Annotated in this window: 51 protein-coding genes (2 of these 51 only partly in view); 31 read left to right on the forward strand and 20 right to left on the reverse strand. The window is 66.5% G+C overall.

Annotated elements, in window-relative coordinates; genetic code table 11:
* Nucleotides 1-117, forward strand: partial view of a thiol reductant ABC exporter subunit CydC gene (gene cydC / locus IIE29_RS07940; RefSeq protein WP_209324708.1) — the 3' portion only. It extends 3438 nt beyond the left edge of the window; 117 of the gene's 3555 nt are visible here — the last part of the coding sequence; its start codon lies off the left edge, out of view; the stop codon is at nt 115-117.
* Here cydC and sepH read toward each other — a convergent pair.
* A complete protein-coding gene (gene sepH, locus IIE29_RS07945; protein ID WP_209324709.1) occupies nt 92-1219 on the reverse strand; it encodes a septation protein SepH in 1128 nt (375 codons plus the stop codon). The genes cydC and sepH overlap by 26 nt on opposite strands.
* Before the next feature lie 237 nt (nt 1220-1456).
* Here sepH and IIE29_RS07950 point away from each other — a divergent pair, with 237 nt between their 5' ends.
* Entirely contained in the window at nt 1457-2569 is a 1113-nt protein-coding gene (locus IIE29_RS07950; protein WP_209324710.1) for a ferrochelatase, read from the forward strand.
* A 133-nt stretch (nt 2570-2702) separates the two neighbouring features.
* On the opposite strand, the gene IIE29_RS07955 is transcribed toward IIE29_RS07950, so the two are convergent.
* A complete protein-coding gene (locus tag IIE29_RS07955; RefSeq protein ID WP_209324711.1) occupies nt 2703-2930 on the reverse strand; it encodes a hypothetical protein in 228 nt (75 codons plus the stop codon).
* A 285-nt stretch (nt 2931-3215) separates the two neighbouring features.
* Here IIE29_RS07955 and IIE29_RS07960 point away from each other — a divergent pair, with 285 nt between their 5' ends.
* Nucleotides 3216-3515, forward strand: a complete 300-nt coding sequence (locus tag IIE29_RS07960) for a DUF4193 domain-containing protein (protein WP_166972303.1) — start codon at nt 3216-3218, stop codon at nt 3513-3515.
* 66 nt (nt 3516-3581) lie between these two features.
* On the opposite strand, the gene IIE29_RS07965 is transcribed toward IIE29_RS07960, so the two are convergent.
* Nucleotides 3582-4037 (reverse strand): DUF3093 domain-containing protein, encoded by a 456-nt coding sequence (locus IIE29_RS07965; RefSeq protein WP_209324712.1) that lies wholly within the window; start codon nt 4035-4037, stop codon nt 3582-3584.
* 64 nt (nt 4038-4101) lie between these two features.
* Here IIE29_RS07965 and dut point away from each other — a divergent pair, with 64 nt between their 5' ends.
* From dut to IIE29_RS07980, 3 genes are read left to right on the forward strand one after another with little or no spacing between them, the layout of a single operon-like run.
* Nucleotides 4102-4575 (forward strand): dUTP diphosphatase, encoded by a 474-nt coding sequence (dut, locus tag IIE29_RS07970; protein WP_343071845.1) that lies wholly within the window; start codon nt 4102-4104, stop codon nt 4573-4575.
* 6 nt (nt 4576-4581) lie between these two features.
* The gene (locus IIE29_RS07975; protein WP_209324714.1) at nt 4582-5415 is read left to right on the forward strand and encodes a DUF3710 domain-containing protein; all 834 of its coding nucleotides are present in this window, start codon (nt 4582-4584) and stop codon (nt 5413-5415) included.
* A 6-nt stretch (nt 5416-5421) separates the two neighbouring features.
* Nucleotides 5422-5799, forward strand: coding sequence for an OB-fold nucleic acid binding domain-containing protein (locus IIE29_RS07980; protein ID WP_209324715.1), 378 nt, complete (start codon nt 5422-5424; stop codon nt 5797-5799).
* A gap of 43 nt (nt 5800-5842) precedes the next feature.
* Here the strand turns inward: IIE29_RS07980 and IIE29_RS07985 are convergent, their stop codons facing one another.
* Together IIE29_RS07985 and IIE29_RS07990 are read right to left on the reverse strand one after the other, a co-directional pair.
* Entirely contained in the window at nt 5843-6529 is a 687-nt protein-coding gene (locus IIE29_RS07985) for a potassium channel family protein (RefSeq protein WP_209324716.1), read from the reverse strand.
* On the reverse strand, nt 6526-7200 hold the full coding sequence (locus IIE29_RS07990; RefSeq protein ID WP_209324717.1) for a potassium channel family protein: 675 nt from the start codon (nt 7198-7200) through the stop codon (nt 6526-6528). The genes IIE29_RS07985 and IIE29_RS07990 overlap by 4 nt, the downstream gene beginning before the upstream one ends.
* A 136-nt stretch (nt 7201-7336) precedes the next feature.
* Here IIE29_RS07990 and IIE29_RS07995 point away from each other — a divergent pair, with 136 nt between their 5' ends.
* On the forward strand, nt 7337-9247 hold the full coding sequence (locus IIE29_RS07995; protein ID WP_209324718.1) for an APC family permease: 1911 nt from the start codon (nt 7337-7339) through the stop codon (nt 9245-9247).
* Between the two features lie 6 nt (nt 9248-9253).
* Nucleotides 9254-10609, forward strand: coding sequence for a class I SAM-dependent RNA methyltransferase (locus IIE29_RS08000; RefSeq protein WP_246475824.1), 1356 nt, complete (start codon nt 9254-9256; stop codon nt 10607-10609).
* A gap of 89 nt (nt 10610-10698) precedes the next feature.
* Here IIE29_RS08000 and IIE29_RS08005 read toward each other — a convergent pair whose 3' ends face one another.
* On the reverse strand, nt 10699-10890 hold the full coding sequence (locus tag IIE29_RS08005; protein WP_209324719.1) for a hypothetical protein: 192 nt from the start codon (nt 10888-10890) through the stop codon (nt 10699-10701).
* A gap of 292 nt (nt 10891-11182) precedes the next feature.
* Between IIE29_RS08005 and acnA the strand changes: the two genes are divergently transcribed.
* Both acnA and dxs read left to right on the forward strand, forming a co-directional pair.
* Entirely contained in the window at nt 11183-13867 is a 2685-nt protein-coding gene (gene acnA, locus IIE29_RS08010; protein ID WP_209324720.1) for an aconitate hydratase AcnA, read from the forward strand.
* Between the two features lie 353 nt (nt 13868-14220).
* Complete coding sequence (gene dxs, locus IIE29_RS08015) at nt 14221-16161, forward strand: 1-deoxy-D-xylulose-5-phosphate synthase (RefSeq protein WP_209324721.1); 1941 nt, start codon at nt 14221-14223, stop codon at nt 16159-16161.
* Between the two features lie 103 nt (nt 16162-16264).
* On the opposite strand, the gene IIE29_RS08020 is transcribed toward dxs, so the two are convergent.
* Both IIE29_RS08020 and IIE29_RS08025 read right to left on the reverse strand, forming a co-directional pair.
* Nucleotides 16265-17437 (reverse strand): HRDC domain-containing protein, encoded by a 1173-nt coding sequence (locus IIE29_RS08020; protein WP_209324722.1) that lies wholly within the window; start codon nt 17435-17437, stop codon nt 16265-16267.
* Complete coding sequence (locus IIE29_RS08025) at nt 17434-18048, reverse strand: DUF3000 domain-containing protein (protein WP_209324723.1); 615 nt, start codon at nt 18046-18048, stop codon at nt 17434-17436. Before IIE29_RS08025 ends, IIE29_RS08020 begins: the two co-directional genes overlap by 4 nt.
* Nucleotides 18049-18217: 169 nt before the next feature.
* Here IIE29_RS08025 and hemE point away from each other — a divergent pair, with 169 nt between their 5' ends.
* The 3 genes from hemE to hemQ are packed head-to-tail and all read left to right on the forward strand — an operon-like array spanning nt 18218 to nt 21499.
* Entirely contained in the window at nt 18218-19261 is a 1044-nt protein-coding gene (gene hemE / locus IIE29_RS08030; RefSeq protein ID WP_209324724.1) for a uroporphyrinogen decarboxylase, read from the forward strand.
* 4 nt (nt 19262-19265) lie between these two features.
* Entirely contained in the window at nt 19266-20792 is a 1527-nt protein-coding gene (hemG, locus tag IIE29_RS08035) for a protoporphyrinogen oxidase (protein ID WP_209324725.1), read from the forward strand.
* Entirely contained in the window at nt 20789-21499 is a 711-nt protein-coding gene (gene hemQ / locus IIE29_RS08040) for a hydrogen peroxide-dependent heme synthase (protein WP_209324726.1), read from the forward strand. The genes hemG and hemQ overlap by 4 nt, the downstream gene beginning before the upstream one ends.
* A gap of 78 nt (nt 21500-21577) precedes the next feature.
* Here the strand turns inward: hemQ and IIE29_RS08045 are convergent, their stop codons facing one another.
* The gene (locus IIE29_RS08045) at nt 21578-21829 is read right to left on the reverse strand and encodes a hypothetical protein (protein WP_209324727.1); all 252 of its coding nucleotides are present in this window, start codon (nt 21827-21829) and stop codon (nt 21578-21580) included.
* 126 nt (nt 21830-21955) lie between these two features.
* Between IIE29_RS08045 and IIE29_RS08050 the strand changes: the two genes are divergently transcribed.
* Nucleotides 21956-22435, forward strand: coding sequence for a MarR family winged helix-turn-helix transcriptional regulator (locus IIE29_RS08050; RefSeq protein ID WP_209324728.1), 480 nt, complete (start codon nt 21956-21958; stop codon nt 22433-22435).
* 27 nt (nt 22436-22462) lie between these two features.
* Here IIE29_RS08050 and IIE29_RS08055 read toward each other — a convergent pair whose 3' ends face one another.
* Nucleotides 22463-22987 carry a GNAT family N-acetyltransferase gene (locus IIE29_RS08055; protein ID WP_209324729.1) on the reverse strand — a complete coding sequence of 175 codons (525 nt, stop codon included), beginning with the start codon at nt 22985-22987 and terminating at the stop codon, nt 22463-22465.
* A complete protein-coding gene (msrB, locus tag IIE29_RS08060) occupies nt 22974-23444 on the reverse strand; it encodes a peptide-methionine (R)-S-oxide reductase MsrB (RefSeq protein ID WP_209324730.1) in 471 nt (156 codons plus the stop codon). Before msrB ends, IIE29_RS08055 begins: the two co-directional genes overlap by 14 nt.
* A gap of 136 nt (nt 23445-23580) precedes the next feature.
* Here msrB and IIE29_RS08065 point away from each other — a divergent pair, with 136 nt between their 5' ends.
* A complete protein-coding gene (locus IIE29_RS08065) occupies nt 23581-24780 on the forward strand; it encodes an alpha/beta hydrolase family protein (protein ID WP_209324731.1) in 1200 nt (399 codons plus the stop codon).
* Between the two features lie 21 nt (nt 24781-24801).
* Here the strand turns inward: IIE29_RS08065 and IIE29_RS08070 are convergent, their stop codons facing one another.
* Both IIE29_RS08070 and IIE29_RS08075 read right to left on the reverse strand, forming a co-directional pair.
* Entirely contained in the window at nt 24802-27468 is a 2667-nt protein-coding gene (locus IIE29_RS08070; RefSeq protein ID WP_209324732.1) for a penicillin acylase family protein, read from the reverse strand.
* 78 nt (nt 27469-27546) lie between these two features.
* Nucleotides 27547-28422, reverse strand: coding sequence for a DUF817 domain-containing protein (locus IIE29_RS08075; RefSeq protein WP_209324733.1), 876 nt, complete (start codon nt 28420-28422; stop codon nt 27547-27549).
* Between the two features lie 108 nt (nt 28423-28530).
* Between IIE29_RS08075 and IIE29_RS08080 the strand changes: the two genes are divergently transcribed.
* Nucleotides 28531-29199 carry an NAD(P)-dependent oxidoreductase gene (locus IIE29_RS08080; protein WP_209324734.1) on the forward strand — a complete coding sequence of 223 codons (669 nt, stop codon included), beginning with the start codon at nt 28531-28533 and terminating at the stop codon, nt 29197-29199.
* A 26-nt stretch (nt 29200-29225) separates the two neighbouring features.
* Here the strand turns inward: IIE29_RS08080 and IIE29_RS08085 are convergent, their stop codons facing one another.
* Complete coding sequence (locus tag IIE29_RS08085; protein ID WP_209324735.1) at nt 29226-29834, reverse strand: dihydrofolate reductase family protein; 609 nt, start codon at nt 29832-29834, stop codon at nt 29226-29228.
* The gene (locus tag IIE29_RS08090) at nt 29834-30688 is read right to left on the reverse strand and encodes a L,D-transpeptidase family protein (protein WP_209324736.1); all 855 of its coding nucleotides are present in this window, start codon (nt 30686-30688) and stop codon (nt 29834-29836) included. Before IIE29_RS08090 ends, IIE29_RS08085 begins: the two co-directional genes overlap by 1 nt.
* 60 nt (nt 30689-30748) lie before the next feature.
* Between IIE29_RS08090 and IIE29_RS08095 the strand changes: the two genes are divergently transcribed.
* The 4 genes from IIE29_RS08095 to IIE29_RS08110 all read left to right on the forward strand — a co-directional run bounded on the left by IIE29_RS08095 (nt 30749) and on the right by IIE29_RS08110 (nt 35560).
* Nucleotides 30749-32005, forward strand: coding sequence for a DUF6636 domain-containing protein (locus tag IIE29_RS08095; RefSeq protein ID WP_209324737.1), 1257 nt, complete (start codon nt 30749-30751; stop codon nt 32003-32005).
* A gap of 202 nt (nt 32006-32207) precedes the next feature.
* Nucleotides 32208-33980: a 2-isopropylmalate synthase gene (gene leuA, locus IIE29_RS08100; RefSeq protein WP_209324738.1), complete on the forward strand. Its 1773-nt coding sequence runs from the start codon at nt 32208-32210 to the stop codon at nt 33978-33980.
* Nucleotides 33981-34058: 78 nt separating this feature from the next.
* A complete protein-coding gene (recO, locus tag IIE29_RS08105) occupies nt 34059-34787 on the forward strand; it encodes a DNA repair protein RecO (RefSeq protein WP_209324739.1) in 729 nt (242 codons plus the stop codon).
* A complete protein-coding gene (locus IIE29_RS08110) occupies nt 34784-35560 on the forward strand; it encodes an isoprenyl transferase (RefSeq protein WP_209324740.1) in 777 nt (258 codons plus the stop codon). The genes recO and IIE29_RS08110 overlap by 4 nt, the downstream gene beginning before the upstream one ends.
* A 323-nt stretch (nt 35561-35883) precedes the next feature.
* Here the strand turns inward: IIE29_RS08110 and IIE29_RS08115 are convergent, their stop codons facing one another.
* Nucleotides 35884-37674 (reverse strand): DEAD/DEAH box helicase, encoded by a 1791-nt coding sequence (locus IIE29_RS08115; protein WP_209324741.1) that lies wholly within the window; start codon nt 37672-37674, stop codon nt 35884-35886.
* 359 nt (nt 37675-38033) lie between these two features.
* Here IIE29_RS08115 and IIE29_RS08120 point away from each other — a divergent pair, with 359 nt between their 5' ends.
* Complete coding sequence (locus IIE29_RS08120; RefSeq protein ID WP_209324921.1) at nt 38034-39419, forward strand: glycine--tRNA ligase; 1386 nt, start codon at nt 38034-38036, stop codon at nt 39417-39419.
* Between the two features lie 195 nt (nt 39420-39614).
* On the opposite strand, the gene IIE29_RS08125 is transcribed toward IIE29_RS08120, so the two are convergent.
* The gene (locus tag IIE29_RS08125; RefSeq protein ID WP_209324742.1) at nt 39615-41006 is read right to left on the reverse strand and encodes an aspartate aminotransferase family protein; all 1392 of its coding nucleotides are present in this window, start codon (nt 41004-41006) and stop codon (nt 39615-39617) included.
* Nucleotides 41003-41488 (reverse strand): Lrp/AsnC family transcriptional regulator, encoded by a 486-nt coding sequence (locus IIE29_RS08130; RefSeq protein WP_209324743.1) that lies wholly within the window; start codon nt 41486-41488, stop codon nt 41003-41005. The genes IIE29_RS08125 and IIE29_RS08130 overlap by 4 nt, the downstream gene beginning before the upstream one ends.
* A gap of 371 nt (nt 41489-41859) precedes the next feature.
* On the opposite strand from IIE29_RS08130, the gene IIE29_RS08135 reads away from it, so the two are divergent.
* On the forward strand, nt 41860-43188 hold the full coding sequence (locus tag IIE29_RS08135) for a M24 family metallopeptidase (protein WP_209324744.1): 1329 nt from the start codon (nt 41860-41862) through the stop codon (nt 43186-43188).
* A 101-nt stretch (nt 43189-43289) separates the two neighbouring features.
* Here IIE29_RS08135 and IIE29_RS08140 read toward each other — a convergent pair whose 3' ends face one another.
* Entirely contained in the window at nt 43290-44678 is a 1389-nt protein-coding gene (locus IIE29_RS08140; RefSeq protein ID WP_209324745.1) for an L-lactate permease, read from the reverse strand.
* A 61-nt stretch (nt 44679-44739) separates the two neighbouring features.
* Here IIE29_RS08140 and IIE29_RS08145 point away from each other — a divergent pair, with 61 nt between their 5' ends.
* The 9 genes from IIE29_RS08145 (at nt 44740) to IIE29_RS08185 (ending at nt 55911) form a co-directional block, all read left to right on the forward strand.
* The gene (locus IIE29_RS08145) at nt 44740-45288 is read left to right on the forward strand and encodes a helix-turn-helix domain-containing protein (protein WP_209324746.1); all 549 of its coding nucleotides are present in this window, start codon (nt 44740-44742) and stop codon (nt 45286-45288) included.
* A gap of 166 nt (nt 45289-45454) precedes the next feature.
* Nucleotides 45455-47191 carry an ATP-binding cassette domain-containing protein gene (locus tag IIE29_RS08150; protein WP_209324747.1) on the forward strand — a complete coding sequence of 579 codons (1737 nt, stop codon included), beginning with the start codon at nt 45455-45457 and terminating at the stop codon, nt 47189-47191.
* Nucleotides 47192-47292: 101 nt separating this feature from the next.
* On the forward strand, nt 47293-48480 hold the full coding sequence (dusB, locus tag IIE29_RS08155; RefSeq protein WP_209324748.1) for a tRNA dihydrouridine synthase DusB: 1188 nt from the start codon (nt 47293-47295) through the stop codon (nt 48478-48480).
* Between the two features lie 2 nt (nt 48481-48482).
* Entirely contained in the window at nt 48483-49790 is a 1308-nt protein-coding gene (locus IIE29_RS08160) for a deoxyguanosinetriphosphate triphosphohydrolase (protein WP_209324749.1), read from the forward strand.
* A gap of 3 nt (nt 49791-49793) precedes the next feature.
* Complete coding sequence (dnaG, locus tag IIE29_RS08165) at nt 49794-51836, forward strand: DNA primase (RefSeq protein WP_209324750.1); 2043 nt, start codon at nt 49794-49796, stop codon at nt 51834-51836.
* 107 nt (nt 51837-51943) lie between these two features.
* A complete protein-coding gene (locus IIE29_RS08170; RefSeq protein WP_209324751.1) occupies nt 51944-52588 on the forward strand; it encodes a TetR/AcrR family transcriptional regulator in 645 nt (214 codons plus the stop codon).
* A 44-nt stretch (nt 52589-52632) separates the two neighbouring features.
* A complete protein-coding gene (locus IIE29_RS08175) occupies nt 52633-54399 on the forward strand; it encodes an MDR family MFS transporter (protein ID WP_209324752.1) in 1767 nt (588 codons plus the stop codon).
* Nucleotides 54341-55306 carry a D-2-hydroxyacid dehydrogenase gene (locus IIE29_RS08180; RefSeq protein ID WP_209324753.1) on the forward strand — a complete coding sequence of 322 codons (966 nt, stop codon included), beginning with the start codon at nt 54341-54343 and terminating at the stop codon, nt 55304-55306. Before IIE29_RS08175 ends, IIE29_RS08180 begins: the two co-directional genes overlap by 59 nt.
* Nucleotides 55303-55911: a hypothetical protein gene (locus IIE29_RS08185; protein WP_209324754.1), complete on the forward strand. Its 609-nt coding sequence runs from the start codon at nt 55303-55305 to the stop codon at nt 55909-55911. Before IIE29_RS08180 ends, IIE29_RS08185 begins: the two co-directional genes overlap by 4 nt.
* Before the next feature lie 65 nt (nt 55912-55976).
* Here IIE29_RS08185 and IIE29_RS08190 read toward each other — a convergent pair whose 3' ends face one another.
* A protein-coding gene (locus tag IIE29_RS08190) for a glyceraldehyde-3-phosphate dehydrogenase (RefSeq protein ID WP_209324755.1) crosses the window boundary here: on the reverse strand, nt 55977-56592 show its 3' end. The gene runs 812 nt beyond the window's last position; 616 of the gene's 1428 nt are visible here — the last part of the coding sequence; its start codon lies off the right edge, out of view — the gene reads right to left on this strand; it ends in the stop codon at nt 55977-55979.

Here is a 56592-nt window from a genome sequence, read left to right on the forward strand (position 1 = left end):
CTCATCAGGAGCGAGGACACGGTCGTCGACCTCGGCGCCCAGGCGCCGGCGGTCAGCGGTCCAGCCTCGGCGGCGCCCGGCCTGCGGGAGGTCAGTCCCGCTTGGAGCCGAACATGATCTCGTCCCAGCTCGGGATCGATGCCCGGGAGCTGTTCTTCGACTTCGGCTTCGCTCCCTTCGTCGCAGCCGCGTCCGCGCGCTGATCGGCGTGATCGCTGACACCGGGCTCATTGAGCAGTGAGAGCTGGTTCTCGTCGTCGAAGACGCCGACCTTCTCCGTGGGCTCCTGCGGGTCCTCGTCGGAGGGGACGGCATCTTCGAACGCGAAGACTTCGTCATCGGTCGCCGCCTCGGGCCGACCCGGCGCGGTATGGGCTCCCTGCGGGTGGGTCTCAGGATCTTCGGTCACTGCGCGCAGACGGGTGCGCGGCTCCTCTTCGGCCTCATGATGGCGACGCTTGCGCAGGTTCTCCAGGATGCGGCCGGTTTCGGCCTGGTGATCACGCGCCTGCTGCGAGGGAGCCGAACCGGCAGCCGAAGGTGCCGGGGCATCGGAGGAGACGGGACCGGAGGCGGACTCGGAATGCGGGAACACGTCGACTTCCTCGGTGTTCCTCTGTCGTTCGGCACCGCTGCCGTAGTTCGGGATGGGACCGGTGTCGGTCGGGCCGGAATCGGCGAGCCATTTGGCCTCATCGTCGATCGGGGTCAGCGAGCGCCGGTAGTAATGCCAGCTGGCAGTCCGGATCCGATCGGCGGCAGTGAAGCTGAGCTGAACGTACCAGTTGCCGTCCTGCTGCTTCCAGGAGTCCCATTCCATCGTCTCGATGTCGACATCGCGCATCGCCAGCCGCTCCTGGCAGAGTTCGATGAGGGGCGACGGCTCGCCATTGGGATCGTGATCGGAGTAGATCGGATGGCGGCTGGCGAGATAGGCCATGCGGGAGCGTTCGGCCATGGCCGGGCCCTCGTAGGTGCGCACGTATTCGATGTCGGCGCCGGTGGAGGCCACGACCTCCTCGGCGTCCATGCCGCCGCGGATCATGGCCTGGATGTCCTTGGGACGCACGGGAGTCTCGGACTTGGACTGGGTGCGTTCCTTGCGCACCGCGGCCGAGAGAGCTTCGTCGAGAACGACTCGGTACTGAAGCCCGTTCTCGTCGTTCAACAGCAGATGGGTGCCATCCGCGTTGACTCCGTTCAAGATCAGTTCACGCATGCCATAAGCTCCTTTGTCGCGTCTCTCCTGCATCGTGTCACGTCCGGCGCGTCGAGGCGGGCAGATCTGCCCGCGAGTCGCGAAATCACGGGCCGCTTCGGCCCCTGGGAGGTCCGCTGGGAACCGGACCGAGGGATTATGACGGCGCTTAGTGCCCAAGGGTCTGAACGGTGAGTGGAAGAGACTCACTCTGCGGACATCGGACCGTTCCGCTCTACAGTCTGTAAAATCGGGAGCGTGAATAAGACTGCACCCATCGAAGCCCTGATCCTCATGTCGTTCGGAGGACCGGAGGCCCCAGAAGAAGTGGTTCCCTTCCTGCGGAACGTCACCGCCGGCCGCGGGATCCCCGAGGAGCGACTCGAGGAGGTGGGGGAGCACTACTTCGGTTTCGGAGGCCGGTCGCCGATCAACGACCAGAACAAGGCCCTGCTCGCCGCCCTGCGCGGCGAGCTCGACCGACGCGGCATCGACACCCCGCTGATCTGGGGCAATCGCAACTGGGATCCCTATCTCACCGATGAGGTCCGGACGCTGGCACAGGGCGGCCGCACCCGGTTCCTCTCGATCGACACCTCCGCCTACTCCTCGTACTCCTCCTGCCGGCAGTACCGTGAGGACTTCGCGCAGACGATCGAGACGCTGGCCGGAGAAGGCCTCGAGGTCTCGATCGACAAGATCCGCCAGTTCTACAACCATCCCGGCTACGCCGACGCCTGTGCGGCCCGCCTGGAGGACGGTCTCGCCGAATTCCGCGGCCAGGTGGGCGAACTCGACGCCGAAAGGCACCGGATCCTCTTCGTCACGCATTCCATCCCGAACATCATGCAGGACGCCTCCGCAGTGGCCACCAACGGCTACCTCGCTCAGCACGAAGAGCTCATGGACCACCTCCTGGGGCGGTTGGACGCCTCCGAGCAGCTGCCCGCCGAGCTCGTCTACTGCTCCCGCTCCGGCTCGCCGGAGGTTCCGTGGCTCGAACCCGATGTGAACGACCGGATGACCGAACTCGCCGAGGAAGGCGTGACTGGGGTCGTGCTCGTGCCCATCGGCTTCATCTCCGACCACATGGAAGTCGCCTTCGACCTCGACACCGAGGCCAAGGAGACGGCCGAAGGCCTCGCTCTCGCCTTCACCCGAGTCGCCACCGTCGGCACCCACGAGGCCTTCGTCGCGGGGCTTGTGGACCTTGTCGAGGAACGCGTCGCCCAGCTGCGCGGCGACGAGGTCGACGCCCCGGCGCTTCCCGGAACGACGGCACTGGTTCCCGGAAGCGGGGCCTGCAGCATCGCCTGCTGCCGCGGCCGTATCGAGCGCGCCACCTACCCGAACTGGGAATCCGTGAGCTGACCAGCCTCCGGGACGTCTGAGACGTCCGTCGGCGGACGCAGAGAACCCTCCCCACCGAATCGGTGGGGAGGGTTCTTCATCTCTGCGCCCATGGCGGAAGGCATCCGCTGGCAGACGAGGTGGTTCCTGAGGCTCAGGACTCTTCCGGGCTCGGGATGACGGGCAGTGCGCCCGTCTCGGCCTGGATCACCTCGGCGATGGGGCCGGTGTCGACATCATTGCGACCAGCCAGCTCCATGAGGCTCTGCAGGTCGTCGATGAGGTTTTCGACCAGGAAGTCATCACCGGCGGATCGGGCTTCGTGAATGCGATGACGGACATCATCGATTCGGGTGTCGAGTTGATCTGCGAATTCACTCATCGTGGATCCGTCCTTCCTCGGGCCGCCTCCGAAGGGGACGAACCCGGTAATCTACCGGCAGATCGAGCTGTCGGTGCTGTCCATCACAAGTATTCTTGCAGAGCTTTTCGAGAACTCTATGTGTGGCCGACCTGCGTCGACAAACTGGTGATGAGAATCACCGTAACGGGTCCTCATTCCATCTTGCCAACGGCAAGCATACAGTGCACAATGCTGAGGACACATCCCGCGAGAGGACGCTTCGGTCCTTCTCAGCACCCCTCGGACAGAGAGCGATGAGGCCATATGGCAACAGATTACGACGCACCTCGCAAGCAAGACGATGAGATCAAGAGCGATTCGATCGAGCAGCTCAAGGCTCAGCGCTCGCAGGCGCAGGCGAGCAAGATCGACGAAGACGAAACCGCAGTTGCCGAAGGCTTCGAACTGCCGGGAGCGGACCTGTCGAACGAAGAGCTCTCCGTTCGCGTCCTCCCCAAGCAGAACGATGAGTTCACCTGCATGGAATGCTTCTTGGTCCGGCATCGGTCGCAGCTTGCGAGCGAAGAGGGCGGTGTTCCCATCTGCACGGACTGTGCGGGCTGATTCGCTGCTCCATCCCCTCAGCACAACGCGCCTGACGAATTCGTCAGGCGCGTTGTGCTTCCTCTGTCAGTCGTTGAGGGCGGCCGCGAGCTTCTCGGGGTGCTGTGAGGAGACGAGCCAGTACGGTGTGGGATCCGCGACATCGTCGATGTCGATGCGCACAACGGGCTTCGCCCACGGCCGGATCTTGAGGAAGGCGCGTGCGTCGAGATCGACTCCGCGAGCCTGACGCGCCGCCTCGGCGTCATAGGCGGTGGCGCCGGGAACGAACTTCCGGTCGATGTGCGCCTCGCCGACGAAGAGCTGCCTTTCGGTGACGATGATCGTCAGGGTCAGCGAAGTCAGCCACCAAGCGAGCAGGGCGAAGCTCACGAGGGGCAGGACGACGGCGCCGAGCTTCCAGACGGGCATGACCATGAGCGCCGTCGACGCCGCAGCCATCACGACGAGGGCCCACATGCCGATCGACGGTCGGACCTTCTCCTGGTAGACCACATGGGTTCCGGATTGCATTGTTGCCATGGTGCCATTGTCCCACAGTGAATGTTTTGGTCACGCTCAGACTTCGGCGTTAGAGTGCATCTTTGTGACGGAAACCCTCAAGATCGACCTTCAGCTCCTCGACGCGGGCACGAGCGCCCCCGCCTACGCGCACGCGCACGACGCCGGTGCGGACCTGTGCTCGACGATCGACTTCGTGCTCGAGCCCTTCGAACGCCGTGTGGTGCCCACCGGCATCGCGATCGCCCTGCCCGTCGGATATGCGGCCTTCGTCCACCCGCGTTCCGGGCTGTCGAGCAAGCACGGGGTCACCGTCGTCAATGCACCCGGCACCATCGATGCCGGCTACCGGGGCGAGATCAAGGTGCCGCTGATCAACCTCGATGCGAAGACCCCGCTGCGAGTGGCTCGCGGGGATCGCATCGCCCAGCTGGTGATCCAGCGGATCGCACACGCAGACTTCACCATCGTCGACTCCCTCGACGGCAGCGATCGCGGGGCCGGGGGATTCGGATCCACCGGTGGCCTCGACGCCGCTCTCAGTGAAAAGGAGAAGTGAGGACTCATGGGACTGTTCTCCAAGTTCAGGAAATCCACACCGCAGACCGATGACGACCTCGTCTCGGACGAAGAGCTGAGCGACGAGGGCGACCTCGAGACCGCAGCGGCCGAGGACAGCGACACCGCCGACGAAGAGGCTGCTGAAGCAGATGCGGATGACGCGGATCCGGATGAGGACCTCGAGGAGGAAGAGGCGCTGCTGGAGAAGTCAGCGCCTTTCGACCGGTCGGAGAAGGGTCCGTTCGACATCTCCGAGGACTACCCGGAGCACGACCGCCTCGACCTCGGCGCACTCAAGGTGCCTGTCGTCGACGGAATGCAGGTGCGCCTGGACACCGATGACGATTCGCAGCGGGTGCTGGCCGTGACGCTCATCCACGAGGGCGGAGGCATCCAGCTCCAGGCGTTCGCGACGCCGCGCTCCGAGGGGCTGTGGAACACCGTGCGCCAGCAGCTGTCCGAGTCCGTCTCCTCCCAGGGCGGCGAATCGGACGAGCTGCACACATCTCTCGGCAAGGAATTGGCCATCGAGGTTCCGGCGAAGACCGAGTCCGGCCGACCGGGCAAGAGGGCCATGCGCTTCGCCGGCATCGACGGCCCGCGCTGGTTCGTCCGCGCCGTGTTCTCCGGCAAAGCCGTGACCGATGACGAGGTCCGGGCCGAACTGTCGGCACTCTTCCGCGGGGTCGTCGTCGACCGCGGTCAGGAGGCCATGGCTCCCAGGGAGCTCATCGCACTCACCGCCCCGCAGGTCGACGGCGACGCTGGAGAGGACAAGAAGGACGAGGACGAGCTCAACCCCTTCGAGCGCGGTCCCGAGATCACAGAGGTCCGCTGACCGGGGATGTTGGATCTCATCACCCGCCTCGTGCGCGACTTCGGCTCCCGCGACGCGGAAGCCCGGGCCGATCTGCGCCTCGTCAGTCAGATACCGGGAGCCGTCCCGGTCGAGGACCTCGAAGCACGCAAGACCTCACGCATCGCCGGAGTCGTCTCCGCGACCACCCAATCGTGCAGCGCTGACAGCCCCCGGCTCGACATCACCGTGGCCGACGGCACCGGCGAGGCCCGCGCCCAGTTCCTCGGTCGACGCGAGATCAGCGGGATCCGCCCGGGCGCCCTCATCGTCCTCGAAGGCCGATTCTGCGGCACCGACGGGGTCTTGACCGCCCACAACCCCGTCTACGAGCTGCTGCAGACGCGGGAGGACACCGAGGTCTGAGTTCGTCGCGGCCACCGGTGAACAGACCCGGTGCCGCGTAACGTCAGTCGGAGCCGTCCTCCGCTGCGGCCCTAGTCTCCTGGAGCAGCGCCAGCAGCGCGGCCTCCTGGTCGGGGGATGAGAGGAAGAACAGTTCGTCCCCGGCCTCGATGACGTCATCGGCACTCGGAGCGAACGCCCGCGAATTGCGGATGATCGCCACCAGCACGGTATCGAGCGGGAACGTGATGCCGCCGATGCGTTCGGCCACGAGTCCGGCGCTCTCATGCACGGTGAACTCCAGCAGCCCCGCCTGGCCGCGTTCGAAGCTCATGAGGTGCACGAGGCCGCCGACCTCGACCGCCTCCTCGACCAGCGCGGTCATCAGCCGCGGAGTCGAGACCGCGACATCGACACCCCAATTGTCATCGAACAGCCATTCGTTCTTCGGGTTATTCACCCGCGAGACCGTCCGCGGCACGCCGAACTCGGTCTTGGCCAAGAGCGAGAGGACGAGGTTGGTCTTGTCATCGCCGGTCGCGGCCACGACCACATCCGCTTCCTCGAGGCCCGCCTCGGCGAGTCCGGCGAGTTCGCAGGCATCGGAGAGCAGCCATTCGGCACCGGGGATGCGTTCGTGCCCCAGGGCCTCCTTGCTCTGGTCGATGAGCAGCACCGAATGCTCCTTGTCGAGCAGCTCCCTGGCCACCGAGCGACCGACGGAACCGGCTCCGGCGATGACGACCCTCATTCTTCCTCCTCCACGGTTCGCACGGGCTGATCCAGGATCCGTTCGATCTCGCGGAGGCGGTCGACCGGACACATGAGATGGACGAGATCCCCATCCTGGAGCAGGAGATCCTCATGGGCGACGATGCCCTCGGACAGGCGGGTGACGTAGGCGACGCGTGCCCTGGTCCGGGATTCGATGTCCTTGATCGGACGAGCGACCCACCCGGGGTCGAGATGCACCTCGGCGAGGACGAGATTGCCCGAGGGCTCACGGTACTCGGTGATCGAGCCCTGGGGGACGAGCTTGCGCATCACCTGCTCGGCCGTCCACCGCACGGTGGGGACCGTGGGGATGCCGAGGCGCTCGAACACCTGCGCCCGGTCCGGGTCGTAGATGCGAGCGGCCACGTTCGTCACCCCGAAGGTCTCCCGGGCGACACGCGCGGCGAGGATATTCGAATTGTCCCCACTCGAGACCGCGGCGAAGGCGAAGGCCTCGGCAGTCTTCGCCTGCGACAGGGTCTCCCGGTCGAAGCCGATCCCAGTGATCGTCGAGCCGCTGAAATCGCGACCCAGTTTGAGGAACGCGTCCGGGTCCCGGTCGACGACGGCGACGGAGTGCCCATTCGCATCGAGGGCTTTGGCCAGGGAGGCCCCGACTCGGCCGCAGCCCATAATCACGAAGTGCATGGGTTTTCCTCTCCGCAGTGATCTACCATTGGTTGCCGTGGCCAGCAGTTTTTCTGATGCCGTCAAAAGACTACTCGTTGGACGGCCCTTCCGCAGTGAGGACAGGCGTGCGCCGGCGCTGAAGAAGCGCATCGCAATGCCCGTCTTCGCCTCCGACATGCTCTCATCGGTGGCCTATGCCCCGGACGAGATCCTCCTGGCACTGTCGCTGACCTCACTCGTGGCCCTGACCGTGGCACCCTGGATCGGTGTGGCCGTCGGTCTGGTCATCCTCGTGATCGTCGCCTGCTACCGCATCAACGTCAAGGCCTACCCCTCGGGCGGCGGAGACTACGAGGTGGCTTCGAAGAACCTCGGCTCCGGTGCGGGCCTCGTCGTCGCAGCCGCCCTGCTCGTGGACTATGTGCTCACCCTGGCCGTGTCGATGACGGTCTTCGCCGCATACATCACCACGGCGTTCCCGCCGCTGGCTCCCTACCGCGTGCCCGTGGCCATCGTCGGCATCCTGCTCATCTCGCTCGCCGGCCTGCGCGGGTCACGGGCGACGCCGATGCTGCTGGCGGTGCCGACCTACCTCTTCCTCGGCGCCGTCTTCCTCACCATGAGCGTCGGCCTCATCCGGGTCGGCATCGGCGATACCCCGCAGGCGCAGACGGCCGACTACACGGTCGTCCACAGCGGAATCGGCGATGAGGCGACACTGGGGCTGGCCACGGTGCTCATCGTCCTGCGCGCCTTCTCCTCGGGGTCCGTGGCCTTGGCCGGTGTCCAGACCGTGGCCACGGCGGTGCCTGCATTCAAGAAGCCGCGCGGCAGGAACGCCGGCAACACCCTGCTGCTGTCCGGTCTGCTCGCGGCCCTCATGCTCACCGGGCTGACCTACCTCGCCTCGGTCACCGGCATCAAATACGTCGACGATCCGCACCTCTACCTGGTGCGTGGGGACGGCAGCCCCGTCAGCGCCGAATACGAGCAGGAACCGGTGCTCGCGCAGCTGGCACATGCGATCTTCGACAATGCGCCGGTGATGTTCTACATCGTCGTCCTCATCACTGCGCTCGTGCTCATCGTCGCCGCGAACACGGCGGTCGAGGGCTTCCCGGGCCTGGCCTCCCGACTGGCCAGGGACGAATTCCTGCCGAAGCAGCTGGCGACGAAGGGAGACCGTCTCACCTTCTCCAACGGCATCCTCCTGTTGGCCGCGGCGGCGATCGTGCTCGTCATCGCCACCAGCGCATCGGCGACCACTCTGATCCAGCTCTACCTCGTGGGAGTCTTCGCCAGCTTCGTCCTCGGCCAGGCGGGCATGGTCCTGCACTGGAGGAAGCGCCTGCGTCTGGTCATCGACGCAAAGACCCGAGTCCGGATGCACATCAACCGGATCGTCAACAGCCTCGGCTGCCTGCTGGCCGCCGGGGTGCTCATCGTCGTCATCGTCTCGAAGTTCCTCGCCGGGGCCTGGCTGGCCGTGGTCGCGATGGCCGGCCTCTACCTCGTCATGGGCGCCATCCACCGCCATTACGCGCGGGTGACCCGGGAGCTGGCCCCCGATGCCGATGTGAACTCGCGGACCATTCCGTCGAACACGCATGCCATCGTCGTCGTGGGCGAGATCGACAAACCCACGATGCGGGCCCTGTCCTATGCCCGGGTGACCCGATCGAGCCAGCTCGAGGCCGTCACAGTGGCCGTCGACGAGGAGGCCGCCGCAGCCCTGCAGAAGAGGTGGAACGACATGGAGCTGCCGGTGCCGCTGACGGTGCTCGGCTCTCCCTACCGCGAACTCGTCCGCCCGCTCCTGGCCCACATCCTCGCCATCCGCAGGCGCTCCCCGCGCGATCTCGTCATCGTCTACATCCCGCAGTTCGTCGTGGGACGGTGGTGGGAGCACATCCTGCACAATCAGGTAGCGCTCAAACTTCGCACCCGGCTGCTGCTCGTCCCCAACGTCGTCGTGGTCTCTGTGCCCTGGCGCCTCAAGTCCTTCTCCCGCCAATACGGGGGAGACGGGCCCGATTCCGACACCACGCTGTACAGACAGGCATAGACATCCATGAGTGACACGATGGTCCCCGCCCAGGAGCTGACTCTCGACATCGAATCACCGGCCGCAGGCGGCACGAGCATCGCCCGCCACGACGGGCAGGTCGTCTTCGTCTCCGGAGCCCTGCCCGGCGAACGTGTGAGGGTGATCACCGAGGCCGCGTCGGCTGCGAGATTCCTCCGCGCCGAGGTCGTCGAGGTGCTCGAAGCCTCGCAGCACCGAGTGGCCGATCGTCGCCTCGCCTACGTTCCCGGAGGGGCGGATCCATCGACGGCCGGATTCGGCGGCATGGAGTTCGCCCACGTCGACCTCGCCCACTCGCGCAAGCTCAAATCAGAGGTTCTGGCCGATCAGCTGAGCCGCATCGGGCACATCGACCGGCACGTCGAGGTCCGGCCGGCGCCGGGAGAGACGGACGGAACCGATTGGCGCACCCGCGTGCAGCTGGCCGTGGACGCCGAGGGACGAGCGGGAATGCTCGCACCCCGTTCGCATGATGTCATTGCTGTGACGAGCCCTCCGCTGGCGGCCGGCCCGCTCAATGCTCTCGACCTGACGGGACTGCGTCTGCCGGGAGTGCGCCGACTCGAGTTCGCCTGGGCCGACGACCAGGGGGCTCTGATCGTCCGCGGTCCGGCCTCGCCGCAGGTGATCGACGAGCTCGAGGAGTGGCTGCCCGCGTCCTTCTTCTTACTCACGGAGACTGCTGGAAGCGGCAGGGGGCACGACAGTGGTCGGTCCGGCACTCGGAGCCGCGGTGCCCGCGGAAAGCCGCGCTCCCGCCCGCGAGAGCGCGGCGCCGACCTCCGCGTCCACCGCGGCGGCTCCACCCTGACAGAGAGGGTCGACGGACGTGACTTCACCGTCGCCGCCGACGGATTCTGGCAGGTCCACCGTCGCGCGGCCGAGCTGCTCAGCGGCGAAGTGATCGGCGCCCTTCCCGATAGCGTCGACTCGATCGGCGACCTCTACTGCGGGGTGGGGCTGCTCGGCATCGGGGCGGCCCGAGCCGTCGGCGCACCTCTGTTCGGCATCGAGGGAGTCGAGACGGCTATCGCCCATGCGCGTGCCAATGCGGCGGACCTCGACGCCCGCTTCCTTGCGCGCAGCGTCGACCGGGCGCGCCTGCCCGAATCCGATGTCATCATCCTCGACCCGCCGCGAGCGGGAGCAGGCAAGGCTGTCACCTCGGCGCTCGTCGCATCCGCGGCCCGCACGCTCATCTACGTGTCCTGCGATCCTGCGACGCTGGCGAGGGACTTGGCGCAGCTGACGGACGGCGGCTTCGCGATCGAGAGCCTCACCGGCTTCGATCTCTTCCCGCTCACCGCGCACCTGGAGACGGTCACCATTCTGCGACGGTGACGGACAGGGCCGCTCGGGGCCGCCTCGGCGGGGGACCCGGAGGGACCTGCGGGGATCGACCGTGGTCCTCAGCGGAGACTGGGCAGCGGTCAGGCCGCGGTCTTGCGGGGGAGGAGGACGAGGACGATGAGGGCGATGAAGGTCGTGAGGAATCCCCACAGTGCCCACCAGCCGGCCGAGCGGTCCTTCTCCCTGGCCAGCGTATTGCAGATGACGGCGAAGATGATGCCGACGAGCAGGGCGCCGAATCCGAATCCGGCACCGAGCGCGAACGGGTCCATGAGATCTCCTCGGTGGCGCTGGGCGTGCCCGACGGTGGTGTCGATGCGGTTCTCACAGTAGGCCGCGGTGGGCGACGGCGTCCCTGGTGATGACCGGATTCGCGGCAGAGGAAAACCCGAGCGACCGGTTTCGGCCGCCGGTGTGCCACGGTGGTCAAAGCTACTCGGATGCGATAGAATTTATCTTGACGTCAAGATACTTTTGGAAACATATGTGTCGCGTAAATCGGTGCGCGGTGCAAGGGCTCGCCCGGTTTCTTGGATGAGTGTCGGATGAAACAGGAGAATCACGATGAGCAACGTCGATACGTTCAAATCGAAGAGCACCCTGACCGTAGGCGATAAGGATTATGAGATCTATCGCCTGGACAAGGTCCCAGGGTCGGAGAAGCTTCCCTTCAGCCTCAAGGTGCTGTTGGAGAACCTGCTGCGCACGGAAGACGGCGCGAACATCACTTCGGAGCATATCGAGGCACTCGGCAGCTGGGACCCCAGTGCCGAACCGGACACCGAGATCCAGTTCACCCCGGCCCGCGTGGTGATGCAGGACTTCACCGGTGTGCCCTGCATCGTCGACCTCGCCACCATGCGTGAGAAGGTCGTCGAACTCGGTGGCAACCCGGACCAGGTCAACCCGCTGGCTCCGGCCGAACTGGTCATCGACCACTCGGTGCAGATCGACCGCTTCGGCACCGCCGACGCCGTCGAGCTGAACATGGACATCGAATACCAGCGCAACGGGGAGCGCTACCAGTTCCTGCGCTGGGGCCAGACCGCCTTCGAAGACTTCAAGGTCGTCCCTCCGGGCATGGGCATCGTCCACCAGGTCAACATCGAGCACCTGGCTCGCGTGGTCATGCCGCGCGAGGTCGACGGAGTCCTCCGCGCCTACCCGGACACCCTGGTCGGCACGGACTCGCACACCACCATGGTCAATGGCCTCGGTGTGCTCGGCTGGGGCGTCGGCGGCATCGAGGCAGAGGCGGCCATGCTCGGCCAGCCCGTGTCGATGCTCATCCCGCGCGTCGTCGGCTTCAAACTGACCGGTGAGATCCCTTCGGGGGTCACGGCCACGGATGTCGTGCTCACGATCACCGACATGCTCCGCCAGCACGGCGCCGTCGGCAAGTTCGTCGAATTCTACGGCAACGGCGTCGCCGAGGTGCCGCTGGCCAACCGCGCTACGATCGGCAATATGAGCCCCGAGTTCGGTTCGACCGCCGCGATCTTCCCGATCGACGAGGTGACCATCGACTACCTCAAGCTCACCGGCCGCTCGGACGAGCAGATCCAGCTGGTCGAGGACTACGCGAAGGCCCAGGGCCTGTGGCACGATCCGAGCAAGGAAGTCGAGTACTCCGAGTACCTCGAGCTCGACCTCTCGACCGTGGTGCCCTCGATCTCCGGACCGAAGCGCCCGCAGGACCGCATCGAACTCTCCGATGCGAAGAACCAGTTCGCCAAGGACATCCACAACTACGCCGCACCCGGCGAAGAGGGCAAGTCCGTGGACGTCACCACCGCCGACGGCCGCAACTTCGAGCTGGCCAACGGTGCCGTGGCGATCGCATCGATCACCTCGTGCACCAACACCTCGAACCCCTCGGTGATGATGGCCGCTGGTCTGCTGGCCCGCAACGCCCGCAAGCGCGGACTCAACTCGAAGCCGTGGGTCAAGACCTCGATCGCACCGGGTTCGAAGGTCGTGACGAACTACTACGAGAAGGCCGGGCTCATCGAGGACCTCGAGGCGCTCAACTTCTACATCGTCGGCTACGGCTGCACGACCTGCATCGGCAACTCGGGACCGCTGGACTCGGAGATCTCGAACAGCATTCAGGACAACGATCTCTCGGTCACCGCCGTACTCTCGGGCAACCGCAACTTCGAAGGCCGCATCAGCCCTGATGTGAAGATGAACTACCTGGCTTCGCCTCCGCTGGTCATCGCCTACGCCCTGGCGGGAACCATGGACTTCGACTTCGCGAACCAGCCCCTGGGCAAGGATTCGGACGGTGTGGACGTCTATCTGGCCGACCTCTGGCCCTCGCCCGAGGAAGTCGAGTCCGTCATCTCCTCGTCGATCTCGACCGACATGTTCGACAGCGAATACGGCCGGATCTTCGACGGTGACGAGCGCTGGCAGCAGCTCGAGACCCCCGAGGGCAAGATCTTCGAATGGGACGACAAGTCGACCTACGTGCGCAAGCCCACCTTCTTCGACGGCATGGGCCTCGAGCCCGAAGCCGTCGAGGACATCAAGGGTGCCCGCGTGCTCGCGAAGCTCGGCGACTCGGTGACCACCGACCACATCTCGCCCGCAGGCTCCTTCAAGGCCGACACCCCTGCCGGCAAGTACCTCGTCGAGCACGGTGTCCAGCGCAAGGACTTCAACTCCTATGGCTCCCGCCGCGGCAACCATGAAGTCATGATCCGCGGAACGTTCGCGAACATCCGCCTGCAGAACCAGCTCCTCGACGGAGTCCAGGGCGGGTTCACCCGCGACTTCACGCAGGAGAACGGACCGCAGACGACGATCTACGATGCTTCTGTGAACTACCAGGCAGCCGGCACACCGCTGGTCGTCCTCGGCGGCAAGGAGTACGGTTCGGGATCCTCGCGTGACTGGGCTGCCAAGGGCACCAAGCTGCTCGGCGTCGAGGCCGTCATCGCCGAGAGCTTCGAGCGCATCCACCGCTCGAACCTCATCGGCATGGGCGTCCTGCCGCTGCAGTTCCCCGCCGGCGAGTCCGCCGATTCGCTCGGCCTCGACGGCACCGAGACCTTCTCCATCGAGGGCGTCACGGAACTCAACGAGGGCACGACCCCGGCGACTGTCACGGTCACGGCGACGAAGGACGACGGCACGACCGTCGACTTCGACGGCGTTGTCCGCATCGACACACCCGGTGAGGCCGACTACTACCGCAACGGCGGCATCCTGCAGTACGTGCTGCGTCAGCTCGCGAACTCCTGATCGCAGATGTCGCGCTGAGTCAGTGACTCGGAGCTGAGCGAAGGCCGGTGGGTGAGAACCCGCCGGCCTTCGTCGTGCCTGAGTGCCTGTGCGGGGAGCATCCTTCACCGCAGTGCCTGTGCGGGGAGCATCCTTCACCGCTGGCGACGAGCCGTACAGGTACTGCGGCATCCGTGACCGTCAGCGATAAGACACCGCGTTGCACCGGGGCGATGTGAAGCTAAGGGTGTCGGATGCGTCGGCAGCTGAAGGAGAGCAGCGGCGCAAGATGGGATGAATCACTTCCCGGTGTGAGGGATAGGATGGGGCGAATGGAATGTGTCCGTCAGCGAAGCCGTCAGAAGTGAGGCCGAATGACATTTCTCGAATCGCTCGGCTCACCGGCCGATCTGCGCCGGCTCGACGATGAGGAGTGCGAGGTCCTGGCCAAGGAGATCCGGGATCACCTCATCACGAGCGTGGCCGGAACCGGCGGACACCTCGGGCCCAACCTCGGCGTCGTCGAGCTCACCATGGGCCTCCACCGGGTGTTCGACTCCCCGCGGGACACGATCATCTTCGATGTCGGCCACCAGACATACGTGCACAAGCTGCTCACCGGCCGATCCGAGCAGTTCTCCACCCTGCGGCAGCGCGAAGGGCTCTCCGGCTACCCGAGCCGCGCCGAGAGCGAACACGACGTCCTCGAGAACTCGCACGCCTCCGCCTCCCTGTCATGGGCCGACGGCATCGCCAAAGCCCGCCAGCTCACGGGCGAGACCGACCGGCACGTCGCGGCCGTCATCGGCGACGGAGCACTGACGGGCGGCATGGCCTGGGAGGCGCTCAACACGATCGCCGCGGACACCTCGGCCCCGCCTCGCAGACTCGTCATCATCGTCAACGACAACGGACGGTCCTACGCTCCGACCGTCGGCGGTTTCGCCGCCCACCTCGACGAGCTGCGCACCATGTCCGGCTATGAGAGGCTCCTGACCTGGGGCAAGGAGACCCTGCGCCAGTCCGGAGCGCCCGGGCGCGCAGCCTACAGTGCCATCCACGGAGTCAAACGCGGCCTCAAGGACATGGTCAGCCCCGCCCAGACGGGGATGTTCGACGAGCTCGGTATCAAATACCTCGGCCCCGTCGACGGCCACGATCTGTCTTCGGTCGAGAAGGCCCTGCAGCTGGCGAAGCAATTCGAGGGCGGCCCCATCATCGTCCACATGATCACGCAGAAGGGCCACGGCTTCGACCCGGCGGTCAACGACGACGCCGATCAGTTCCACTCCGTCGGCGTCATCGACCCCGTGACCGGGAGGTCGACTCCGTCGAAATCGACCTCATGGACCTCGGTGTTCGGCACGGAGGTGTGCGAACTCGCCGCAGAGCGCTCCGACATCGTCGCGGTCACGGCGGCCATGCTCCTGCCGGTCGGGCTCGCGGAGTTCGCGAAGCAGTTCCCCCAGCGTGTCTTCGACGTCGGCATCGCCGAACAGCACGCGGTCGCCTCGGCGGCGGGACTGTCCTATGGCGGACTCCACCCGATCGTGTGCATCTACTCGACCTTCCTCAACCGGGCCTTCGACCAGATGCTCATGGACGTGGCGCTGCACCGGCAGGGCGTCACCTTCGTCCTCGACCGGGCGGGCGTCACCGGCCCGGACGGGGCCAGCCATCACGGGATCTGGGATATCGCGATGCTGCGCATCGTGCCCGGTCTCCGTCTCGCCGCGCCCCGCGACGCAGCCCGCCTGACCGAGGAGCTGCGCGAAGCGGCGGCTGTCACGGACGGACCCACGGTGCTGAGGTTCCCGCGCGGCAGCGTGGGCTCCGACATCCCGGCGCTGCGACGGCTCGATGACGGAGTCGATGTCCTCCGCGAGGTGCCTGCCGGTTCTGTCGAGGATGTGCTCATCGTCTCGGTCGGCCCCTTCGCGGTGCGGGCCGAAGCGGTGGCCGAGCAGCTGGCCGGACAGGGGATCTCGGCCACGATCGTCGATCCCAGATGGGTGCTGCCCGTGCCCGAGAGCGTCATCGCTCTGGCCGCCGGGCACAGTCTCGTGGCCGTGCTCGAGGACGGGGTGAAGATCGGCGGTGTCGGTTCGCAGATCCGATCGGACCTGCGCGAGGCCGATTCGCGGATCGGAGTCCTCGAGCTCGGGGCCCCCGACGAGTTCCTCCCGCAGGGCTCGCGTGAGGAGATCCTCGAACACGTCGGCCTCGATGTGGACACGATCGTGTCGCGTATCGTCCGGGCCCTGCCCGCCGAGGTGGCCCACCGGGCCGAAGAAGGCGCCCGCCGAGCCGTGTGAGCACGGGTCGGGAGCGGGGCAGATCGGCAGTCCGCCTCAGGTCCGGGCGGGCCAGGTGCTGGGGCCCGGTGTCAGTCGGGTCCTGCCGGAGAACTCGATCGTCTCAGGCGCGAGGCAGTCGGTCCAGGGCTTTCGTCAGCGTGGGGCCGCTCAGCTCGATCTGCCAGGGCCGCGCGCCCGCCTCGGCGAGGAAGTGCTCGACGTCGACGGTCGGCTGTGCGGCCAATGTTTTGACCAGGGCCGGTTGGAGCAGCACATCGTGGGGGATCGCCAGCTTCTCCGACAGCTCACCCATCGCCGCTTTGAGCGCGGCGACGCGTTCCTTGAGATCCGTGTGGCTGAACGGGCTGCGCCGCTGACGCACCTTCTCCTGCCGGGTCGGGAGCTCGTCGACGGTCAGGCGCGAGGCCTTGCGGTAGGCGCGGAACAGCCGGGCCGCCTCGGCGCGTGAGAGCCTGCGCCACTGAGCCATGATGTCGTCGCTGGACTTCACGCCGGACTGGGCGAGGGCGATGAGGTCACGATCGCGCAGAAGCCGGCTGGGCGCGATATCGGCCTCGCGGGCCATGGAGTCGCGGGCCTGCCAGAGTTCGCGGACTCGGGCGATATCGCGGCGAGACCTGACCTTCGACAGCCCGTGGGTGCGTCGCCAGGGCTCGTCGAAGTGCTTGGGCTCGAATTCGAGGAGGTGGGAGAACTCCTGCTCGGCGAACTCCCAGCGACCGGCCTCGAGCAGCTGCTGGCAGAGGATGTCGCGAATGGGCAGCAGCACCTCGACATCGAGGGCAGCATAGTTGAGCCAGGCCTGCGGCAGGGGCCGCGTGGACCAGTCCGCCGCCGAATGCTCCTTGGCCAGACGCACACCCAGAGTCCGTTCGGCGACCGCGGCCAGACCGAACTTCTCCCAGCCGAGCAGACGGGCGGCGAGTTCGGTGTCGAAGAGGGCCGCCGGACGCATTCCCCTCTCCTGCAGGCAGGGCAGGTCCTGGGTGACGGAATGGATGACCCATTCGTCGCGGCCGAGAGCGGGGTTGAGGCCGCTGAGGTCGCCGAGGGTCTCGGAGTCGAGGAGGAACGTGCCGGCCCCCTCCCGCCGCAGCTGGATGAGGAAGGCGCGTTGGCCGTATCTGATGCCCGAGGCGCGTTCGGCGTCGACGGCGATCGGTCCAGCGCCTGCTGCCAGGCAGGTGACCGAGGAGGAGAAGCCCTCAGCAGTGTCGACGACCTCGGGTATGCCGTTCGCGGGTGTGTCCAGAAGCGGTAGTTCAGATGTCATCGACGGCGCCCGGGCAGGGCTGTGACTCCTTCAGGAAGTGGTGGCAGTCCGGCGACTGTGCTGAGCAGATCGATCCAGGCCTCGAAGTGATTGCCGATCAGATCCGGCTCGTCAATCACGGGTGTCCACGAAGCCCGCAGCTCCAAGTCTATCGTGGCCGGGCGATCGGCCAATGTGCCGAAGCTCTCGGACAGCACTCGGGTCGTCGTCCCGCCGGCGGCGAGCACTTCGCAGCCGTTGGCATCGAGAGCGTCTTCGAGCCAGCTCCAGGCAACGTGGCCGAGCAGCGTCTCATTGCCGAGTTCATGCTCGAGCTCGGCCCGAATATAGGACACCACCCGGAACCGGCCCTCCCATTCCTCGGGCGCGCTGGGGTCGAAGAGGACGACGATGCGTCCGGTGGCCAATTCGTCGATGGTCTCTCCGCTGGCGCGCAGAAAGGTCTCGTCGGCACTGACCTCGGCACCGAGCGCATAGGAGTAGGGCGCGAGGCGGGCCGGCGCCGGAATCTCGGAGATCGACACATTGTTCGTGCTGCGTGCTTCACGCAGCACCGAAGTCACGGCCGAGAACTCCGCCGGAATGCGATTGAGAGGTGAGGTGTTGACCACACTGGCCACGATAGGCCAGCACTGCGGGCAGTGGAATCATCCACGCCGAACGGGGCCGGAGAATCGGCGGACGTCCGGCCTGCGGGTCGCCCCTCGAGCATGCAAGACTCGGCGTCTTGAAACCGGAGTCCGGTGGGCATCGGCGGACGAAGAATGGGAGGATGGGGCCATGACATCACCCCTGTTGACCGCCCTGCGTTCGGAACCGGTGGAGCACACTCCCGTCTGGTTCATGCGGCAGGCCGGCCGCTCCCTGCCCGAGTACCGGAAGCTGCGTGAGGGCACTGCGATGCTCGACGCCTGCCGCGACCCCGAGCTCGTCTCCGAGATCACGCTCCAGCCCGTCCGCCGCCACGGCGTCGACGCCGCCATCTTCTTCTCCGATATCGTCGTCCCGCTCCAGGCCGCCGGGGTCGACGTCGAGATCGTGCCCGGCACCGGCCCCGTCATCGCCGAACCCGTGCGCAGCCGCGCCGACATCGACGCACTGCCCGAACTCGATGCCGCCGACATCCCCGATATCACCGAATCGATTCAGCGGATCACCGCCGAACTCGACGGGGCGACGCCGCTCATCGGATTCGCCGGAGCCCCCTTCACGCTGGCCAGCTACCTCATCGAAGGCGGTCCGAGCAAGAACCATGAGAAGACGAAGTCTCTCATGGCCTCCGATCCCGAGGCCTTCTCCACCCTGCTGGGCAAGCTCGCCCGCATCTCCACGACCTTCATCGATGTGCAGCTGCGGGCCGGCGCCGAGGCCTTCCAGCTCTTCGACTCCTGGGCCGGCTACCTCTCGCGTCAGGATTACGAGGACCATGTCCTCGAACACTCCACCGCGGTGTTCTCGGCCCTGGCCGGCCACGAGGTTCCCAGCATCCACTTCGGCGTGCAGACCGGTGAGCTGCTCGGCTCCATGTCGCGTGCGGGCTCGACCGCCGTCGGCGTCGACTTCCGAGTCGACCTCGCCGATGCCGCGACCCGGATCCAGCCCGGACAGGCTCTGCAGGGCAATCTCGATCCCGCGCTGCTCTTCACCCCGTGGGAGGCGCTGGCCCCGCGCATCGAGGCCATCGTGGCCAAGGGGCTCGAACACGAGGGCGGTTTCGTTTTCAACCTCGGCCACGGAGTGCTGCCCGACACCGACCCCGAGGTGCCCGGTCGCATCGTCGACCTCGTGCACCGGGTCTCGGCCGAGATCCTCGGCCGCAGCTGATCCGATGAGCGAGATCACCGTCGTCGGGGGAGGCGTCTCCGGCCTCGTCGCCGCCTACCGCCTCTCCGCCGAACACCGGGTCACAGTGCTCGAGGCCCGAGGCCGCCCGGGCGGCTGCCTCAAGCAGACCACCCTCGACGGCGCCGTGCCCATCGGGCTCGACGCCGGTGCCGAGGCGAGCCTCAACCGGCGACCCGAGACCCGCAGCCTGGCCGCCGAGCTCGGCCTCGACACGGTGTTCCCCTCGACCGCGCACAGTTCGCAGGTGCTCAATCGGGGACAGCTGCACCGGATTCCGAAGGCCACGATCATGGGCGTTCCCGCTTCGGCCGCCGAGGTGGAACCGCTCATCGGTGTCGACGCCGCACAGCGGCTGGCCGCCGAACGGATCACGCCCCCGATCGTCGGGGACGATGTCTCACTCGGGGACTTCCTGTCCGCCCGCCTCGGCGATGCCATCGTCGACTCGCTCGTCGACCCGCTCCTCGGCGGGGTCTACGCGGGAAGGTGCCGGGACCTGTCCCTGGCCGAGACCGTCCCCGCGCTCCTGCCTGCGGCTGTCGAAGGCACTTCCGTGCTCGACCTCGCAGCCGATCTCCTCGCCGCGCGCCGAGCCCGCACCGCGGCAGCAGGGACCGGGTCATCAGGCGCGGCGGCCGAACCGGTGTTCATGAGCTTCGAAGGCGGGATCAACCGGCTCATCCCCGCCCTGTGCGAGGCGATCGAGTCCAACGGCGGGACGATCCGCCTCGGCGCCGACGTCACCCGGATCCGCCGCAGCGATCGGACCTGGACGGTCACCGGTGAGGGGACCGACGTCGAATCCGACGGGCTCGTGCTGGCGACTCCCGCGCATGTGACCGCCGGGCTCCTCGCCGAAGCGGCCCCCGCGGCGGCGTCCCTGCTCGGGGACGTCCCCTACGCCACCACGGCCTTGGTCGCTGCGCTGATCGACCTCGACGGGGCCGAGCTGCAGGGTTCGGGGTTCCTCGTGCCCGCGACCGAAGACACCTTCATCAAGGCCTCGACATTCGTGTCGAACAAATGGCCGTGGACGGCCGCGTACATTCCGGCAGGCACCGCTCTGGTGCGGATGAGCATCGGACGCTTCGGAGACGACCACGAAGGCTGGCCGAGCCTCTCCGACGAGGAGATCATCGATCGCGCCTTCGCCGACTGGCGCTCGATCACTGCACGTCCGACGGCACGCATCCTGGCCGCCGAGGTCCAGCGCTGGAACTCCGCCCTGCCGCAGTACCTGCCCGGCCACGCCTCGCGCATCGGCGAGGTCGATGCGCAGATTGCGGGCATCGAAGGACTCGAACTCGCCGGTTCGGCCTTCGAAGGTGTCGGGATCCCGGCCTGCATCTCCCGCGCCGAGGCGGCCGCCGGACGGCTGCGGGTGCCCGCCGGCCAGGAACACTCGCCCGCCCAGGCGCTGCTCGCCGATGGGGAGTCCGCCCTCGATGATCGAGGCACGCCGACAACAGACCGACAGAGAACGAAGAGATCACAGAAGGAGCAGGAATGAGCGACCACACTCAGCCCACCGAAGCCCAGATCGAGGCAGCGAACAAGCAGACGAGGTACATCGCCTATTCTGTCTACGCCTCGGCCGGTGAGCTCGGCGACGCCGACCGCACCGAACTCGCCGATGAACTGCTGGCGGCCCTGGAACCGCTCAAGGAACAGGGACTCGTCGTCCGCGGCATCTACGACGTCTCCGCCCTGCGCGCCGACGCCGACGTGCTGTTCTGGTACCACGCGCCCAGCATCGAGGTCGTGCAGGCCGCCTATTCGGTGATCCGCCGCAGTCTGCTCGGCGGTGTCCTCGAACCCATCTGGTCCGTCGTCGGCATCCATCGACCGGCCGAGTTCAACAAGGCCCATCTGCCGGCGCTGCTGGTCGACGACGTACCGGGTGACTACATCTGCGTCTATCCGTTCGTGCGCTCCTACGACTGGTACCTCCTCGACCCGGCCGACCGCTCGAAGATGCTGCGTGACCACGGCATGGCCGCTGCCGACTACAAGGACGTCAAGGCGAACACGATCGCGTCCTTCGCTCTCGGTGACTACGAATGGCTGCTGGCCTTCGAGGCCCCCGAGCTGCACCGCATCGTCGATCTCATGCGCGATCTGCGCGGAGTCGAGGCGCGACTGCACGTGCGCGAGGAGATCCCGTTCTACACGGGTCCGCGCCGGGAACTCGTCGACATCATCTCCGACTGGAGGTGACCGGCTCCCTCAGGAGGTGACACAGATCAGCCGCCGCACCCATCTGGATGCGGCGGCTGATCTGTGTGCCGACAGGGGTCAGTCGGTCTTCTTCACCACATAGGAATGCCCATTGGCATCGGTGCGCATCTCCAGGCCCATGGCGGCGAGCTGCTCGTGGCGGAGGCTCTCGTCCTCGTAGTAGCCGCCCGGGCGAGAGTTGTCGACCTGGGCCGGGCCGACGATCTTGCGGAAGAAGCTGTTGAGCCAGCCGACGCCGCGCTGAGAATCGTGCTGTCGGCGCGGCTGCTGCTCGGAGGCGCCGGAGGGGGTCTGCGAGGAGGATGACATCTGAGGATCCTAACGAGAGGGCACCGCTCGGGCGGGTTGCCGGACTGATTTCGAAGACTCTTCCAGTGTACACTAATCATTAGTGCACGAACTGAATGCCGGTGCGACAGGAAGTAGGGACAGACGATGCGCGAAACCGACGATGCGGCGGAGCGGTTGAGCGATCCGTTGGCGCTCGAAAGCCAGATCTGCTTCGCTCTGGCCGTCGCCTCCCGCGGAGTGATCGGCGCCTACCGCTCGGTGCTCGAGCCGATCCACCTCACGCATCCGCAGTATCTCGTCATGCTCGCGCTCTGGCAGCATGAGAGGCTGACCGTGCGGGAGATCGCACAGCTGCTGCGGCTCGAACCCGCTACCGTCTCGCCGCTGATCAAGCGGCTCGAAGCGCTGGACTATGTGACGAAGACCCGCAGCGAACGCGATGAGCGGGTCGTCGAGGTCACGCTCACGGCCACCGGAGTCGAACTGCGCAGGACTGCCGAGGCCATTCCCGGGCAGATGATGGACAAGCTCGGCATGGACGTCGACGGGGTGCGCGAGCTGCACGCGGTCATGCAGCAGATCATCGCTTCCGTCGACGCCGCCGCCGAGGCCGAGAACCGCTGAGAACTCAGCCGACACGGCGCTGAGAGCTCAGCCGCCCGGACGCTCCATCGGGGTGTGCTCGATACCGTCCTCGAAGAAGCGAGGGCCATTGGGCGCGAACCCGAACGAAGCGTAGAGGCCTTCGAGGTGAGACTGCGCGTTGAGGGTCAGAGGCTGACCCGCGAGGCGATCGACGATGTCTTCCAACAGCCTGCGTCCCCACCCCTGGCCGCGAGCCTCGGGGTGGGTGGCGACCCGGCTGATGCTTCGGGCGCCCGGTCGCGCGGCCGGTCCGTCGGGGACGTCCGCGGGCAGGATGCGGGCATAGGCCCAGGGCCCGAGGTCCCGACCGAAATCGGCTCCATGGGTGTCGGCCATCGCCCGTGCCGGCCGCGGGTGGAACACATGCAGCGTCTCGGGCAGTGTGTCGACGCCGTCGAGATCGAGGAACAGGCAGTCCTGCTCGACGACGAAGACCTGGGAGCGCAGCTGCATGATGCCGTAGAGCTCTTCCGGGCGGAGCTCGGCGAAGGACCGAACGAGCGGTTCGGCGCGCGCCTCAGCCCTGAGCATCGGCGGTGTCGAGTCTCAGAGAGATCGAGTTGATGCAGTAGCGCTGATCGGTGGGCGTGTCATAGCCCTCGCCCTCGAACACGTGCCCCATATGGGAGTCGCAGTTCGCGCACCGGACCTCGATGCGCTCCATGCCCATGGAGGTGTCTCGGATGTAGCGGACGCGGTCCTCGGCGAGGGGCGCGTAGAACGACGGCCATCCGCAGTGGGAGGCGAACTTCGTATCCGAGGGGAAGAGGTCGGCGCCGCAGGCCCGACACTGGTACATGCCCGTCGCGGTCTCGTTGTTGTACTCGCCGGTGAAGGGCCGTTCGGTCGCACCCTGGCGCAGCACCGCGTACTCCTCGGCGGTGAGCACGTCCTGCCAGCGGATCTCCGTCCCGGTCGAATCAGTGCGACCGGCTTCCGCGGCTGCGGCTTCGTCTGCGCGGGTGGGTGCGTTCGGGTTGTGCGTCATGGTGTCCTCCGGTGTGCGTTGACATCTGTCGGGTGCGGGCGCGGGTCCGCGCGTGGATTCCGTCATCCCTCTGATGCGCACAACAGCGTTTGGCTCCTGCTCATTCCTTAGGCAACAATGAACACAGGAGGTTTTCATGGTCCGCGAGACGAAATTCCCTGCCCGTCTGCTGGTGGCCGCTGTGGGCGTCGGTGCCGGGCTCGGCGCGTTGATCTCGGTGGCGTCCTCGGGATTGGCCGCCTACTTCGCCCGGCGGATAGTGGTCCCGGAGAATGCGCCCGAGGAACTCGACATTCTGCACATCGACGGCTTTCCGCCGAATATGCGCATCCATCTGCCTGCCGATGAAGAGACGACGGTGCCCGGCATCTACGGCCTCTACTTCAACCAGGGGGCGGGCCATGCGGTGATCGGAGACATCGTCGAGTACGATCCGCGATCGCGCACGGTCTCCCGCGAGATCCGCTCCGTCACACGCGGAGACATCCGCCGGGCCTGGAGCGGTCGCTGGACCGGTGTGGTCTTCCCCGACCCGTTGGCTGCCGGAGTGAACTTCGACGACATCGAGATCCTCTCCGACGGCGGTGCTCTGCCCGCCTGGCTGCTGCCCACCGACCATCCCGAACCCCATGACACATGGGCGATCCTCATCCACGGTCGTGCGAGCACGCGGGCCGAAGGTCTGCGCGCGGCCCCTGTGCTCAACGCCCTGGGCGTGCCTGCGATCGCCATGTCCTATCGCAACGACGCCGAGGTGCGGGTCGAGACCAACTCCCGCTACGGGCTCGGGGACACCGAATGGATCGATGTCGATGCCGCCATCGACTACGCCGTGTCCCAGGGAGCGAAGAACGTCGTCCTCTTCGGCTGGTCCATGGGCGGGGCCATCGCCCTGCAGGCCGCCTCACGCGGCCGCAACCGTCGCCATGTCACCTCCCTCGTCCTCGACGGGCCCGTCGTCGACTGGGTGGACGTGCTCGACGGGCAGGCGAAGAAGAACCTGCTGCCGACCCCGATCGCCAAGCTCACTCTGGAGATGATCACCCAGCCGTGGGCGCGTCCGATCACCGGTCTGCAGACCCCGCTCGATCTCGATCGCATGGATTGGGTGACGCGGGCGGCCGAACTCGACGTTCCTGTGCTGCTCATCCACTCCGATGACGACGAGTTCGTGCCCTCCGGTCCCTCGCGGGCCCTGGCCTCGGTCCGACGGGACCTCGTGACCATGCCCGAATACGGCAAGGCACGCCACACGAAGGAGTGGAACGTCGACCCCGTGCGATGGGAAGACGATGTCGCGAACTTCCTCGAAGCGAAGATCCTGCCGAAGCCCTGACCGACGAAGCCCTGACCAGCATCAGGGCTCGAGCGTGAGCGTCTCCTCCGCCGCAGCCGCCACGGCCTGCCGGGAGTACGGCCAGGGGCGGTTGACGTTCGACGCCCAATCGTCCGTCTGATCGTCGTAGTGGGTGTGGAAGGCATGCCCCGAGGCGCCTGTGAGGTTGATCCAATTCGAGGCGTCGAAGTCAGACAGGTCGACGGTCTGCCGCATCGAGGGCACCCAGTTGGTCTCGTAGCCGGCCGAGGCGTCCCAGCCGGTGGCGTGAACGACCCCGGACCCTCCGGAGACTTCGTAGGGGCCGCGGTTGAACAGCTTCTCGATCGGGGTGATACCGGATTCGCCGAGGCTGGCGTTGCGGATCGTCAGCCTGTGCAGGATTCCCCACCGCCAGGTCACGGGTTCGGGGCCGAGCAGGTCCTCTGTCGTCGCCCACGCCGTCGACATCGCTCTGCGGAGCGCTTCGTCACGGCCATCGACGTCCTCGCCGGTCCACCACGATGAGTCCGGGTCCTCGAGGAGGTCGGAGAGCACGAGGTACCAGCGTGAGCCGCCGGTCGGCTCCACGCCCTCGGGCAGCTTCGGAGCGATCACCTGGTCGAGCAGGGTCTTGGTGAGCACGTTGAAATAGGCGGCTCCGGCGCTGCTCGCGGCGTCGTGGCCGTCCCACTCGGAGAGCATCTCCTGCGCCCGCGCGATATCGGGGTCGTCCCCGCCGTCGATCTTCAGCGCAGCGGGCACGAGCTTCGCGGCGAAGGGGTTGAGGTCATCGCCCTGGATGGCGGACATGTCCTTGGGAGTGAGCTTCCTGCCCTCACCCACCGCATCCTTGATGCGTTTGGTGATCCGTCTGGCCCGGTCACCGTAGTCGAAGTCATTGCTCAGCTGCACGGCTTCGCCGGGAGCGGCGACGGGGTTGTTCGCGGTCACGATCCAGCCGCGCTCGGGGTTGTACAGGCTCGGCAGCTCGTCGAAGTCGATCCAGCCCTGCCAGTCCTCGTCGGATCTCCATCCTCGGCGCGGCAGTGTTCCATCGGCTTCCCCGCGGCGGGGGATCGTCCCCGGCGCCTGGTAGCCGATATTGCCGGCGACGTCGGCGTAGATGAGGTTCTGCGAGGGGACGTCGAACATGGAGGCCGCGTGGCGGAACTCCTTCCAGTTCGTGGACTTGTTGATCGCGAAGATCGCCGAGGCGGTGGTGCCCGGACGCAGAGCGGTCCAGTCGAGGGCGATGCCGTAGTGCTCATCGGCGGGCCCGGACTTCGGATCCTCGGTGTCCGCGCCCGTGGAGGCATCGAGGACTTCGCGGTAGGAGTCCTCGAGCCTCGAGACCAGAGGACCGTTCCGCGTGGAGCGGATGGTGATCTCACGGGGGTCCTCGTTCGCGACCTTCACCGTCTCCTTGCGCGTTCGGACGGGTTCGTCACCGTCGTCGTGGACGACCTTCCCGTCGCGGATCCTCTCCACCACCAGGTCGGTGACATCGGCGCCGAGATTCGTCAGCCCCCAGGCGATCGACTGGTTGTGGCCGATGACGATGCCCGGCAGCCCGGAGAACGAGAAGCCGGTGACATCGAACGGGCACTCCTCGGTGACCTTCTTGCAGCGCAGTCCGACCTGATACCAGACCGAGGGCATCGTCGGCGACAGATGCGGGTCATTGGCCAGAAGCGGCGAACCGGTGCTCGTGTGCTCGCCGGAGATCACCCACGAATTCGACCCGATGTCGTCGCTGCTCATGCCCAGCAGCTGGGGGAGCGACGCGACCGTCGACTTGAGGTCGACGAGGCTGTCGGCCTGGCTCGGGACATCGGTGACCGTGCCACCCGCCTGTGCCTCCTCGCCTGCGGCCTCCTCATCGCCTTTCTCCTCGTCGCCCCTGCCGCTGCGCGTCTGCGGGGCCGAAGCACCGGCGATGCCGCCGAGGATCGTCGGGCGCGTGGCATAGGGGTATTCCGGGAAGAGGTCAGCGACCTGCTGCTCGTCGAGTTCGGAGGTCAGCAGTGCGCGGTCGATCTCGTCCTCGAGGTTCGACCGCAGGTCCCAGGCCATGGCCTTGAGCCAGGCGACGCTGTCGGCCGGTGTCCACTTCTCGATCTCGACCGAGCCGGCTTGGAGACCGAGGACGCCGTACTCGAGTGACACCTCTGTGGGGGATTTGTCCGCCAGGTAAGCGTTCACGCCGTCGGCATAGGCCTGATAGTAGCCCAGGCTCGTCTCGTCGAGCCTCTTCACCTCCTCCTCGGCGACCTTCCTCCACCCGAGCGTGCGGATGAAGGTGTCGGTGCCGAGCTGGGATTCGCCGAACAGCTCGGACAATCGGCCGGAGGTGACATGACGTCGGAAGTCCATCTCCCAGAACCGGTCCTGAGCATGGACGAAGCCCTGGGCGAGGAACAGGTCATGGGCGGTCTCGGCCTCGATGGTGGGAACACCCGACTCGTCGCGGTGGACGGTGACCGGGGCATCGAGACCGGGCAGCGAGATCTCGCCGTCGGTGGTGGGAAACGACCTGCGGACGATGAAGACGCCGATGAGAGTGAGGACGAGGGCGAGAGCGAGGACTCCGGCCAATACACGCAGGAGTATGCGTGCGCTCACGGACAGGTGAGAGCCGCTCGACGGGCGGAACACCTTGAGCAATGCGCTCGATTCTTTCTCATCCTGCGCATCGGGTGCCGCCATGAGTCTCCTTCGGCCGTCCAAAATCCTTCAGCTCACAGTATCAGTGTCGACCCCTGTGACCGGGGGTTTCCGCCGTTTTCACATCGGTGTCGGCGGCGATTCCAGGCGACCGTGCTCCGGGGGCCGGGGGCGATGGACGAAGGTGACGAGGACGACGGAGATCATCATCAGCAGGAACCAGGCCACGAGCTTCGTCAGCGGCACCGGGTGCCAGCCGTCGTCCTGGCTGGGATAGAGCCAGGCGCCTGCGGCGGTGCCGATGTTCTCGGCCAGCCAGATGAAGAAGGCCACGAGGACGAAGGCGACGAGCACAGGCATGCGCAGAGTCCTCCTGTGCACGCTGAAATGCATCCGGCAGCGGAAGAAGACGAGCACGGTGACGGCCACGAGCGGCAGACGCAGATCGAGGACGAAATGGTGGGTGAAGAAGTTGACGTAGATGGCGGCGGCGATGACCGCCGTCAGCCACCTCGGCGGATAATGCGTGAAGCGGAGGTCGAAGAGGCGATGGACGCGGACGAGGTACGAGCCGACCGCGGCGTACATGAATCCGGTGAACAGGGGCACGGCGCCGATGTGGAGCCAGCCTCCGGGAGCGTAGTTCCACGAACCGACCGCGGTCTTGAAGATCTCCATGCCCGTGCCCACGATATGGAAGACGATGATGACGATGAGCTCACGGCCGGTCTCGAGACGGGCGGCGAGCATGCCGATCTGGATGAGGACGGCGAGGACGACGAGCAGATCGTTGCGTGCCAGCCAGGCGTCGTCAGGATGGAACCAGGCGGTGAGGACGATGGCAGCGAGCATGAGGGCACCGAACAGGCACGCCCACGCCTGCTTGATTCCGAAGGCGAGGAATTCCTGCACGCCGGCGGGTACGCGGGGGAGGACGCGATCGGCGACGCCGTCGAGCACGGCTTCCAAACGGGTGAGTTCGCTGCGATCGGTCATGCGCTCCTTCGGCTCGCAGGGTGCTGAGGTCGACTCTAGCGTGTGACTCGCGAGCGCCGACGGCAGGCGGCCGGTGCACACACCCGGCCTCGGACCTAGACTCGACACATGCATATCCTCCTCTTCGGCGCCTCCGGCCATGTCGGAACGGGCCTGGCACGGCGGCTGGGCCGCGACCATCGCATCACCGGAATCGTGCGCAGGCCGCCCGAACCCGAGACCCCTTTCACACCCGTGGTGGTGCCCGACTGGGTGGACGAACCCGAGCAGGTCCTCGCGGCGCTCGCCGCCGCTGACCTCGATCAGGTCGACGCCGTCATCGCCGCCATCGGCGGGTGGTTCATCGACGAACCGGTGCTCGAGCGCGGACTGGCGAAGTTCGACGAGGACTACGCGGACTACCTGTGTGGACACTTCACCGCCTGCACGGTCTCCGAGCGCCTGGCCCAGACCGGTCCACGTGCCCAGTCAGGCTTGCGCCCGCTGGTCCATCTGGCCCTCAACGGCGTCGCCAGCGTCGAGGCGCTGTCCGGGTCCGGGGCGATCAGCGTGTTCGGGGCGGCGCAGAATATGCTCATTCGTGTCGCGGCCGCGGAATCGACGACGGCCGACTTCCATGAGCTGCGGATCATGGCACCCGTCGGCGGCGACGATCGCAATGACCTCAGCGGAGGAGTGGAGACGATCGCCCTCGCCGAGGTGGCCGCAGCGGTGGAATCGATCGTGCGCTCACCCGACCGCTTCGAAGTATGCACGGCCATCGGCGCGAACGACTGAGAACAGACGAGCGCCGAGACCGCGGATCAGCGCCCGGTCTCGGCTCGGCTCTGCGATGGACGAGTCTTGCGGTAGCGGAGGAAGACCTGATCGTCCTCGGCGCGCACGTCGAGGAGGTCGAGCTCGATCTCCGTCTGCAGCCGGGAGAAGTGGCTCGTGGCCGTGTGGATGTAACGCGGACTGATGCTCAGCTGCAGTTCGGCCGCGGGATAGCACTCGAGCAGCCGGAACGCGAGATGGGGGCCGGATTCGCAGACGATGTTCTCCTCACCGTCCGCCTCATCGGTGCGCGTGTCCAAGGAGGAGATCACCTCGGCGACGGTGTCCGGGGCGAACTGCCGGGCACGGTAGTCGACGCCGAGCTCAGCCAGCTGCCGGGAGAGCGGGAGGGGATCGGATTCGGTGAGCACATGCACGGGCGTGTGCTCGAGCGCCTTGCCAGGGGCATTGATGACGGGCAGCTGTGGATTGAGTGCTGTGCGGCGGTCGATGACGAGGGCCGCGGCACGGCGACGCAGAGCGACGAAGCGTCGGAAGTCAGTGTCGGTCGAGACCCCGGTCGACCAGCCGTCCTGGGCGAAGGAGCCGTTGATCGACTGCACGAGGGAGATGACGAGACGACGCAATGGGGGCATCACTCCTTCAGTTCGGATTCCGGACCCATAGCGATGCGCGGGTGGGCATCGGGGTCGATCGTGCGCAGGATCCACTTGAGATCGGACTCCTCGAGCGTCACACAGCCGTTGGTGCCCGAATCATGGTCGAGATGGAGCCAGATGCCGCCGCCCCTGTCCCAGCCCATCGGGCGGGTCCTGTCGGTGGGCGGTGTCCCCGGCTGCCGGTTGTAGTCGATGGCGATGATGTAGTCGAACACCGACTCGTAGTCCGCACCGTAGGCCACCGTCGCCGAGGAGGGCAGACGGTCGTCCTGAGTGTAGGGCAGCTCGGTGCCCGGATCGGGCTTGAAGCCGCCCGCGTCGCTGAGCGTGAAGACGCCGATGGGTGTCGTCCTGTCTCCTTCGTGCCGGTCCTTGAGCCACCCATTGCTGCCGTTGTGGGTGGAGAAGGTCTTCAGCTTCGTCCACTCCTCGTCCGCGAACTGATAGAAGCTCAGCGTCGACTCCTCCGATTCCGCATCGGGCGAGGTGGCGACGAGGACCTGGGAGGTCTCCTCCGGAATCTGCTCAGCATAGTCTTTCGCGAGCCCCGGAACCGGGACCGGGTGAGCCGGTCCCGCCGGCTCGGCGCTCGCCTCCGCAGGGGAGCCGTCACCGCCCGAGTCCGAGCCGTTCTGGGATCCGCTCGGCGAGGCCTGGGCCGGGGCGGCGACATCACCGATGCGCGTCTGCTGTGCGGGTGCGGCCAGGCTCGTGGAGTCGGCGCGGGCGGACCCATCGCCGCCGCCGGCATCGGTGCCACAGGCGGTCAGCGTCAGAGCGAGGACGACGAGCACGGGCAGGCCGGCGCGCCGGTGGACACCACTGGACATGAGGTCATCATCTCACGAAGCTTGAGAATTCCCGGGCAGCGACTATGCGAAAATGACTCCATGAGCATTCCACCTGTGCCGAACCATCCTCCGCGCCCCGGGCGCCGGAAGCCGGCCGAGGAGTCTCCGGAGTCGATCACAACCCAGTTGTTCATCGGCCAGGACGAATCCGCGGCCGCAGATGGCTCCACTCAAGCACTCACCCCCGAAGAGCTCCAGCGGCTGCGGTCGATGGTCGACTCCGACGGCACCGAGGCTACCGAGGTCCTCAGCCTCGAGGAGCTGCGAGAGCTGGCGGCGGCCGAAGGCCATGAGACAGGCGGTCTGCCGGCCGCGCCGCGGAAGGCGAACTCCGATGACATCGCGGCGGCCGAGGCCGCTTCGGAGCCCAAGCAGTGGAACCCGATGGGCGCCTCGGAGCAGGGCGCGGCAGATTCCGCCGGACCGCATCCGCACCAGGGCCAGTGGGGACCGGAATTCGGAGCCGCCGGGCAGACGGCGGCGACCGCATCGCCCCACTCCGGCCCGATGCAGTCACCGGCTGGGCCCGGAGCCCCCGGGCCGGCCCAGTCCCCGGCTCGTGCGCAGCAGTCCGCGGCCGGACCCCAGCAGAGCCCGGCGGCTCCGGCCCGCCCCGAGGCGGCTCCGACCGGATACGGCTATGCCGCGGCCTACGCCGCCCCTGCAGGTGCGGCGAGCTACGGGCCCGGCGGACCGGGAGGGCCCTCCGGCCCCGGGGGACAGGGAGGTCCGGGAGAACCCCACCGTCGGCAGCCCGAGACGAAGAAGGTCCCGCCATGGCTGTGGGTCCTCGCCGTCCTCGCTCTCGTACTCGCGCTCGGCATCGTCGGCTACATCGTCTGGGACTCCACCCAGGGCACCGATGAGACGGCGTCGGCACCAGGTCAGCCCTCCATCGGCCAGACCGACGATCCTGAGCCGTCGCCGTCTGAGAGTTCCGGACCGCCCGTGGCAGAGGAGGCCTTCACATCGCCGTCGGGCAACATCTCGTGCACAATCGACTCCGAACGCGCCCGCTGCGTGATCAAGGACTACGACTACTCGCCGCCGGAGAAGCCGGAGGACTGCCGACTCGACGACTGGGGCGCCGTCGTGGTGGCCAATGAGGAAGGCGCAGGGTTCTCCTGCGTCGAAGCCCCCGAGGCGGACGGCCCCGCCCGAGTGCTCGGGTACGGCGACTCGATCTCCGCAGCCGGAATGACCTGCACCTCCGCGAAAGACGGCATCACCTGCAAATCCGATGACTCGGGGGTCGGATTCAACGTCCGTCGGGCCTCGGTCGACTTCCTCAAGTGAGGGAGCACGGCCAGCCCGCGGCCGCCTCGGCGATCTTATGATGTGGACGGATGTGGGACAGGCGGAGGCAACCGGTCTACGGTGAAGACGTGGCACACAGGTTCCTCCTCCTTCCTTGCCGCGACGAGTCCTGAACGGACAGCACACTCGTCGCGGAGTCTTCCTATGCTGGTCAAGCGTACGAACTGAAGATAGAGGAACAATGAAACTGCAGAAGCCTTCTCCCATGCCGTTCGGCAAGTACAAGTCCTTCCAGGAGCGCATCGACCTCGACATGCGCGACCGCACCTGGCCGGATCAGACGATCCGCAAGGCTCCCCGTTGGCTGAGCACCGATCTGCGCGACGGCAACCAGGCCCTCATCGATCCGATGACCCCCGACCGCAAGCGCAAGATGTTCGATCTGCTCGTGCGGCTCGGATTCAAAGAGATCGAGGTCGGATTCCCCGCCGCCAGCCAGGTCGACTTCGATTTCGTCCGCGAGATCATCGAACAGGATGCGATCCCCGACGATGTGCGCATCTCCGTGCTCACCCAGGCCCGTGAGGACCTCATCGAACGCACCGTCGAATCCCTCGTCGGAGCCAAGAAGCCCACCGTCCATCTCTACAATGCGACCGCGCCGGTCTTCCGCAAGATCGTCTTCGGCTTCGACGGCGACGGCTTCGACCAGACTCGTGACATCGCCCTGCAGGGCACGCAGGCGGTGATGAAGCACGCGGAGACGCTGCTGTCCGATGCCGAGTTCGGCTACCAGTACTCGCCGGAGATCTTCGTCGACACCGAGCCCGAGTTCGCCCTCGACATCGTCGGATCGGTCCTCGACATGTGGCAGCCGGCCGCCGGACGCGAAACCGTCGTCAACCTGCCCGCCACCGTCGAACGCGGCACCCCGAACACCTATGCGGATCAGATCGAATGGTTCTGCCGCAACATCCCCTACCGCGACGAGGTGGCCGTCTCCCTGCACCCGCACAACGACCGGGGCACCGGGGTCGCCGCCGCCGAGCTCGGCATGATGGCCGGTGCCGACCGCATCGAAGGCTGCCTGTTCGGCAACGGAGAGCGCACCGGCAACCTCGATCTGGTCACCGTCGCCCTCAACCTCTACACCCAGGGCGTGGACCCCGAACTCGACTTCTCCGACATCGACGAGGTCATCCACACCGTGACCGAGTGCAATCAGATCGGCGTCCACGAACGCCACCCCTACGGCGGCGACCTCGTGTTCACCTCGTTCTCCGGATCGCACCAGGATGCGATCAACAAGGCCTTCGCCGACCGTGAGAAGAAGGCGAACGCGCAGGGCACGCCCGTGGACCTGATGGAATGGGACATGCCGTATCTGCCCGTGGACCCGAAGGATCTCGGCCGGTCCTACGAGGCGATCATCCGCGTCAACTCCCAGTCCGGCAAGGGCGGAGTGACCTACCTGCTCAAGAGCGAGTACGGCCTCGATCTGCCGCGCCGCATGCAGGTCGAATTCTCCCGCGCCGTGCAACAGCATACTGAGGGCGGCGGTGAGGTCACCTCCGAGGAGATCCGCCGCATCTTCAACTACGAATACCTGCCCAGCGAGGACGCGGACAAGGCCTGGGGCCGGTTCCAGATCGTCGGTCTGCGCACGGAGTCCGGTTCCGTCGACGGCTCCGCTCCGTCCGAACGTGTCGAGGTCGACCTCATCGTCGACGGTCAGGAGCGCAGCTACGAAGGCCACGGCAAGGGCCCGATCGATGCGCTCGTGAAGATCCTCATCGACAACTTCGACGTCGACGTCCGCCTCCAGGACTACACCGAGCACGCCATCGGCTCGGGTGCCGACACCATGGCCGCCGCCTATGTCGAACTCGCGGTCGAGGACCGTGTCGTCTGGGGAGCGGGGCTGCACCCGAACATCACGAAGGCCTCGCTCAAAGCCGTGGTCTCGGCCGTCAACCGGGCGGCCCGGGATCGCGAGCAGCAGCGCCAGGCCTGAGCCGGCAGGGCCGATCTCACAGCAGTAGGAGAGCGCGGCGGGGATGATTCCCCGCCGCGCTTGAGCGATAATGGACGGGTGCACAACTATCGTGATGAAGGCATCGTGCTCTCAGGGCACAAGCTCGGCGAAGCCGACCGCATCGTCACCGTGCTCACGCGCAGCCACGGGCTCATCCGTGCGGTCGCCAAGGGGGTGCGCCGAACGAAATCGCGCTTCGGCTCCCGCCTCGAACCGTTCATGCTCGTCGACCTGCAGTGCCATGTCGGCCGCAGCCTCGACATCGTCACCCAGGTCGAACTCGTCGAGCCCTTCGCCCGCGGGATCGCCACGGACTACGATGTCTATTCGGCCGCCTCGGTGATGGCCGAGACCGCGGCCCGCATCACCGAGGTCGAACCGACCTCGCGCACCCAATTCCTCCTCCTCGTCTCCGCCATCCGGTCCCTGTGCAGACGAGAACACCCGCCGAGGCTGGCCCTCGACGCCTACCTGCTGCGGGCGATGTCCGTGGCCGGATGGGCCCCGAGTCTGCTCGACTGCGCGCAGTGCGGACGGCCCGGCCCGCACCGCGCCTTCTCAGCCGCGCTCGGCGGAGCAGTGTGCACCCAATGCCGGCCCTCCGGCGCGGCGCTGCCGGACACTGATGCACTCGAGCACATGGCCGCGCTTCTGTCAGGGGACTGGGAGAGTGCCGAAGCCTCGGACCTGCACGATCAGATGGACGGTTCGAAGCTCGTCTCGGACTGGGTGTCCTGGCACCTCGAACGCAATATCCGATCACTGAGAGTTCTGGAGAGCACATGAGCTATCCCGCACCACCGGCCCATCCGAGCGGAGCGAGGCCTCCGCACATCGATGCGAAGTTCGTGCCTCGGCACGTCGCGATCGTCATGGACGGCAACGGTCGGTGGGCCAACCAGCGGGGGCTGCCGCGCACCGAGGGACACCGGGCCGGGGAGTCCTCTCTGCTCGACGTCATCCATGGCGCGATCGAAGTCGGCGTGGACTACCTGTCCGCCTATGCGTTCTCGACGGAGAACTGGAAGCGCTCACCCGAAGAGGTGCGCTTCCTCATGGGCTTCAACCGCGACGTCATCCGCCGTCGCCGCGACGAGCTCAACGCACTCGGTGTGCGCATCGTGTGGTCCGGCCGGCGCGGGCGTCTGTGGCGTTCCGTCATCGACGAACTCGAGACCGCGGCCGAGATGACGAAGCACAACACCGGCCTCGTCCTCCAATTCTGCGTCAACTACGGAGGACGCTCCGAGATCATCGACGCGGTCAACGAGGTCACCGCCGAGGTGGCCGCGGGCAGGCTCAAGGCCGGGAAGGTGAGCGAGAAGACACTGCGGTCGCGGCTCTACGCGCCCGGGGTGCCCGACGTCGACCTGTTCATGCGCTCGTCGGGGGAGCAGCGCACCTCGAACTTCCTGCTCTGGCAGTCCGCCTACGCCGAGATGGTGTTCCAGGACGTGCTGTGGCCCGATGTCGACCGGCGCACATTGTGGGCGGCAGTCGAGGAGTACGCTCGCCGCGACCGTCGCTTCGGCGGAGCCGTCGACACCCCTTCCGCCTGACGCGGCGGCAGGGATCACAGCCAGTGCCCACTATGCTGCGTTCCTTCCGAACCACATTTCGTACGTCACATCTGTCTGCGGACTGATGCCGGGGACGCGAAGTGATCGGCGGGTGCACCTTTTGTGGCTGACCGTGTACGAAATGTGAGTGCGCGGAGCGTTGGCGTTCTCCAGCGTGGGTGTCGGAGAGCAGCAGCCGCAAGACAGACTTATGACAAGGGCCCCGCAGCATCTCGCTGCGGGGCCCTCATCTGATTGTTCGCCTGATCGGTGTCACACCGTCCGCAAGGGGCCGGGGAAATCACGGCCGTGGCGCGGTCGGTTCAGTAGCGGTCGCGGGAGCGGTTTCCGCCGACCTTCTTCCCGCCTCGGCGATCCGAGCGGAAGTTGCGGCCGTCACCGGGCTGCTTGTCGAAGTTGCGCTTCTTGAACGGGCGTCCGGGACGACCGGAATCCGGGCGGATGTCGATGGGGCGTCCCTGGATCTCAGTGTGGGAGAGCTTGCGCAGCACCGCCGGGTCGAGGTCCTTCGGCAGGTCGACCAGCGTGTGGTTCGAGCGGATGTCGATGTGTCCGATCTGCTTCGACGTGATGCCGCCCTCGTTCGCGATCGCCCCGACCACTGCGCCCGGCTGCAGACGCTCATTGCGTCCCACGGCCAGACGGTAGGTCGTCATGTTCTCATCACGGGCACGTCCGCCACGGCCCGGACGGCCGCCGTCACGGCCGCCGTCGCGGTCCCGGGCGGGTCGGCGAGCGGGCTCGGGCATCGGCTCGGCCTTGAGCGTGTTCGACTCGAGCACGAGGGAAGCCAGTGCCGCGGCGATGTTCGATGCCGGCACGTCGCGGGAGAGCTCGTACTGCTCGATGACGTCGGTGAGTTCGGACAGTTCGGTCTGCGCGAGCACATCGTCGATGCGCTTCGTGAACTTGTCGACGCGAGTGTTCGTCAGCTCTTCGACGCTGGGCAGAGTCAGCGGTTCGACCTTCTGCTTCGTGGCGCGCTCGATCGAGCCGAGCATGCGCTGCTCGCGCGGAGTGACGAAGAGGATCGCCTCACCCGAGCGTCCGGCACGACCGGTGCGGCCGATGCGGTGGACGTAGGACTCGGTGTCGTGCGGGATGTCGTAGTTGACGACGAGCGTGATGCGCTCGACGTCGAGACCGCGGGCCGCCACATCGGTCGCGACGAGGATGTCGATCTTCGCCTCACGCAGCATGTCGATCGTGCGCTCACGGGCCTGCTGTGGGATGTCGCCGTTGATCGCGGCGGTCTTGAACCCGCGGGCACGCAGCTTCTCGGCCAGCTCCTCGGTGGCCTGCTTGGTGCGCACGAACATGATGATGCCTTCGTACTCCTCGACCTCGAGGATGCGGGTCAGCGCATCGAGCTTGTGCGAGTGCTGAACCATGAAGTAGCGCTGGCGGATGTTCGCACCGGTCTGCGACTTCGCAGCGATCCGGACTTCCTTCGGGTCGTCCAGGTACTTGCCGGTGATCCGGTGGATCGAGGACGGCATGGTGGCCGAGAACAGTGCCACCTGACGGTCGGGACCGACCTGGCTGAAGATCTCTTCGACGTCCTCGGCGAAGCCCATCTTGAGCATCTCGTCGGCCTCATCGAGGATGAGGTGCTTGAGGCTGCCGAGCTTGAGCGATCCCTTCTTGAGGTGATCGATGACGCGACCGGGGGTGCCGACGACGACCTGCGCACCACGGCGCAGACCGGCCAGCTGCGAGCCGTAGGCCTGACCGCCGTAGATCGGGAGCACGGAGAAGTCGGACAGCTCCGTGGCGTAGGAGGTGAACGCCTCGGCGACCTGGATCGCGAGTTCGCGAGTCGGGGTGAGTACGAGAGCGAACGGGCCGTCGTCGGCGCGCCCCGCCTCGGCGAGGTCGGACAGAGCCGGCAGGGCGAAAGCCGCGGTCTTGCCGGTTCCGGTCTGGGCGAGACCGATGACGTCTCGGCCCGACAGAAGGGTCGGGATCGTCTCGGCCTGGATGGGGGTGGGGATCTCGTAGCCCTGCGCCTCTACGGCCTTGAGCACGAGCGGGTGGAGTCCCAGTTCGGAGAATCTCGGAGTGGTTTCGTCGGTTGCGGACACATCGGTCATGAGTGATCTCTCTCACGTCGGCACACACTTGATCGCAGATGACTGTAGTGGCGATCTACCCTGCGGCCGCTTGTGCAATCATCGTGAGCAATCCGGGCCGAAACCGCAGCTGTCCAAGAACTCGCTTGGAAGGACGCGAACACGTCCGTACGGAGAAAGGTTTGGGTGTAGTCCAAGTCTACACGCCGCACCCGCACCGAGGCGGCCGCGGAGGGGGAGTGCGGGTGTGAGATCAGTCGCCTCCGCGCCGAGGCTGCCGCGGCGTGCCCGGCCGGTGCTGAACGGTCCCGCGTAACCGATAGGCTGGTACCCGCGAGCCACGGCAGCCGGCCGTCGGCGAACTACCCCAAGGAGAGAACATCGTGGCACAGTCCAAGTTGGATGCCGTCATCGCCCTGGCCAAGCGCAGAGGATTCGTCTTCCAAGCCGGAGAGATCTACGGCGGTTCCCGCTCGGCATGGGACTATGGGCCGTTGGGCGTCGAGCTCAAGGACAACATCAAGGCCCAGTGGTGGCAGACCTTCGTGCGCGGACGCGAAGACGTCGTCGGACTCGACTCCTCGATCATCCTGCCCAAGCGCGTCTGGGAGGCCTCGGGCCACGTCGAGACCTTCGTCGATCCCCTCGTCGAATGCCTCAACTGCCACAAGCGCCACCGTGAGGACCACCTCCTCGAGGCCTATGAGGCCAAGCATTCGAAGGCCCCTGCCAACGGCATGGCCGACATCGTCTGCCCCGACTGCGGAACGCGTGGGCAGTGGACCGAGCCGCAGGAGTTCTCCGGTCTCGTCAAGACGTTCCTCGGCCCCGTCGACTCCGAGACGGGACTGCATTACCTGCGTCCGGAGACCGCGCAGGGCATCTTCGTGAACTTCAACAATGTGCTCACCGCTTCCCGCAAGAAGCCGCCGTTCGGCATCGGACAGATCGGCAAGGCCTTCCGCAACGAGATCACCCCCGGCAACTTCATCTTCCGCACCCGCGAGTTCGAGCAGATGGAGATCGAGTACTTCGTCAGCCCCGACGAGGCAGACGGACACTACCGGCAGTGGGTCGAGGACTGCTGGAACTGGTTCCTCGACCTCGGCATCTCCGAGGACAACGTTCGCCGTCTTGACGTGCCCGCCGAGGATCGCGCTCACTACTCCTCGGGAACCATCGACATCGAGTACCGATTCGGCTTCCAGGGCTCGGAATGGGGCGAGCTCATGGGTGTGGCCAACCGCACCGACTACGATCTCGGAACGCACACGGAGGTCTCGGGGGCGAAGCTGCAGTACTTCGACCAGGCCAGCGGAGAGCGCTACACGCCGTACGTCATCGAGCCCTCCTTCGGCCTGACCCGTTCGATGATGGCGTTCCTCGTCGAGGCCTACACCGAGGATGAGGCTCCGAACACGAAGGGCGGCACCGACAAGCGCGTCCTGCTCAAGCTCGATCCACGGCTGGCCCCGGTCAAGGCCGCCGTGCTGCCGCTGAGCCGCAACGAGAAGCTGTCCCCGCAGGCCAAGGAGCTCGCGGCGACGCTGCGCAAGCGCTGGAACATCGACTTCGACGACGCCGGCGCCATCGGCCGCCGCTACCGCCGTCAGGACGAGATCGGCACCCCGCTGTGCATCACCGTCGACTTCGACACGCTCGATGATCGGGCGGTCACGATCCGCAAGCGCGATGACATGAGCCAGGAGCGCGTGAGCATCGACCAGGTCGAGAACTACCTGGCCGAGCATCTCGCCGGAGCCTGAGTCACCGGGCCCGGACAGCGGGGGCCACTCCACCGTCCGGGCCCTTCTCATCGGCCGGTTCAGCCGCGCGAAGGTCCGCTCGGGCCGAAACGCGAATGCCCGCCTGCCGAACCGTGCGTGTCCGGCTCGCAAACCGAAGGCGGCCCTGACTCCTCGTGAGGAATCAGGGCCGCCTTCAGTCGGTTCGAGGAAGGATCAGAGCTTCGTCCAGGCCTCGGTGAGGACGCCGCGGATGATCTGCTCCATCTCGTCGAACTCGCTCTGCCCCACGGTCAGGGGAGGCGAGAGCTGGATGACCGGGTCTCCACGATCATCGGCACGACAGTACAGACCGTTCTCGTACATCTTCGCGGACACGAAGTTCTTGAGGATCCGCTCGGACTCCTCTTCGGTGAACGACTCCTTGGTGTCCTTGTCCTTGACGAGTTCGATCCCGTAGAAGAATCCCTCGCCACGGACGTCGCCGACGATCGGCAGGTCCTTGAGCTTCTCGAGGGTGAACTTGAACGCGGCGGCGTTCTCGTGCACGTGATCGTTGAGCTTCTCGGACTCGAAGACGTCGAAGTTCGCCATCGCCGCGGCACAGGAGACGGGATGCCCGCCGAAGGTGTAGCCGTGGTAGAACGTCTCGTCCCCGCCGGAGCCGAAGGGCTCGAAGAGGCGATCCGAGGCGATCATCGCACCCAGCGGAGCATACCCGGAGGTGATGCCCTTGGCCGAGGTGATGATGTCGGGCACATAGCCGAAATCGTTGCAGGCGAACATATCCCCGACGCGGCCGTAGGCGCAGATGGTCTCGTCCGAGACCAGCAGCACATCGTACTCGTCGCAGATCTCGCGGACCCGGTCGAAGTACCCGGGAGGCGGCGGGAAGCAGCCGCCGGAGTTCTGCACGGGCTCGAGGAAGACGGCGGCAACGGAGTCGGCGCCTTCGAACTCGATGGCCTCGCCGATGCGGTCGGCGGCCCACCGGCCGAAGGCCTTCTCGTCGTGGGCGTAGGGCTCCGGTGCCCGGTAGAAGTTCGTGTTCGGCACCTTGTGGGCGCCGGGAACCAGCGGGGCGAACTGTTCGCGCAGACCCGGCAGGGAGGTCACCGACAGGGCACCGTGAGGCGTGCCGTGGTAGGCGGTGGCACGCGAGATGATCTTGTGCTTGCCCGGCTTGCCGACGAGCTTGAAGTAGTTCTTCGCCAGCTTCATCGCCGACTCGACGGAGTCACCGCCGCCGGAAGTGAGGAAGACCCGGTTGAGATCGCCCGGCGCATAGTTGGCCAGACGCTCTGAGAGCTCGATCGCCTGCGGATGGGTGTACGACCACAGCGGCATGAACGGAAGCTGCAGGGTCTGGTCGTACATCGCCTTCGCGATCTCCTCGCGACCATGTCCCACCTGAACGGTGAACAGACCGGCGAGGCCGTCGATGTACTTCTTGCCCTTGTCGTCGAAGATGTGGTGACCCTCACCGCGGACGATGACCGGCGCCTCACCACCGTTGAACAGTGACTGGTGTGGTGACATGTGCATCCACACGTTGTTGCGGATGGCATCCTGATAAGGAGTGCCAGCCCTGGTGACATTTTCTGTCATCGCGTCCCCCAATTGTATTTCTGCTTTTCCAGTGAGAGGTACATGAAGAGCTCCGTATCCACGACGGCATCGATCGACCGGAGCTCCTCATTGACGAACTCGATCAGATGCCGGTCCGATTCGCAGACGATCTCGACCAGCAGGTCGAACGAACCAGCAGTGACGACGAGATAATCGATCTCGTCGTAGTCGTGGAGCCGTTCGGCCACCTCGGAGATGTCCCCGCGAACCTTCAGCCCCACCATCGCCTGTCGGGCGAAGCCCAAGCTCAAGGGGTCGGTTACGGCGACGATCTCCATCACGCCGGAATCGATTAGCCTCGAGACTCGCTGACGCACAGCGGCCTCGGACAGACCTACGGACTTGCCGATGGCCGAATACGATTTCCGCCCGTCGTGCTGCAGCTCGACGATGATCGCTTTGGACTTCTCGTCGAGGTTGCCCAGGCGGGAGCCGTTGCCGTCCGGCAGGAACCGGTCCATTCTTCACCTCCGTGATGTGCGTCTCAGGCCAATCTATCATCGATTCTATCGATTTGCGCAGTCCCTCTTGCGGAATCAGTCGAAAGTCGAAAAAGTTCATTCTGGATTCGTCAGAAACGGTCGAGAGGACAGGCGGGGTGAAGTGCGCGCCCCTGTGCGAGGCGACGGCGAGCGGACACGCGTACCGGAACCATGCGGGGAGGCGCTCCCGGAACCATGCGGTGAGCCGCTCCCGCAGTCATATGCAGAGCCCCTTCAGAGGCGATGCGGAGAGCCCCTCCGACAGCCGCTCGGATCGGCGAGCTGATGGGCGACAACACGCGTGTCGTCAGTGATTGACAGCATGTGAGGGGGCTCACCACACTGTAGTCATGAATGAGGGCGAGCTTTTCTATTCCGGCGAAGACAACAGGCCGGATGTGCACGGGATGCGACCCGGCGCAGAGCAGGGTCGTGCGAGCCAGGAGGTCAGAGCTCGTCCGCAGCCGATTCCCGGTGAGGTCGACACGATCGGCGCCAGGGACCTGTCGTTCGGCCCCGAGGAGTACCTGGGTCGGATCGCCTCGGTGCGCAACCGCATGGTCGACCAGGGCCTCGCCGCTCTCATCGTCACCGACCCGGCCAACATCTACTATCTCACCGGCTACAATGCCTGGTCCTTCTACACCCCGCAGCTGCTCTTCGTCCCGTCTTCGGGTCCGATGACGCTGTTCATGCGCGATATGGACGCTCGCGGGGCCTCCCACACTTCCTGGCTGCCCCCGGAGGACATCGTCGGCTATCCCGAGCGCTATGTGCAGCGTCCGCACATCCATCCCTTCGACTGGGTCGCCTTCGCGCTGCGCCAGCGCTGGGAGGTCGCCCGGGCCTCGTCCTCGCCGGTCGGGGTCGAGATGGACTCGCACTTCTTCTCTCCGCGCGCCTTCCGCGCCCTGGTCAACGGCGTGCCCGAGTGGCGACTGGTCGACTCCTTCGAGCTGGTCAACTGGATTCGTGCGGTCAAGTCCCCGGCCGAGATCGCACTCATGCGTCAGGCTGCCGAGGTGACGACCGCGGCCATGGACGCGGCCCTGGGCACCATCGGGGTGGGCGTGGGCCAGCCCGAGGTGGCCGCTGCGATCTCAGAAGCCCAGATCCGCGGTGGCAACGGAGTCTGGGGCGACTACCCGGCGATCGTGCCGATGATGCCGACGGGGGAGAGTGCGGACACTCCGCATCTGACCTGGACCGATCGGAAGTTCGTCACCGATGAGTCGGTGAGCATCGAGCTCGCCGGCGTCCACCGCCGCTATCACGTTCCCCTGGCCCGGACCGCGGTCACGGGCAAGCCGAGACAGGAGCTCGTCCGCCTCGAAGGCGTCGTCGCCGAGGCTCTGTCCGCGGTCCTCGACGTCGCCGAGCCCGAGGTGCCCACGGCCGAACTCGCGCGAACCTGGAACCGGGTGCTGGCGCTGTCCGGGCTGGAGAAGCCGAGCCGGCTGGGCTATTCGATCGGAATCGGCTACCCGCCGGACTGGGGTGAGCGCACGATCTCGATCCGCACCGAGGACGACCAGATCCTCGAATCCGGGATGACGTTTCACCTCATCGGCGGCATGTGGATGAACGGCTACGGAATCGAGCTCTCCGAATCGATCCTCATCACCGACACCGGCTGTGACACCTTCACGGACTTCCCCCGCGAGATCATCCGAGTCTGAGCGGCATCCCATACGTCCCCGAGGGGTCGAGACCCAGGAGACGGTGGGTCCGTCGAGAAGACGAATCTCGGGGCAGGTCGGCCGGTCGGTGCGCCTCGGGGTCACACGAAGAATTGGATCCACAGTCCCATGACGAGGGCGTTGATCCCGGACACCGTCAGCGCCCGGCCCTGCACCCAGGCGATGTCCCGCGCCGAGGCGGGAGCTCGGGCATCGGCCATCTGCACGGCCATGGCCACTCGCGGCGGTGCGGCCAGGGCGGCCAGCGATCCGGCCGCGTTGCCGGCCGCGACGACTGGGAGCGCGGCCACGTGCGAAGAGGACGCGACTGCGGTCAGGGTGCCTGTGAACATCGAGTTCGCGCCGGTGTTCGAGCCGGTCAGGACGGCTCCGACGGCATTGAGCCAGGGGGTGAGGAGGACGAGGCCGGCCGGCAGCATTGCGCCGATCGCCTCGCTCATTCCGGTCGTCGTCATGATCCAGCCCATGAGCATGAACGCGGCTGTGCCCACACCGATGGGGACCCAGGACCTCGCCGCCGCGAAGGACACCCTGCGTCGGTCATCGACGGTGACCGCGGCGATGAGGCAGGCGGCCGCGAGCCAGAACGGGGGAGAGGCGATGATCTCAGTCAGCAGCGAGGGCAGCGCCGAATGCAGGGCCCTGGCCAGCAGCAGTCCGATGGTCAGCGCGCCATAGGGCAGAACCGCGGTTCCCAGTCGCGCGGTGAACCCGGTGCTGCGTTTGCGGACGATGAACAGTCCGCCGACGACGAGGATGACGATGAGCGAGCCGATGATCCCCGCCGGAGCCATCCCGATGACGCAGCTGGCAGCGAGGATCCCCGACCACATCAGTCCGGCGGAGCCGATCGTGCCCAGCGCCGAGGTGAACCCCGGGCGCATGATCGCAATGACGGCGATGGTGACGATGACGACCGGGATCGCGTTGAGCCAGGCGGTGGACAGGCCGAGTTCGTCGACGTCGAACCCGGCCAGAGCCGCCGCCACCGTGGTGCCCGGGCCCAGAGCTCCCCACGGCACAGCGATGAGGCCGAGCAGGCCGAGGATCGCCGACTGCCGAAGTGTGCATCCGAGGTGGCGCAGGATCGGCACCCCGATGGTCACGCCGATGCCGAAGCCCGTGACGGATTCCGCGAACGGCACGATGCCGAACACGACGAGAGCGACTCCGAGCGGCCGGCTCGGGGACAGGGACTCGACCCAGGCGGAGATCTCGGACATGGAGCCGGCGGATTCGAGCAGTCTGGCGAGCACCATGCCGAAGAGCAGGATGAGTGCGACCTCGAGGATGAGGGGGAAGTAGTCGACGCCGGATTCCACCAGCACCGAGGTGGGGGTGGGGAAGGCGAGGGCAACGACGGCGGCAGCGACGACGGCGCCGGCCAGGGCCGCGATCCATGAGCTCTGTTTGAGCAGGAGCAAGACAATGGCGATGAGGATCGGGGTGAGAGCCAGCACGGCCGCCATATCCAATGAATTCCTTTGAGAGATCTGATTCTACTATTCAAGAATAGACTATGATGCGAGAATGGCGAAGGAAGAAGACCTCGGGGCCCGCGTCTTCGGAGCCCGCATCCGGGCGCGGCGGAAGTTCAACGACCTCACCCTCAACGAGCTCGCCGTCCGGGCGGGCCTGTCGCGTGCCGCGCTGTCGAAGATCGAACGCGGCGAGCAGGACACCTCGGTCTCGAACGCCATGGGACTCTCACGTGCCCTCGGCGTCGACGTCGGCGAGCTGCTCGCCGCCCCCGAGGTGACGATCACCCGCACCGAGGCGATCCCGACGTCGACGAACTTCGGCGAGGGGGTGTCCCGTCGCGACCTGCCCTCGGCGATCGAGAACATGGACGTCGTCCACTACCGACTCGATCCGCACAGCGAGACCTCCGCCTTCGCCGCACATCGCAGCGGATCCCGAGAGAGCTTCTTCGTCCTGTCCGGAAGCATCGAGATCGTCACGATCGACCGGCGCACGACGCTGCATGCCGGCGACTGCGCACAAGCGCCCGGAGACGTGCCGCATCAGCTGTCCAATCCCCATGACGAACCGGCCGAACTCATGCTCATCATCGTCTGAGGTCCGGTTCGGGAGTCCGGCTGTTGACTCTCGGGGCCGGCTCGGCCATTCTTGGTATGTTCCATTCCCGACGAAGGACGACTCAGCAGTGAAGTGAATCCTCATGCCGTGATTTGCGGGTGCCACGGGCCCGCAGCGCTTCTGCGTACACGAAATGAGGACTCTCATGCCTACAGCAATCACTGTGTCCGGATTGGACTGCCGCCTCGGCGACGATACCGAGATCTTCTCCGGGCTGAACGCCACGATCCCCGCCGAGCTCGTCGGCCTCGTCGGCGACAACGGGATCGGCAAATCGACTTTTGCGAAACTCCTCGCCGGCCGCGTGCCCTCCGCTGCCGGCGCGATCACCGGTGTGGACGGTGCCGTCTACATCGATCAGCTGCTGCCGCATTCGGTCCAGAGCGTTGAGGAGGCCCTCGGGATCGCCGATGTCCGGTCGGCGCTGCATCGGGCGCTGAACGGCGAAGCCGCAGAATCCGACTTCGCGTGCATCGGCGACGATTGGGACATCGAAGAGCAGGCTCTGGCGGCCACCGCCGAGCTCGGTCTCAGCCTCACAGCAGGCGACCTCGATCGCAGCCTCAGCAGCTTCTCCGGCGGGCAGGCCACCCGCATCGGCTTGGCGCGGGCGGCCCTGGCCGCGGACAATTGGCTCATCCTCGACGAGCCGAGCAACAACCTCGATGCTCACGGTCGGCAGCTCCTGAGCTCTCTGCTCACCGCTCGTCGCGGTCCCACGCTCGTCATCTCCCACGATCGCACCCTGCTCGAGCACGTGGACTCGATCCTCGAGATGACCGACCGGCTGCGGCTCTACGGCGGCGGCTTCGACGACTATGAGCAGATGGTCGAGGCAGAGGAGGAGGCGAAGCAGCAGAGAGTCATCGATGCGAAGAAAGCCCACTCGAGAGAAAAGCGTCAGCGCATCGAGCTCGAGACGAAACTCGCACGGGCCGACCGGAAGGCGGCGAAGGACAAGGAGAACAAGCGCCGACCGAAGATCGTGATGAACGGACTGACGAACTTCGCCGAGAACTCCGCGGCGAAGAGGCGCGGTGACAAGGCCGCCGACGAAGCCACGGCGCTGCAGTCTCTGGAAGCGGCAAAGGATGCGCTGCGACGGTCCTCGAGCGTGCGCCTCGACCTGCCGGACACGACCGTCCACGCTTCGAAGCGGGTGCTCGAGATCAGCTCGGTGGACCTGGACCGACCGGTCGGGCTCGTCGGACCGGAGCGGGTCCGCCTGACCGGCCCGAACGGAGCGGGAAAGTCCACGCTGCTGGCGGCGATGATGGAGGCCGCGAGCAGGTCACCGGAGGCCGCGGGCCGGTCCGCGGAAGCTGCGGGCGCGCGCAGGTACGACGCTCACGCGTCCGATGCCGAGTCCGGTTCGCCGATCGTGGAGCCCGGCTCACAGATCGCTGCGCCGGCTCCGCCGATCGCCGAGCTCTTCGGCGAGCTGTCGGTCACGGTCTCGGTTCCCGTCGCCCACCTCGACCAGCAGTACCGGCTCCCGCCCGATCTCACCGTCATGGAAGCGGTGCGCTCAGGCAACCCGCGCCTGACCCCGCACCGTGCGCACGAAGTGCTCGCAGCTATGGGTCTGCGCGCCGGTCGCACCGGCCAGATCTGTTCGACCCTGTCCGGCGGCGAGCGCTTCCGGGTCGCACTGGCCGCCGGGCTGCTCCAGGACCCCGCTCCGCAGCTGCTCATCCTCGACGAACCCGGCAACAATCTCGATCTGTCCTCACTCGAGGCCCTCGTCACCGCGCTCGACGGATTCGGTGGGGCGATGGTCGTCGTCACCCATGACGACCGGCTCGCCGCTGACCTGAGCGTGGACGCCGAATGGGACGTGCGGGAATTTCTCCGCGCCGAAGCGGTTGGACACAGTACGTGAGCGGGCAGGAGCGAGTGTGTGAGCGGGCAGGAGCGAGTGCGTGAAGGCGGCGGAGTAGGGGTGCGAATGTGCGATTTTGACTGCTTTGGGATAATGAACTCGTGAGTGTCATCAGCCCCAGCCCAGAAACCGTGTCCCCGGCCGTCGGTGCGCCCCTGCGCATCGGCCCCATCGAGCTGTCCTCCCCGGTCGTGCTCGCCCCCATGGCCGGGATCACGAACACCGCATTCCGCCGACTGTGCCGCGAATACGGTGCCGGCCTCTACGTCACCGAGATGGTCACCACGCGGGCCCTCGTCGAGCGCAGCCCCAAGACCATGCGCATCATCCACCATGAGCCCTACGAGACCCCGCGCTCCGTCCAGCTCTATGGTGTCGACCCGGTCACCATGGGCCAGGCAGTGCGGATGCTCGTCGAGGAGGACCGGGCCGACCACATCGACCTCAATTTCGGCTGCCCCGTGCCGAAGGTCACGCGCAAGGGCGGAGGCTCGGCCCTGCCGTGGAAGCAGGACCTGTTCGAAGCCATCGTCACCACCGCCGTGACCGAGGCATCCCGCGGCGGGATCCCCGTGACGGTGAAGATGCGCAAGGGCATCGACGCCGATCACACGACCTTTCTCGACGCCGCCGAGACCGCACGCGACGCCGGCGTCTCCGCCGTCGCCCTGCACGGGCGCACGGCCGCCGACCTCTACTCGGGAAAGGCCGACTGGGACGCGATCGCCCGACTCAAGGACCACCTCGGCGACACTGTGCCCGTGTTGGGCAACGGCGATATCTTCGCCGCCGAGGACGCCCTGGAGATGATGCGCACAACAGGCTGCGACGGAGTCGTCATCGGTCGCGGTTGTCAGGGCAGGCCCTGGCTGTTCGGCGATCTCGCGAATGCTCTGGGCGGCAGCGAGGAACGCCACCGACCGGGACTCGCCGAAGTGGGGCGGGCCGTGTACAAACACGGCGAGTACCTCGTCGACCACTTCGAAGACGAGTTCTATGGCGTCCGTGACCTGCGCAAACACATCGCCTGGTATTTCAAGGGCTATCCGGTCGGGGGAGAGCTGCGCAGCCAGCTGGCCATGGTCTCCTCACTCGAGGAACTCGCCGGGCTGCTCTCCCAGCTCGACCAGGACGCCCCTTATCCCGGTGAGGCCGCCGAAGGCTCCCGCGGACGCACGACCAGGCCGAAGCGGCCGCACCTGCCCGAGGGCTGGTTGGATTCTCGCGTCTTCGACCCCAGCGGGAAGTCGCTGCTGTCGGAGGCCGAGCTGGACATCTCTGGAGGATGAGAATGCCCTTCGACACTCACCCGCGCATCTCGGTGCGGACGGGGACCGTGGCGACCTACTCGGCATGGGACGAAGAGCGGTGGGTGAGCGAACCGGCGAAGAATCCGCGGCGCTCGGCCTTCCAGCGCGACCGTGCCCGCGTCCTCCACTCCTCGGGGCTGCGCCGCCTCGGTGCGAAGACCCAGGTGGTGTCTCCGGGAACGGATGACTTCGTCCGCACCCGCCTGACCCATTCCCTCGAGGTCGCTCAGGTCGGTCGCGAACTGGCCCGCTACCTCGGGTGCGATCCCGACATCGTCGACACCGCCTGCCTCAGCCACGATCTCGGCCACCCGCCGTTCGGCCACCACGGCGAGACGATCCTCGATGCCCTGTGCAAGGACATCGGCGGGTTCGAGGGCAATGCGCAGACCCTGCGCCTGGTCACCCGGATCGAACCGAAGGTCATCGCCGCCGATGGTCGTCCGGCCGGGCTCAACCTGTCGCGGGCCAGCCTCGACGCGCTGACGAAGTACCCGTGGCCGCGCAGCGAGGCCACGGCCGGCCGGCGTGATTCGGGGGTGCGGAAATTCGGCGTCTACGACGACGACACCGCGGTCTTCGACTTCTACCGCGACGGCATCGACAACGGCAAGAAATGCATCGAAGCCCAGGTGATGGACCTGGCCGACGACATCTCCTACTCCGTTCACGATGTCGAGGACGCCATCGTCGCCGGGCACCTCGACCTCGCCGACTTCACCTCCGATGCCCGGCGGGCCGAGCTCTTCGAGATCACCCGTCAGTGGTACCTTCCGAACACAGCAGACGCGGAGATGGACAAGGCCCTGAGCCGACTCCAAGCGGCCGCCTACTGGCCCAGCGAGACCTTCAACGGCTCCCGCCGCGCCCAGGCGAGCCTCAAGCACATGACCAGCCAGCTCATCGGGCGGTTCGTCGGCGCCGCGGAATCGGCCACTCGTGAGGAATTCGGCTGGGAACCGCTGGCTCGCTACACGGCCTCCCTCGTCGTCCCCGAGACGAGCACCGTCGAGATCGCCGTGCTCAAGGGCATGGCGACGCTGACGGTGATGGTCGCCGAGGACCGGCTGCGACTGCACGACATCCAGGCCGCGGTCATCAGCGAACTCGCCGCCTGGTACTCCGAGGCGCCCGAGAAGCTCGACCCGATGTTCCGCGCCGACCATGCCGAGGCGGCCGATGACGCCGCTCGACTGCGCGTCATCGTCGACCAGATCGCCTCCCTGACCGACCACTCCGCCTGGGCTCTCTACCACCGTCTCAGCGCAGGGGCGGAGGATCGGCTCTAGACCATGGCCGGACTCATCAAGCGCGAGGACATCGACGAACTGCGCAGCCGCACCCGCATCGACGAGGTGATCGGAGAGTTCGTCACTCTCAAGACCGCAGGCATCGGCTCGCTCAAGGGACTGTGCCCCTTCCACGACGAGAAGACCCCGTCGTTCACCGTGCGCCCACAGGTCGGGATGTACCACTGCTTCGGCTGCGGAGAGTCCGGGGATGTGTTCACCTTCCTGCAGAAGGTCGAACAGCTCAGCTTCGTCGAAGCGGTCGAGACCTTGGCCGGCAAGGCCGGCATGCACCTGCGCTACGAGGACGGCAAGGGGCCGGATCGGGAGCAGGCGAGCAGACGTCAGCGCCTCCTCGAGATGCACGAGGTGGCTCAGCGCTTCTTCACCCAGGCGCTCGAGTCCGAGGCCGGCCGGATCGGCCGCGACTTCCTCGTCGGACGGGGCTTTCCCGCAGAGTCCGGCCGTGAGTTCGGCATCGGCTTCGCTCCGAAGTCCTGGGACGCGCTGACCTCTCACCTCAAACGTGCGGGCTTTGCTGAGGAGGAGATCCTCGCCGGAGGCCTGGCCAGCGAGGGCGGGCGGGGGATCTACGACCGCTTCCGGGGCCGGGTGATCTGGCCGATCAAGGACATGACGGCGCGGACCATCGGCTTCGGCGCGCGGAGGCTGTTCGACGACGACAAGGGCCCGAAGTACCTCAACACCCCTGAGACAGCTCTCTACCACAAGAACCAGGTCCTCTACGGTCTCGATCTGGCGAAGAAGTCGATCGCGAAGAGCAAGCGCGTCGTGGTCGTCGAAGGCTATACCGATGTCATGGCAGCTCACCTGGCCGGAGTCGACCAGGCCGTGGCCACCTGCGGCACGGCATTCGGTGCCGAACATGTCAAGATCATCCGCCGGCTCCTCGGCGACGATCCCACCGGCCAGGTGATCTTCACCTTCGACGGCGACGCCGCCGGACAGAAAGCGGCGCTCAAGGCCTTCGAATTCGAGAACCTCTTCACCGCTCAGACCTACGTCGCCGTCGAACCCGACGGCCTCGACCCCTGCGATCTGCGGATGCAGAAGGGCGATGCGGCCCTGCGCGAGCTCATCGACGAGTGCAGACCGCTGTTCGAGTTCGTCATCACCACGGCCATCGCCCGGTTCGATCTGGATACGGTCGAAGGCCGCATCTCCGCGGTCAAGGCCGCCGCCGAGGTGCTCACCGACATCCGCGACCAGGGCAGCCTCTCGCACTACTATCGTTTCGTCGCCGGTCGCATCGGCGTCGATATCGACGAGGTGGAATCCGCGGCCCGCACGGCCAAACGTCGGCCCAAGCCGAATCGGCAGACGGCCGGCGCACCGGCCAGGCAGCCGTCGTTCCGGGGCGGCCCTCCGGCGGGACCGCCGCAGGCGGCCCCGAGCGCACCGCAGGGGGGAGGCCGCTCCGGCCGAGGACGGGGCGCAGCCATCTCCGGTGATGCTGTGCACGACTCCGGTCCGGCCTCGGCGGGCGAGATCGGAGACGAACGCGGCATCGAATACGTCTATGACGAACGCCCCGACGTCTCCGATCTCTCGGCCCCGATCAGCCCGGCACGGCTGAAGACGGAGAAGGGGGCGCTCATGGTCGCCCTGCAGCACCCCGAGATGGTCAACGCCAAGCTCTTCGACTCGCTCTCGGCCAAAGCCTTCGAACATCCCGGCTACCGCCGGATCCAGGGAGCGGTCAGACAGGCCGGGGGACTGAGCTCTGCCGGCGCCGACCAGTCGAAATGGGCGGATCGGGTCCTCGACGCCAGCGATGAGGACCTCAAGCCCTATGTCGCGCAGCTGCTCGTGACGCCGTTGCCGGTGGTCGAAGGCACAGGCATCGACCGCTTCGCCCGCGGCATCGTCGCTCGGCTCTTCGACTACGACCTCGCGCGCATCGCCAAGGAGCTGCACTCGCGTCTGCAGCGACAGGACACGAGCGACGGCGCCGGGCAGGCAGCCCTGCTCGGCCAGCTGCAGACCCTCGAACAGCACCGGGCCAGGCTGAAGATGCTCATGTGAGTCCGCGGTCCGGAAAACGCGGCCGAAGAATCGTGCACGGAGTGAAATAGTGCACAATTGCAGATTTGCAGTTGGTGAAAACTTGCATGAAGTGCAAAAATGGACTCATGCCAGTTGAAGAATCCCTGCGCTCGAAGAAGGCCCGGCTGACCCGCAGCGCCCTCCACGAGGCCGCGATCACCCGAGTCCTCGAGGACGGACTCGCCTGTGCCACCGTGGCGACCATCGCCGCCGACGCAGGCGTGTCCACGCGCACCTTCTTCAACTACTTCGAGACGAAAGAGGATGCGATCGTCGGCCTGGGCACCGAGGCCAGCGTCGATGAAGGACTCGCCGAGGACTACGTCAATTCGACGGCCGGTCTCGACACCCTGGCCGAGGACACCGCTCGCTTCGTTCGCGAGGCGCTGCTCATCGGCTCCGTCGATCCGGAGCTGCCGGCCCGACGCCGACGACTCTTCGCCCTCTATCCCGAACTCGTGAGCAAGAGCTTCGACCGCGCTGAGGCGCTCGAGGAGATCGTCGCCGGACACGTGCTCGCCAGACTGCGCCACCTCGGACAGGAATTCTCCTCGGAGGAGTCCGCGCAGCGCAGCGCGCGCATGCTCACCCAACTCTGCCGCGTCCCCCTCAGCCATGCGGGACAGAACATCAAGAAGGCCCCTGAGACGGTTGCGTCCAAAGGGGGCACGAAGGAAGTCTTCGAAGACTCCTTGGGGCTCTTCCTCAAGGTATTGGACCGACTGCGATGACGAAAGCCGTGATGAGAAGCAACAGAGCACTGAACGATGAGGATATGACCTTGAGCACCCGGACCACACCACCGCCGACGGCGAAGCCCGATGACGAGGCGGCGGCGATGACCACCTCGGCGATCATCCTGCTCTTCGTGGGCCTGATGATCGCGATGTTCATGTTCTCGCTCAACCAGACGGTGCTCGCCACCGCGCTGCCGACGATCGTCGGCGAACTCGACGGCGTCGACCAGATGCTGTGGGTCTCGACCGCGTTCATGCTCGCTTCGACGATCATGATGCCCGTCTACGGCAAGGTCGGGGATCTGTTCGGACGCAAACCGCTGTTCATGTTCGCGATCTGCTGCTTCCTCGCCGGTTCGGTCTTCGCCCTCGTCGCCAACGAGATGTCGACGCTCATCCTCGGCCGCGTCCTCCAGGGCATCGGCGGCGGTGGGATGATGATCCTCTCCCAGTCGATCATCGCCTCCGTCGTGCCTGCCCGCGAGCGCGGCAAGTACATGGGCATCATGGGCTCGGCCTTCGCCGTGTCATCGGTGGCCGGACCGCTCATCGGCGGCTGGCTGACCGAAGGGCCCGGGTGGCGCTGGGCGTTCGCCATCAACTTCCCGCTGGGCATCATCGCCCTCATCGCCGCCGCGATCTTCCTCAAAGTTCCCAAGCATGCCAGGGGGACGGGACCGCGGCCGAAGATCGACGTCTTCGGCATGGCGCTGATCTCGATCGTCACTTCCTGCATCGTGCTCGTCTCCGCCTGGGGAGGCCATGACTTCGAATGGGGATCCTGGCAGATCAACGGCCTGATCATCACCGGCGTCCTCGCCGCAGCAGCCTTCGTCTTCGTCGAACTCAAGGTCAGCGAACCGGTCATCCCGATGAGCCTGTTCGCCAACCGCGACTTCCTGCTGTGCACGATCGCGGGCCTCTTCGTCGGCATCGGCATGTTCGGAGTGCTGTCGTACATGCCGACCTACCTGCAGATGGTCCACGGCATCGATGCGACCGTGGCCGGTCTGATGATGGTTCCGATGATGGGAACCATGCTCGTGTCCTCGACCCTCGTCGGGTTCATCGTCTCCCGCACCGGCAGGTACAAGAAGTACCCGCTGGTCGGCATCCTGCTCATGGCCGCCTCGCTGGTGCTGCTCTCGATGCTCAAGGCCGACAGCTCGGCGTGGGAGACCATCGGCTGCCTGGCACTGCTCGGACTCGGCCTCGGACTGAGCATGCAGACCCTTGTCCTCGTCGTCCAGAACGCCTTCCCGGTGTCCATGGTCGGCACCGCGACAGCGTCGAACAACTACTTCCGGCAGGTCGGCGCCACGCTCGGCATGGCGTTCATCGGATCGGTGTTCACACAGCGGCTCATGGACAACATCAAGGCCGGGATCACCGAGATCGCGAAGTCCGCACCGAACACCCCGCTGCCGAAGGTCTCCTCGACGGGACTGACCCCGGAGATCGTCGCCCAGCTGCCGGAGCCCCTGCACTCGCTCATCATCAACTCCTACAACGACGCGCTCGTGCCGCTGTTCCTCTGGGTGGCACCGCTGGCCGTGCTCGGCTTCGTCTTCCTCTGCTTCCTGCCCAACACGCCGCTGGCGCAGACGCTGAAGGGCGAACCCGCACAGCGGGAGAGCCTCGATGTCGGCCAAGCGCCAGCGGACGCCGCAGGTGCGATGTCTTCAGCCACCGGTGCTGCTCCATCGGATAGTCTGGCAGAAAGCCCACTGCCGGAGGAGACCTGGAATGACGGTACTGACCATACTCAACTCACCCGGGACCGAGATTCCCGACCTGCTCACTGACCTCGGCGACAGGGACGGGATCGAGCTGCGGGTCGCCGAAGCCGATACCCTGGGCCAGGCACTGCCCGGCACCGATGTGCTCCTGATGTGGGACTTCTTCTCCACGGCGCTCAAAGACGCCTTCGGCAGCGCTGACCGACTCGCCTGGGTGCACGCCGCGGCAGCCGGAGTCGACTCCCTCCTCTTCGACGAACTCGTCGATTCGCCGGTGACGGTGACGAATGCTCGCGGGACCTTCGACCGACCGATCGCGGAGTTCGTTCTGAACTTCATCCTCATGCAGGCCAAGAATTCGATCGGCTCGCTGGCCGACCAGCGCCAGGAGAAGTGGAACCGGCGCTCCACGCGCGATGTGGCGGGGTCGAAGGCGATGATCGTGGGCACCGGATCCATCGGCCGCGAGATCGCGCGGTTGCTGAAGGCCGTCGACATCGAGGTCACCGGCGCCGGTTCCCATGCCCGCAGCGGAGACAACGACTTCGGTGACGTCATCGATTCGGCCACCCTGAGCGAGCACGTCGGCGGATTCGACTGGGTCATCGACATCGCCCCCCTGACCGAGCAGACCGAGAAGCTCATCGGCGCCGAGGTCTTCGCCGCCATGGATGACACCGCCGTGTTCATCAACGTCGGACGCGGTGACACCGTCGACACCGATGCCCTCGTCGCCGCCCTGCGCTCCGGAGAGATCGCCGGTGCCGGACTCGACGTGTTCGAGCAGGAGCCGCTTCCCGCCGACCACCCGCTGTGGGGTCTCGACGATGTCATCATCACCCCGCATATGAGCGGCGACACGGACGGATGGCGGATGCGCCTGGCAGAACAGTTCCACCGCCTGTTCGAGCAGCACCTGGCCGGTGAGGAGTTCACTCACACCGTCGACAAGAAGCTCGGGTACGTACGTTGAGCGAGGCCGAGGACCCGGCGGCCCGTCGAGCCTTCCTGGCCCGGGTGGTCGCCGAACTCATCGCCGTGCGCCGCGCCCGCCTGCTCAGCATGCTGGTGCTGGCCATCGCGATGCTCGTCACCGGGCTCGGGGCGGCGGTGCAGGCCCAGGGCGATCACATCGACGCCGTGCTCCTGTTCTCCGCCTTCGGCCTCATCATGATCGGCATCGTCTGCGCCCTCGGCGCGATCGTGGCATGGACGCGGCTCAACCGCGACCCCCTCGATTCGGTCGCGGAGGCCCGACCGGCACGTGCCAGGGCGCCACGGACCCGCAATGCCGGGATGGCCGTGGCCCTCGGCTTCGTCGTCCTCGGGATCGTGTTCGCGGCGCTGCTGTGGTCGCAGACGCCGGTCCTCGCCGGAGCGGTGATCATCGCCTGCGCGCTGCTGGCCTGCCTGGGTCCGATCTGGGCGGGGGAGCTCTCGGCTGCCGATGACCGTCTGGCGGTCATCCTCGACAGCGACGACGATCTCGCCGCACGCTTCTCGACCTTCACTCCGCTGTGGCTGTACGAGGCGATGGACCCCGCAGCCGACGGAAACGGCCCACTCGAGGCTGAGTAGCCCAGTTCCGAAACCGGGCTGCTCAGCCTCAGGTGGGCCGAATCGCGTATGCCTCGACTGCTGCGTCAGGGGAAGGCGGGAACGTCCACCTCGGCCATCTTCGCCACACAGCGGATGACCTGGCAGCTGTAGCCGAACTCGTTGTCGTACCAGACGTAGACGACGACACGGTCCTCGTCGACGATCGTGGCCAGTCCGTCGACGACACCGGCGCGCTTGGAGCCGACGAGGTCGGAGGAGACGAGCTCGGGGGAGGTGACGTAGTCGACCTGGTTGCGCAGCGGGGAATGCATCGACACCTCCCGCAGGAAGGCGTTGAGCTCCTCGACGCTGGTGGACTTCTCGAGGTTGAGGTTGAGGATCGCCATCGAGACGTTCGGGGTCGGGACGCGGATCGCATTGCCCGAGAGCTTCCCGGCCAGTTCCGGCAGAGCCTTGGCCACAGCCTTGGCGGCACCGGTCTCGGTGAGAACCATGTTCAGTCCGGCCGCGCGACCGCGACGGGACCCCTTGTGGAAGTTGTCGATGAGGTTCTGATCGTTGGTGAACGAGTGCACCGTCTCGACATGGCCGTTGCGGACGCCGAACCGGTCGTTGATCGCCTTGAGCACAGGAGTGATCGCATTCGTTGTGCACGAGGCGGCCGAGACGACCTTGTCCGAGTCGAGGATCGCGTCGTCG

Origin of the sequence: Brevibacterium renqingii, assembly GCF_017808095.1 — a bacterium.
GTDB classification, from domain to species: domain Bacteria; phylum Actinomycetota; class Actinomycetes; order Actinomycetales; family Brevibacteriaceae; genus Brevibacterium; species Brevibacterium renqingii.

What these genes read in the sequence shown, in the direction of transcription:
- dxs (WP_209324721.1), top strand. Translation starts at nt 14,221, where the DNA reads ATGACATTTCTCGAATCGCTCGGCTCACCGGCCGATCTGCGCCGGCTC.
- IIE29_RS07990 (WP_209324717.1), bottom strand. Translation starts at nt 7,200, where the DNA reads ATGCACTTCGTGATTATGGGCTGCGGCCGAGTCGGGGCCTCCCTGGCC.
- IIE29_RS08140 (WP_209324745.1), bottom strand. Translation starts at nt 44,678, where the DNA reads ATGGCGGCCGTGCTGGCTCTCACCCCGATCCTCATCGCCATTGTCTTG.
- IIE29_RS08150 (WP_209324747.1), top strand. Translation starts at nt 45,455, where the DNA reads ATGCCTACAGCAATCACTGTGTCCGGATTGGACTGCCGCCTCGGCGAC.
- IIE29_RS08000 (WP_246475824.1), top strand. Translation starts at nt 9,254, where the DNA reads ATGAGTGACACGATGGTCCCCGCCCAGGAGCTGACTCTCGACATCGAA.
- IIE29_RS08135 (WP_209324744.1), top strand. Translation starts at nt 41,860, where the DNA reads ATGAATGAGGGCGAGCTTTTCTATTCCGGCGAAGACAACAGGCCGGAT.
- hemG (WP_209324725.1), top strand. Translation starts at nt 19,266, where the DNA reads ATGAGCGAGATCACCGTCGTCGGGGGAGGCGTCTCCGGCCTCGTCGCC.
- IIE29_RS08005 (WP_209324719.1), bottom strand. Translation starts at nt 10,890, where the DNA reads ATGGACCCGTTCGCGCTCGGTGCCGGATTCGGATTCGGCGCCCTGCTC.
- IIE29_RS07955 (WP_209324711.1), bottom strand. Translation starts at nt 2,930, where the DNA reads ATGAGTGAATTCGCAGATCAACTCGACACCCGAATCGATGATGTCCGT.
- IIE29_RS07995 (WP_209324718.1), top strand. Translation starts at nt 7,337, where the DNA reads ATGCCCGTCTTCGCCTCCGACATGCTCTCATCGGTGGCCTATGCCCCG.
- IIE29_RS08130 (WP_209324743.1), bottom strand. Translation starts at nt 41,488, where the DNA reads ATGGACCGGTTCCTGCCGGACGGCAACGGCTCCCGCCTGGGCAACCTC.
- IIE29_RS08145 (WP_209324746.1), top strand. Translation starts at nt 44,740, where the DNA reads ATGGCGAAGGAAGAAGACCTCGGGGCCCGCGTCTTCGGAGCCCGCATC.
- IIE29_RS08080 (WP_209324734.1), top strand. Translation starts at nt 28,531, where the DNA reads ATGCATATCCTCCTCTTCGGCGCCTCCGGCCATGTCGGAACGGGCCTG.
- IIE29_RS07965 (WP_209324712.1), bottom strand. Translation starts at nt 4,037, where the DNA reads ATGGCAACAATGCAATCCGGAACCCATGTGGTCTACCAGGAGAAGGTC.
- IIE29_RS08170 (WP_209324751.1), top strand. Translation starts at nt 51,944, where the DNA reads ATGCCAGTTGAAGAATCCCTGCGCTCGAAGAAGGCCCGGCTGACCCGC.
- IIE29_RS08085 (WP_209324735.1), bottom strand. Translation starts at nt 29,834, where the DNA reads ATGCCCCCATTGCGTCGTCTCGTCATCTCCCTCGTGCAGTCGATCAAC.
- IIE29_RS07980 (WP_209324715.1), top strand. Translation starts at nt 5,422, where the DNA reads ATGTTGGATCTCATCACCCGCCTCGTGCGCGACTTCGGCTCCCGCGAC.
- acnA (WP_209324720.1), top strand. Translation starts at nt 11,183, where the DNA reads ATGAGCAACGTCGATACGTTCAAATCGAAGAGCACCCTGACCGTAGGC.
- IIE29_RS08125 (WP_209324742.1), bottom strand. Translation starts at nt 41,006, where the DNA reads ATGACAGAAAATGTCACCAGGGCTGGCACTCCTTATCAGGATGCCATC.
- msrB (WP_209324730.1), bottom strand. Translation starts at nt 23,444, where the DNA reads ATGACGCACAACCCGAACGCACCCACCCGCGCAGACGAAGCCGCAGCC.
- IIE29_RS07975 (WP_209324714.1), top strand. Translation starts at nt 4,582, where the DNA reads ATGGGACTGTTCTCCAAGTTCAGGAAATCCACACCGCAGACCGATGAC.
- IIE29_RS08115 (WP_209324741.1), bottom strand. Translation starts at nt 37,674, where the DNA reads ATGACCGATGTGTCCGCAACCGACGAAACCACTCCGAGATTCTCCGAA.
- leuA (WP_209324738.1), top strand. Translation starts at nt 32,208, where the DNA reads ATGAAACTGCAGAAGCCTTCTCCCATGCCGTTCGGCAAGTACAAGTCC.
- hemQ (WP_209324726.1), top strand. Translation starts at nt 20,789, where the DNA reads ATGAGCGACCACACTCAGCCCACCGAAGCCCAGATCGAGGCAGCGAAC.
- hemE (WP_209324724.1), top strand. Translation starts at nt 18,218, where the DNA reads ATGACATCACCCCTGTTGACCGCCCTGCGTTCGGAACCGGTGGAGCAC.
- IIE29_RS08045 (WP_209324727.1), bottom strand. Translation starts at nt 21,829, where the DNA reads ATGTCATCCTCCTCGCAGACCCCCTCCGGCGCCTCCGAGCAGCAGCCG.
- IIE29_RS08110 (WP_209324740.1), top strand. Translation starts at nt 34,784, where the DNA reads ATGAGCTATCCCGCACCACCGGCCCATCCGAGCGGAGCGAGGCCTCCG.
- IIE29_RS08065 (WP_209324731.1), top strand. Translation starts at nt 23,581, where the DNA reads ATGGTCCGCGAGACGAAATTCCCTGCCCGTCTGCTGGTGGCCGCTGTG.
- IIE29_RS08050 (WP_209324728.1), top strand. Translation starts at nt 21,956, where the DNA reads ATGCGCGAAACCGACGATGCGGCGGAGCGGTTGAGCGATCCGTTGGCG.
- sepH (WP_209324709.1), bottom strand. Translation starts at nt 1,219, where the DNA reads ATGCGTGAACTGATCTTGAACGGAGTCAACGCGGATGGCACCCATCTG.
- IIE29_RS08180 (WP_209324753.1), top strand. Translation starts at nt 54,341, where the DNA reads ATGACGGTACTGACCATACTCAACTCACCCGGGACCGAGATTCCCGAC.
- IIE29_RS08175 (WP_209324752.1), top strand. Translation starts at nt 52,633, where the DNA reads ATGACCTTGAGCACCCGGACCACACCACCGCCGACGGCGAAGCCCGAT.
- IIE29_RS08075 (WP_209324733.1), bottom strand. Translation starts at nt 28,422, where the DNA reads ATGACCGATCGCAGCGAACTCACCCGTTTGGAAGCCGTGCTCGACGGC.
- IIE29_RS07985 (WP_209324716.1), bottom strand. Translation starts at nt 6,529, where the DNA reads ATGAGGGTCGTCATCGCCGGAGCCGGTTCCGTCGGTCGCTCGGTGGCC.
- IIE29_RS07960 (WP_166972303.1), top strand. Translation starts at nt 3,216, where the DNA reads ATGGCAACAGATTACGACGCACCTCGCAAGCAAGACGATGAGATCAAG.
- IIE29_RS08020 (WP_209324722.1), bottom strand. Translation starts at nt 17,437, where the DNA reads ATGACATCTGAACTACCGCTTCTGGACACACCCGCGAACGGCATACCC.
- IIE29_RS08095 (WP_209324737.1), top strand. Translation starts at nt 30,749, where the DNA reads ATGAGCATTCCACCTGTGCCGAACCATCCTCCGCGCCCCGGGCGCCGG.
- dnaG (WP_209324750.1), top strand. Translation starts at nt 49,794, where the DNA reads ATGGCCGGACTCATCAAGCGCGAGGACATCGACGAACTGCGCAGCCGC.
- IIE29_RS08160 (WP_209324749.1), top strand. Translation starts at nt 48,483, where the DNA reads ATGCCCTTCGACACTCACCCGCGCATCTCGGTGCGGACGGGGACCGTG.
- IIE29_RS08090 (WP_209324736.1), bottom strand. Translation starts at nt 30,688, where the DNA reads ATGTCCAGTGGTGTCCACCGGCGCGCCGGCCTGCCCGTGCTCGTCGTC.
- IIE29_RS08070 (WP_209324732.1), bottom strand. Translation starts at nt 27,468, where the DNA reads ATGGCGGCACCCGATGCGCAGGATGAGAAAGAATCGAGCGCATTGCTC.
- IIE29_RS08055 (WP_209324729.1), bottom strand. Translation starts at nt 22,987, where the DNA reads ATGCTCAGGGCTGAGGCGCGCGCCGAACCGCTCGTTCGGTCCTTCGCC.